The organism is Ruegeria sp. K11, assembly GCF_056531905.1.
The window spans coordinates 112548-168560 of record NZ_JBQFMP010000008.1; the positions used below are offsets into that span (position 1 = coordinate 112548).

The window sequence follows — 56013 nt, forward strand, 5'->3', positions numbered from 1 at the left end:
AATGCCTTGGACAAGGGCGAACCCGTGGCGCTGCCGCTGACGCAAAGCAGCATGTACCACCTGCCGGGCGCGCCGGACGGGCACGCCACTTATGGCCGGGTCGACAACCCCACCTGGGTGCAACTGGAACATGTCCTGTCGCATCTGGAGAACGCGCCCTGTCTCAGCTTTCCATCCGGGATGGGGGCGATTTCAGCCGCGCTGTTCGCAACGGTGCAGGCCGGGTCGCGCGTGTTGATCCCCTCGGATGGCTACTATGTCACCCGCCTTCTGGCGGACAAGTTCCTGTCGCGCTTGGGTGTAGAGATCACAGAACGCCCGACCACCGCGTTCTCGGACGGCGGGTTTGATGGGTTCGATGTGGTGTATGCTGAGAGCCCCTCGAACCCCGGTCTGGACATGATCGACCTAAGGGCTGTCGCGGATCAGGTACGGGCCGCCGGTGGCGTGACGATTGCGGACAACACCACCATGACGCCGCTGGGGCAGCGCCCGCTTGATCTGGGGATCGACGTAGTGGTGTCCTCGGACACCAAGGCGATGGGCGGGCATTCGGATATGCTGATGGGCCATGTCGCCAGCCGCGACCCGCAGATCATGGAACGGGTCGAGGAATGGCGGAAGGTCTCAGGCGCGATCCCTGGCCCGCATGAGGCGTGGTTGCTGCATCGCGGGTTGGAGACGCTGGACGTGCGGTTCGACCGCATGTGCGCCTCGGCGCAAGTGCTGGCGGAACGGTTGGCGGCACATCCCGCTGTGCGTCTGGTGCGCTATCCCGGCTTGCCCGGTGACCCAGCGCACGCATTGGCCAAGGCACAAACCGCGCGGTTCGGGTTCCTGCTGTCCCTGACACTGGACAGCGAAGACAAGGCCGAGGCTTTCATCAACACCTGCCCCCTGTTGCGCCCCGCCACGTCCTTTGGCGGCGTTCACAGCTCCGCCGAACGCCGCGCCCGATGGGGCGACGCCGTGGACCCTGCCTTTGTCCGTCTGTCGGTTGGCTGTGAGCCGGTGGAAGAGCTTTGGCAGGCCATTGAGGCCAGCCTGAACGCCCTATGACTTCTTCTTGGGGTCCCGCAATTCGGTGAACACGTAGATCGGCAGCACAACGCTGGCGACCAGCGCACCCAGCCAGACCAGCAAGGTCGCCGCCAGCAGGTTGGCGACCCCACCCACGGTCAGCCCCGAGGCGACCAGATCGGTTACCAGCAAGCCCACAAAGGTCACGATCAATGCGATCCCGCCTTTGATCGCGGGTGCTTTCTTTTCCCCGATCTTCAGAATCAGCGGTTCGGCCACCACCTGCACGACCGTAAAGATGACCACTACCACGATGAAGGATATCGGCTTGATCGCAAACCCGGATAGCAACAGCACGGCCAACAACAACCCGATGGCATTCCCGGCCAGCAAGGCCAGAGCGGACTTTATTCTGCGTGACATTCCGGCGATCTCCGTCAAATAACAGTTCGAAACATCCTGATATTATCAGGGCTGACGCGTTTTACGAGGTATTTCGGTGTGCTCTTCATTTTGACCTGTTGAAATCACATGATAAAACACCTTCATCAAGATCAGCCCCACCCTTATTCCGCGAGGTGAGATGAGCGACGATCCCTATTCCGTTCTGGGCATTTCCAAAGATGCCAGTGACGCCGACATCAAGAAAGCCTATCGGCGCATCGCCAAGGAATGCCACCCGGACCTCAAGCCGGGCGATGCCGAAGCCGAAGCCAAGTTCAAAGCCGCGGCCGCGGCCTATGACCTGCTGAAAGACCCTGAAAAGCGGGCACAGTATGACAGGGGCGAGATCGACGCCTCGGGTCAGGAACGCCCGCAGCAGCAATATTATCGCGACTTTGCCGAGTCCGCCGGAAACCCCTATCGCGGACGGCAGGCGGACCCTGACGACATGTCCGACATCTTCGCCGAATTCATGCGCGGCCGCGGTGGGTTTGGCGGCCAGCGCACACAGGAATTCCACGCGCCCGGTCACAACCTGAACTACTCGTTGCGGATCAGCTTTCTGGATGCGGTCTTTGGGGCCAGCCAGAAACTAACCTTGCCAGACGGCGACCGGATTGAGGTCAAAATCCCAGCTGGGATCACCGACGGTCAGACCATCCGCCTGCGTGGCAAAGGCGCTCCGGGCTATGGTGAGGGGCCGCCCGGCGATGCGCTGGTCACCGTGTCCGTCGCAGGCCATCCGGTTTTTGATCGGCAGGGCGACGACATCTACATCACGCTGCCGATCACGATTGATGAGGCTGTGCTGGGCGGCAAGGTCCCGGCTCCAACCATCGACGGAGGCGTCAACGTCACCGTTCCGGCGGGCACGAGCAGCGGCAAGACCCTGCGTCTGCGGGGCAAAGGGGTCAAGAAACGCGGCTCATCCGAGCGCGGGGATCAGTTGATCGAACTGACCGTCACTCTGCCCGACACAATGGATGACGACCTGAAACAGTTCATGGAGACGTGGCGCGAGACCCACCGCTATGATCCGCGGAAAGGAATGCCGTCATGACCCTGACCGAGAAACAACTGATCGAATCCGTCACCCGCCTAACCTCGGATAGGCTGACCGAGTACCTTGCCGCCGAGATCGTGATCCCCGAACAGTCCGACGATGGGCTGGTGTATCAAAGGATCGACGTAGCCCGCTTGGAACTGGCCTGCGAACTGCATGACCAATACGACATGGAGGCCGATGCGCTGTCGATGATGATCTCGCTCATCGACCAGATGCACGGGTTGCGCGCCGAGTTGCGCGAGGTGTTGAACGCAGTCGAGGCTCAACCGGAAACCGTGCGCAAACAACTGATCGAGGTCATCGGCACAGCGCGGTTCCGTCGCAGATAACGGGGTTTTGGCGGCGCGAGATTTGGCGTAGAAGGCGCGCTTGATCCAATGCCCGGTAGCCCCATGACCCAGTCCCGATCCGAATTGCTGATGCCTGCGGGCAATCTGCGCAAGCTGAATCTCGCCATCCTCTATGGGGCGGACGCGGTCTATCTGGGCACGCCCGATATGTCGCTGCGCACGAAATCCGAGTTCTCGCTGGAAGAGGTGATTGAAGGGGTCGACTTCTGCCACAGCCATGGACGGCGCGCCTATCTGACCCTGAACCTGTTCTCGCACAACAAGGACATTCCGAAACTGGACGAGTATATTGATACCGTCCGCAAGGTGAAACCCGATGGCCTGATCATCGCCGACCCCGGTGTGTTCCAATATGTCCGAGAACGCGCCCCGGAACTGCCGCTGCATATCTCGACGCAGGCCAATATCTGTTCTTGGCTGTCGGTGAAGTTCTGGCAGGATCAGGGAGCCGAGCTGGTGGTTCTGGCCCGCGAGGTGTCCTATCCCGAACTGGTCGAAATTCGCGAGAAATGCCCCGACATCAAGCTTGAGGCGTTTGTGCACGGGGCCATGTGCATGACCTATTCGGGCCGCTGTCTGCTGTCGAATTTCATGGCCGAACGTGGGGCCAATCAGGGCAATTGCGCCAATTCCTGTCGCTGGAACTATGGGCTAAAGCTGCGCCTCAAGGACGGAACCCATCAGGAGTTGCGCATCACCGATGAAAACGCCGATCTGTTCGAGTTTCTGCTGGAAGAGGGCTGCCGCCCCGGTGATCTGATGCCCATCGAAGAGGATGATCGCGGCTCTTATATCCTCAATTCCCGCGATCTGTGCATCATGCCCAAGCTGGATGAGTATCTGAAGATCGGCGTCGATAGCCTCAAAGTCGAAGGGCGCGGCAAGTCGGAATATTACGCCGCCATCGTCGCGCGGGCCTACCGGATGGCTATTGATGACTATTTCGAAGACCCCGAGAACTGGGACCCCAAGCCCTACATGCGGGAACTCGAAACCGTTGGAAATCGGGGTTATACGCTCGCCTTCCACGAGGGCCGATTGACCAATTATGCGCATGATTACGAACACACCGCCGCGATCGCGCAATGGGAATATGCCGGGATCGTCACCGACGTGACCGACGACGCCTTTCTGGTCGAGGTGAAGAACAAGCTGGAACCAGGCGATGTGCTGGATTTTGTCTCACCCATCTCGCGCGAGACGGTTCTGCTGCGGGTCTACGATTTCGAACGGGCCCAGGACGGTGCGCGGCTGGACGTGGTGCATGGCAGCACCAAGACCGTGATCCGCCTGCCCTTTACCCTGTTCGATCACGAAGACCCGGATGACCTACGCGCCCGCTTCCCGGTCTATTCGGTGCTGCGCAAGGAGCGCGCGCTGACGGACGAACACTGGAGCCGCATCCGCTTTGACAAGCTGGTGCAGGGGCTGGAAACCTCGGGCCGTGACAATCCCGCAGCCTATGCCCGCCGCCGCGATGCGCTGGTGGAAAAGATCGGAGAAGACGGCAACGAACGCCGGTTCAAGACCAATCGCATTGGTACCGAGGGCTGCTGTGGCAAGGGCTGCAACGGGTGTTTGATCTTCTGGCAGGATGAGAAATACGCACTGGCCCGCGAGGTCTTGTCAAAGCGCAAGCAGGGCGAACAACTCAGCCGCAGCGAAGCCACCGCACTGAAACTGCCAACGGGCTGAGGGTCAATTCTCGACCTGAAATTCCTCGGGGACGTAGAAAGTATAGTCTCGATCAGCCACCGCTGCGTGGCAGTCGTGGCAATAGGCCACACGGCTTGATCCGCTGCCCATCGTGTCGCCAAACAGCGAGCCATCAGGCATCACCATGACATAGCGCCAGTCTGCCGTATCCGGGCTTGTGCCTGCGGCCAGCTTCTCCATCACAAATAGCGCGCCGGGATAAACCTTGCCCTCATCGGTCACGGTCATGCTGTCCTTGGCCAGAACCGACCCCGTCGGCAACAGCTCCCCTTCTTGCAGAGTGCCATAATTATGCGCCATCCGGTTGGCGTAACTGTTGACAAAGCGCTGACCATGCGTGGCCGAAATGTACGGAGCGTCGTTGAACAAGGGCCAGCTTTGGTAGTTGCGGATCATGTCCAGCTTAGCGGCCGCGTACCCCCGGGCCATGCGACGGGTCAGCCCCTTGTAATGTTTGCGCGCCTCATCCTTGCTGAGCTCGGCGGGATTCTCGATCGCCAGATGCGCGTTTTGATCGCTTTCCTGCGCCAGAACGCCCGACGCGCAAAATGCCAAAACGGTTGAAATTCCAGTCAGATAGTTTTGCTTTGCAATCATTTCCGTGGCCCATCCGTTGAACGGTTCGCCTGAACGCTGCCTCAGATTATGACTCGAAAGATAACGCCCCGATGATAACTTGCTATGACCCTGTTCACAGTTTCACCCGCTTGTGCACAATGGTGATGCTGAAAACCCATGCCAGAATACCGAAAGACTACCAAAATGAGACTTTGGACAACAGGGGGGTTCACATTAATTCGCCTGTAATCTTTGGCGGCTTATCCCAGACCTGCCTCGGATTCGATCTGCTTGCGCGATTTTCGGGCGCGTTCGGTGGCTGATTTCAACTGTCCACAGGCCGCCATGATGTCCTCGCCCCGCGTCTTGCGGATGGGCGAGGCATAGCCCGCCTGATAGATGATATTGGCAAACGCCCGGATACGGTTGTTCGAGCTGCGCTTATACGGCGCGCCGGGCCATTCATTGAATGGGATCAGGTTGATCTTGGCCGGGATTTTATGGCGTTTGATGTGGTCGATCAGACGATGCGCATCCGCGTCAGAATCATTCACGCCGTCGAGCATCACATATTCAAACGTAATCCGTTCCGAATTTGACGCGTTGGGATAGCTCGCCAAAGCGCCCAGCAGTTCCTCGATATTCCAGCGTTTGTTGATCGGAACCAGAACATCGCGGGTCTCATCCGTGGTGGCATGGAACGAGATTGCCAGCAGGCAACCGATTTCTTCCGCAGTACGCGCAATTTCCGGGACTACGCCCGATGTTGACAGGGTGATCCGGCGACGAGACAGCGAGATTCCCTCGGGGTCCATGGCGATCTTCATCGCGTCGCGGACATTGTCGAAGTTATAAAGCGGCTCACCCATGCCCATCAGAACGATATTCGACAGCAGGCGGGTTTCATCCTTGGGCGCGCCGGGCACAGGCCATTCCTCAAGATCATCGCGGGCCATCATCACCTGACCGACAATCTCGGCCGCTGTCAGGTTGCGCACCAGTTTCTGGGTGCCGGTGTGACAGAAGGAACAGGTCAGCGTGCAGCCCACTTGTGATGAGATACACAGGGTGCCGCGATCTTCTTCGGGGATATAGACCACCTCAACCTCATGCCCGCCCGCGATGCGGCACAGGTACTTGCGGGTGCCATCCTCGGACACCTGACGGGTCACAACCTCGGGGATTTCGATCACGAAATTCTCGGCCAGTTGTGCGCGGTAAGCTTTAGCGAGGTTGGTCATCTCCGCAAAGTCGCGCTTACCCCACTGATAGATCCACTGCCAGATCTGGCCGGTCCGCATTTTGGCCTGCTTTTCCGGCGTGCCATGTTCGATCAGAACCGCGCGCAGCTGGTCGCGGGTCAGACCGACAAGGTTCACCTTCCCCTCGGGCAGCTTGCGGGGAATGGTCATGACGTCTTGAGTGATCGGCGCTTTGGGCGACATTGGCGTATCTCGGTGGATTCTGGCTTGGGATGCGCCTCTATATAGGAACGCGCGCAAAGATCAAAAGGAATCGTGCCGGTCAGTCTGCATGACCCAGCAATTCGTCCACGCGCGCCCGGCCAAGATCGACCCGGCAGGCGGTAATGGCGATTCCAGTCCCCGAGCCACCGCCAAAAGAAGCGCCAACCGCTTCGCATTGCGCATCGCGATAAGCCTCCCACGCGGCATGCGCCGCCGTCAGTGCCGGAAGCATCGAATCGCGGCCGGTGACCTCATCCAGTTCCCGCGCTGAGTCGCGGGCCAGCGCATAAGCAGAGTCTATCGCCGTGTTCACCCGCATTTCCATCACTCGCACGCAATCCCCGATGTCGACCTGAGACCCCGCATCCACGCATTCCAGTGCCGGATCACCCATAGCCGCCACCGGAAAGATCAAAGCCGCCACAATGCATCGCATCGCCAACCTCCCGTGTACATCTGCGCGGACAGGACCAGTTTGTCCGCACCTTCCAGCATAAATCGACCGCAGAGGCAAAACCACTGCGGTCAAGTTGGCTTGGGTCTTCGACGTCAGTTCAGGGCTGCCCCGACGCTCAGACGCCCGCAGGCAGGACAGAGCAATCGGCTGCATCCAGCTCTTTCACCGGGTCTTCGGGCCCGCATTGCTCACCTGTAATGGGATAGGTGTCCGGGTCTTTTTCGCATGCGCTCAAAAACATGGCAGACACCATCATCAGGGCAATAAGTGCTTTGGGGATCATCAAGGCAACTCCTTCTTGTTACTGAACAGACTAGTTCAGATTTCAAGGCAGTCGTCCTTGATACGGATCAAATTTTTTGAATACACAGCAGATTTTGCCAGACAATCCTGACCGGAAAGCCTGTGCGGCATCCCGGTCCAGGCATGTCAATTCGTACAGCGTGTCTCGGCATCTTCAATGGCTGCGGTAAAACCCAGCAGAGAGAACGTATCTTTCGTCTGAGTACCCCGTTCCGAGCGCGCGGTCAGAACCGCCTCGGTGCCGCGCTTCATTGCGGTGACAATCTTGGCATCATCCGAAGCGGTGGCCGGCCAGGCCCATTCGCCTTCGGTGAATAGCTCAAACTCGCTGCCGTCCACGGTCAGGTTCACCGTCGATCCGGATGCAAATGGGTAACCGCCGGTAAACGTGACCTGCCCCTTCACCTCTGCATTGGGGCGATAGAATACGAAAAGCAGAATATCACTGCGACGCACCGAGACCACACGGCCACCGCGTGTATTGACGGTTTCTTTGGGGGCAGACACGCTCCAGCATTCGGTCGGGTCGTCTTCGACGAAAACGCTCCAATCCGTCTTCGCCGCCACGCGATTGGTGCTGGTCGCCTGCTGAGCGATTGCAGTTGTGGCCATCCCTGCCATGCACAGCCCCGCGATCACGCGGACAAGCTTTGATCCCATCTGTCCAGCCTCCTAGCCCGACCTATACCTCATACCCACCGGGACAGCCTGCGGACCCTGACGGTCCGTCTGTTAAGTTGCGTATTCCGGTGTTTGCCGACATACACACACTAACGCAGGTTTCGCCACAGGCGAAAGGGCGATTGGCAGATTTTTGCGCATGTTAAGGAGGGTCCAGATGACGCAGCCCATAGCTATGACCGAACTGTGGCGAGGACCCTTGCTTGAAAGCCTGCATTTGGGCCATGCGGTGATCTGTGATGACAGTGGTCAGATCGTGTGCAGCTGGGGTGATCCGAACGCGGTGATCTATCCGCGATCCTCGGCCAAGATGATACAGGCGCTGCCTCTGATCACCTCGGGTGCTGCGGCCAAATACGGCCTGACATCCGAACATCTGGCGCTGGCCTGCGCCTCGCATAACGGCGCGCATATCCATACCGACCGGGTGTCCGCATGGCTGGACCATCTGGGCCTGGCCGAGCCCGATCTGCGTTGCGGCGCGCAAGAGCCTCAGGACATGGCCGCGCGTGACGGGCTGATTCTGGCCGATGACACACCCTGCCAGATTCACAACAACTGCTCCGGCAAACATTGCGGTTTTCTGACCGTGGCGCAGCATATGGGCGCGGGGCCGGAATATCTTGAAATCGATCATCCGGTGCAGCAGGCCTGTCTGGCCGCTTTTGAGGAAACCACAGGCGAGTCCAGCCCGTGTTACGGCATCGACGGGTGTTCGGCGCCGAACTTTGCCGGGTCGCTGACAGGGCTTGCACGGTCAATGGCGTGGTTTGCATCCGCCGCCGACCGCTCGGACCGGGCCAGCGATGCGGCGCAGCAGCTAACAGCGGCGATGATGCAGCACCCGGAACTGGTCGCAGGCGAAACCCGCGCCTGTACTGAGTTGATGCGCGCCATGGATGGCCGCGCCGCGATCAAAACCGGGGCCGAGGCCGTCTTTGTTGCGATCATCCCGGAAAAACGCATGGGAGTCGCGCTCAAGATCACCGATGGCACCACCCGCGCCAGCGAATGCGCCATCGCCGCCATTCTGGTCAGCCTTGGGGTGCTTGAGGCCGATCACCCGGCCACACGCAAGTTCCTGAATGCCACGCAATACAGCCGCCGAGGGCTGGAATGCGGTGTGATCAAACCTGCGCCGGGTTTCCCCGGTTAAGGCTCACATCTCGATCTCATGCACCTCGGCCACTTCGACCGAGCCGGATCCGTTCACGACCATCGGGCAGCCCTTGGCCATCTCGGTCGCGGCTTCGATGCTGTCGGCCTTGATGACAGTAAAGCCCGAGGCCGGGTTCGCGCCGCCATTATCGACCACACCGGTGCTGCTGACCGTGTAAGACTGGCCCACCGGATTGCCGGGGATGTCCAATGCATCGCTCATGGAACCAAACCAAGCACCCCAGGCGGCCATTGTCGCTTCGATCTCGGCGGGGTCGGTGGGGGTGTGGCCCCCGTGATAGACAAACAAATATTGGGGCATAACGCTCCTCCCTGTTGAAAATCTATTTTGCCAGCGCTTCGAGCTTACGCAGCGAAGACGTCCAACCCTGATTGTGGTTTGTCGCCGCCTCGGCATCCGCCAACTCGCGGTGATCCAGCGTCAGGCGCGATCCGGTATCTGTCGCCACCACCGAGAAGGTCACATGGCTTTCGGCCCCCCGCTTGTCCTGATCGTCATGCCAGCCCCATGTGAACCCCACGGAATGCGGCGGATCGACATGGGTTACATGGCCCGAAACCTTGAATTTTTGGCCTTCACCGTTCTTCATCACCGAATACCACGGGCCGGTGCGCGAGAAATCCAGATCATGTTCTGGCACATGCAGCCCTTCAGGCCCCCACCATTGCAACAGTTTTGCCCCATCGCTGATCCATGCAAAAAGCACCTCGGGGGTGATGGGAAAATCCCGCTCCAGTTTCAGGTCGGCCATGAGTTCTCCCTTTCGATAATATCGCTCAGGCGGTCGAGGCTGTTTTCCCAGAATTGCCGCTTCGAAATGGTCCACTCGGCAATCGCGCGCAGCCCCTCGGGCCGGATCGAATAGATCCGCTGCGTACCCTTTACCCGCTGCTGCACCAAACCGGCTTCGCGCAGCACTTTCAGATGGCGGGAGATCGCGGCACCGGACATGCCCCGCCCTTCGATCAGGTCACCGGCAGGCAGCTCTCCGTGCTCCATCAACTGCTCGACGATCGAGAATCGTGTGGCGTCGGACAAGGCAGAAAAACTGGTCAGAAGCGTGTTCATGACCATTATTTAACACAAATGTTAAATTAAAGAAAGCCCGTTAGCTATCGACGAATTCAGAACGGGCATATCCCTGCAGATACAGCAGTGCGGTCAGGTCTCCGTGGTTGACCCGCACATTGCATTCCGCCGCGACCGAGGGTTTAGCATGCAGCGCAACCCCCGTCCCCGCGCGGCCCAGCATTCCAAGATCGTTGGCCCCGTCACCCACGGCGATCACGTCCGCCTCAGCGATGCCTAAACGGGTGGAGATCTGCTCCAGCGCTTCGATCTTGGCCCGCCGCCCCAGAATGGGGCGCTGCACGTCTCCGGTCAGCTTGCCGTTTTCGACCAGCAAAGTATTGGCCCGGTTCTCGTCAAAGCCTAGTTGTTCGGCCACGCGCGCGGTGAACGCGGTGAACCCGCCCGAAACCAGCGCCGCATAGGCCCCGTTTGCACGCATCGTCGCCAGCAAGGCCTTGCCGCCGGGCATCAGCGTGATCCGGTCGTTCAGAACTTTGCCAATCACGCTTTCATCCAGCCCTTTCAGCAGACCAACCCGTTCGGTCAGCGCGCCTTCGAAATCCAGCTCACCATTCATCGCGCGGGCGGTGATGTCCTTGACCCGGTCGCCCACACCGGCCTCATCGGCCAGTTCGTCGATGCATTCCTGCTGGATCATCGTGCTGTCCATATCGGCCAGCAGCATTTTCTTACGTCGCCCTTCGGCAGGCTGCACGATCAGGTCCACGCCTATCTTTTGCAGATCGGCCCAGACGTCCCACAGATTACCCGGTATCTCGGACAGCGTGAACTCTGCCGCTTCATCGGGGCTGAGCCAAGCACCGTCGCCCCCACCCCACGCGTTGCGCAGCGAGTCGACCAGCGCCTGATCCAATGTCGGCGCGGTCGGGTTGGTTAGCAGGGTAGCAACGTACATCTTCGATCTCCGACAAGCTCACCCGCGGGATATCGCAGGTGCAGCATGTACGCCAGAGACAGTTTGACCTAAGCGTTTTGCGTTTTGTTCTGGATCAAAACTATCGAAATGCGCGTTCGACCGCAGGGAGAGACAGCGTATTTCGATTCAAATCAAACGCAAAGCGATCTAGCCCAGAATACCCGGCAGCCGCAGCCCGTGTTCGCGGGCGCAATCCTTCGCGATCTGGTACCCCGCATCCGCGTGCCGCCAGACACCCGAGGCCGGATCGTTCCACAACACACGTTCCAACCGCCGCGCGGCGTCTTCGGTCCCATCGGCGCAGATCACGACGCCCGCATGCTGGCTGAAGCCCATGCCAACGCCTCCGCCATGGTGCAGCGACACCCATGTCGCGCCGCTGGCGGTGTTGATCAGCGCATTCAGCAGAGGCCAGTCCGACACCGCGTCCGAGCCATCCAGCATCGCCTCGGTCTCGCGGTTGGGGCTGGCGACGGAACCCGAATCCAAGTGATCCCGCCCGATCACAACCGGCGCTTTCAACTCGCCATTTGCGACCATCTCGTTGAACGCCAATCCGGCGCGGTGCCGGTCGCCCAGCCCGATCCAGCAGATGCGCGCGGGCAGGCCCTGAAAGGCAATCCGGTCCTGCGCCATATCCAGCCAGCGATGCAGGTGCTCGTTCTCGGGGAACAGTTCCTTCATCTTGGCGTCGGTCTTGTAGATATCCTCAGGGTCGCCGGACAGGGCGCACCAGCGGAACGGGCCGATCCCTTTGCAGAACAACGGGCGAATATAAGCGGGCACGAAACCGGGGAAGGCAAAAGCGTTCTCAAGCCCTTCATCCTGCGCCACCTGACGGATGTTGTTGCCATAATCCAGCGTCGGAACGCCCGCGTTCCAGAAATCGACCATGGCCGCGACGTGTTGTTTCATCGACGCCCGTGCCGCCTTTTCAACCGCTTTAGGGTCGGTCTCCCGCTTCTCGCGCCATTGCGCCATGGTCCAGCCCAACGGCAGATAGCCGTTGATCGGATCATGGGCGCTAGTCTGGTCGGTGACAATATCGGGGCGCATTCCGCCCCCGGCCATACGACGGTATATCTTGGGGAAGATGTCCGCCGCATTGCCCAGCAGACCGACGGATTTCGCCTCACCCGCCTTGGTCCAGCGGTCGATCATCTCAAGCGCTTCGTCCAGCGTTTCGGCCTTTTCGTCGAGGTACTTAGTGCGCAGACGGAAATCGATCGAGTCCGGATTACATTCCACCGCCAGACAGCAGGCCCCGGCGAACACGGCCGCCAAAGGCTGCGCGCCGCCCATGCCGCCCAGACCGCCGGTCAGAATCCACTTGCCCGTCAGGTCGCCGTCATAGTGCTGACGCCCGGCCTCGGCAAAGGTCTCATAGGTGCCCTGCACGATGCCTTGTGTGCCGATATAGATCCACGAGCCAGCGGTCATCTGGCCGTACATCATCAGGCCCTTCTTATCGAGCTCGTTGAAGTGATCCCAGGTCGCCCAATTCGGCACGAGGTTTGAATTGGCGATCAGCACACGCGGCGCATCCTTATGCGTACGAATGATCGCAATCGGTTTGCCGGACTGGACGATCAGGGTCTCGTCCTCTTCCAGATCCTTCAAACCCGCAACGATGCGGTCAAAGTCATCCCATGTGCGCGCGGCACGTCCGATGCCGCCGTACACAACCAATTCATGCGGGTTTTCGGCCACGTCCGGGTGCAGGTTATTCATCAGCATCCGCAACGGAGCCTCGGTCACCCAGCTTTTGGCGTTCAACTCGGGGCCGGTGGGCGGAAAGATGTCGCGGGTGTTCTTGCGGGGATCGGTCATGAGGTCAACTCCAATGCAGTGTCTTGGATGGCGTCCAGAATGTCGTACAGCCAGCGGCGCAGGCGCGTGGCTTTGGTGTCGTCAAACGCCCAGGGCGCAGATTCCGAGGTCAGGTAGGTGGACTGCGCCAGTTCCATTTGAATGGCATGCAGCCCCTCGTCTGGGCGGCCAAAGTGGCGGGTGGTCCAGCCGCCACGGAAGCGGCCATTCAGGACCGTAGTGTAGGGCGAGGAGCCGGAGAATTCGTCCGTAATAGACTCGATTTCTGGCGCACAGGTCGCACCCCCATCGGTGCCGATGTTCAGATCGGGCAGCGTGCCCTCGAACAGGAAAGGAATGCGGCTGCGGATCGAGTGGCAGTCGAACAGAACCGCAACCCCGTGTTTGGCTCGGACCCGCTGCAACTCCTGCTCCAGCGCGGCGTGATAGGGCGCGTGATAGGTTTGGCGGCGGGTCTCGATTTCGTCGGCTGAGGGGTCCTGTCCTTCGGCCCAGATCGGCTGCCCGTCGAAATCGGTCAGAGGTACCAGCGTCGTGGTGTTCTGTCCGGGGTATAATGAGACGCCCGAAGGGTCTCGATTGGCATCAATCACATAGCGATGGATATGCGACTGCACGACCGTCGCGCCCCTCAATAGCCCGTCATAGAGCCTGTTTATGTGCCAGTCCGTATCCTTCAGGCTTTGTCCGTTCGCGTTCAGGCGGGCCGCAATGTCCACCGGGACATGCGTTCCGCCATGCGGCTGTCCCAAAACGATGGGGCTGTGGCCACGCTGAACCGCAACCACCTGCATCAGACCAGCCCTGGCATCGGCACGTCGACCGCTTTCAGCACGGCACTATCGGCAACGAGCGCGCGCGCCTGCTCCAAATCGGGTGCAAGGTAACGATCTTCGGCCAGAGCCGGGATATCTGCGCGCAGGCGGCTGATCACGCGCTGCAGCGGCGCGCTGGTTTGCAGCGGCGCGCGGAATTCCACGCCCTGCGCAGCGCAGAGAAGTTCGATCCCCAGAATATAGTTCAGGTTCTCGACCATCCGCGTCAGCCGCCGTGCACCGTGGGCAGCCATCGAGACGTGATCCTCCTGATTGGCCGAGGTGGGTGTGCTGTCGGTGACGCAAGGGTTGGCCAGATGCTTGTTCTCGCTCATCAGGGCCGCGGTCGTCACCTCGGCGATCATCAGGCCCGAATTCAACCCCGGCTCGGGCGTCAGGAAGGGCGGCAGATCAAAGCTGAGCGCCGGGTCGACCATCAGGGCGATCCGCCGTTGAGCAATCGCGCCGATCTCGGACAAGGCCAGCGCGATCATGTCAGCGGCAAACCCCACCGGCTCGGCGTGAAAATTCCCGCCCGAAACGATGATATCGGCCTCAGTCAGCACCAGAGGGTTGTCGGTGGCCGCGTTCGCCTCGACTTCTAGCGTCGCAGCAGCCTGACGGATCACGTCCATCGCCGCGCCCGTCACCTGCGGCTGGCAGCGGATGCAATAGGGGTCCTGTACGCGGGTATCGCCGTCGCGGTGGCTCTCGCGGATCTCGGACCCGTCCAGCGTCGCGCGCATCGCCGCGGCGGCCTCGATCTGGCCGCGATGACCGCGCAGGGTGTGAATTTCTGGTTGCAACGGCGCGGTCGAGCCCATGATCGCGTCGGTCGAGGCGGCAGAAATGACCAACGCATTCTGCGCCGCACGCCATCCCTCGAACAGACCTGCCAGCGCATAAGCCGTCGAGAACTGAGTGCCGTTGATAAAGGCCAGGCCTTCCTTGGGGCCCAGTTGAATCGGCTCTAAACCGACGGTTTTCAGCGCTTCGTCACCCCGCAGGACGGTGCCATTCACCTCAGCCTCACCCGCGCCAATCACCACCGCCGTCATATGCGCAAGCGGGGCCAGATCGCCCGACGCCCCGACCGAACCCTGCGCCGGGATCACCGGTGTGACACCCCGTGCCAGCATCTGTTGCAACAATTCGATCAGGTCCCAACGCACCCCGGATGCCCCGCGCCCAAACGAGAGCAGCTTGAGCGACATCATCAATCGCGCCAGCCGCCTTGGCACCGAAGGCCCGACACCGCAGCAATGGCTGAGGATCAGGTTACGTTGCAGGGTCGAGGTATCCTCGGCCGCGATCTTGTGGCTGGCAAGTTTGCCAAAGCCCGTGTTGACCCCATAAACCGCCTCCGCCCCCTGTGCGGCCTGCGCGATGCGGGCGGCGGCGGTCTCGACCTTTGGGCGGCATGCGGGGTCCAGCACAATCAGGGCCTCGGACCAATAGATCTTCTCAAGCTGCGCCAGTGAAACCTGACCCGTGACAAGGGGCAAGGGCGTCATGATAGACCTCCGAAAATACGTGTGTGCAAGGGGTTGAAGCCGATGCGATAGGACAGTTCAGCGGGATGAGAAACATCCCAGACCGCCAGATCAGCGCGCAGCCCGGCGGCGATGGTGCCGGTGTCCTCAAGACCCAAAGCACGGGCGGCATGGCAGGTCACGCCCGCCAGCGCCTCTTGCGGCGTCAGACGGAACAGGGTGCAGCCCATATTCATCGTCAACAGCAGCGACGTCAGCGGCGACGAGCCCGGATTGCAATCGGTGGCCAGCGCCATCGGAACGCCCCGTGTGCGCAGCGCCTCAATCGGCGGCAACTGGGTCTCGTGCAGCGTATAGAAAGCACCGGGCAGCAGAACCGCAGCGGTGCCCGCCTGTGCCATGGCGTCAACGCCCGTTGCATCGAGATATTCGATGTGATCTGCCGACAACGCCCCATACAAGGCCGCCAATTGTGCACCACCCAGATTGGACAGCTGTTCAGCGTGCAGCTTCACCGGCAGGTCCAATTCACGCGCCACGTCGAACACGCGGGCGATCTGGGCTGGGCTGAACGCAATCCCTTCGCAGAAGCCGTCAACCGCATCCACCAAGCCATCGGCGGCAGCCGCGCGCAGCGTCGGGATACATATTTCGTCGATATATGCATCCGGTTGTCCTCTATATTCCGGGGGAATGGCGTGGGCACCGAGAAAGCTGGTTTTCACTCTAACAGGACGTTTCTGCGAGATTTGGCGAGCCACCCGCAGCATCCGAAGCTCAGTTTCGACATCCAACCCATAGCCGGACTTTATCTCGATACAGGACACGCCCTCGGCCAGCAGCGCATCGACACGCGGCAGCGCCCCGGCCAGCAGATCATCCTCGGATGCAGCACGGGTGCCGTTGACGGTCGACAGAATTCCACCCCCGGCGCGCGCAATCTCTTCGTAAGATGCACCGTTCAAACGCATCTCGAACTCAACCGCGCGGTTGCCGCCAAAGACGATATGCGTGTGGGCGTCAATCAGAGCCGGGGTCATCAGCCGGTCACCAAAATCGGTGCGCGGCCAATCGGCAAATCGATCCGGAACCTCAGATTGCGGACCCACCCATGCGATGATCTCGTCCTCAACGACGACGGCCGCGTTTTCGATCAGGCCATAAGCCGGGTCTTCGTTCATTGCTGCGATCTGATTGCAGAAAAATACAGCTTTTTCCGTCATGGCGATTCTTTTGGTTCCCTCAGTGGTGCTTTTTACGTATATGGTTAAAAATATAAAATCTACACAAATCGAGATGACCATGGCCCTGCACGCAAAAACCGCCTTGTTAGGATTGGACTGGAGGCAAAACCTGCGGCTTTCCATTGAGGATGGTCGGATCAGCGAGATCCAGTTGGGTGCTGCTGCGCAGGCAGATGACATCCGTGTGGATGTTTTACTGCCTGCGCCGGGTAACCTGCACAGTCACAGCTTTCAGCGCGCCATGGCCGGCATGACCGAAACGCGGGTCGCGGGGCGTGAGAGCTTCTGGACCTGGCGCGATCTTATGTACCGGTTTCTGGACCGCCTGAGCCCGGACCACATCGAAGCCATCGCCGCGCTGACGTTTATGGAAATGCAGGAGGCAGGGTATGCCTCGGTGGGCGAGTTTCACTATGTCCACCATCAGCAGGGCGGAGCATCTTACGAAGATCGCGCGGAACTCAGCCACCGCATTTTCGCGGCTGCCGGCCAGACAGGCATCGGGCTGACCCATTTGCCTGTACTGTATACCTATGGCGGTGTGCGGCAAGAGCCGCTTGCCGGAGGGCAAAAGCGCTTTGGCAACTCGGTCGAAACATTCATGCAACTGGTGGATGGATGTCGGTCGCATCTGCCGCATATAGACTCTGTTCTTGGCATTGCGCCTCATTCTCTGCGCGCCACATCTGGTGATGATCTGCGGCATGTGCTGGATCTGACACCCACGGGGCCGGTTCACATACACATCGCCGAACAGGTCAAAGAGGTTGACGAGGTCATCGCAGCCCTCGGGCAGCGTCCTGTGTCCTGGTTGCTGGACAATGTCGGGGTCGACCACCGATGGTGTCTGATCCATGCGACCCATATGACCGATGAGGAAACCCGCAGGATGGCGCAGTCGGGGGCGGTGGCGGGCCTGTGCCCGATCACCGAGGCCAATCTGGGCGACGGCATCTTTAACGGTGGAGAATATGTCAAATCCGGCGGGGCATATGGTGTGGGATCGGATTCGAACATTCGGATATCCCTCACCGAAGAACTACGCATGTTCGAGTATTCGCAACGCTTGCGCGACAGGACGCGCGCGGTCCTGATTTCCGACACCGGGTCGGTTGGTCACACCCTTTACACCACCGCTGCCCATGGAAGCGCGCAAGCGCTTGGACGCGATGCCGGGCGGATCGAGGTAGGCAAGCTGGCCGATCTTGTGGCGATTGATCGCTCCAGCCCGTCTCTGTGCGCATTGCGTGATGATCAACTGCTTGACGGTTTGTGCTTTGCATCGTCCGACAGGATCGTCACCGACCTGTGGTCCGCCGGGCGGCATATGGTGCGCGACGGACAACACGTTGCGCGCGCGCAGATCACCAACGCTTACCGGGCCGCCATTGCCGATCTTCTGGCCCTTCTTTAGACACTAAATCAGATCTCCATGACCCAGAACAGCGACACCACCAGCTATAAGGACATCAAGCAGACCGTGCTGCATCGCATCCGGTCCGGGCAGTGGCGACCCGATAGCCTGCTGCCGAATGAAGAAGAACTGGCCATCGAATTCTCGTGCACCCGAACGACGGTCAACCGCGCCTTGCGCGAGTTGGCAGATGAAGGATTTCTGGAACGGCGGCGCAAAGCCGGAACCCGGGTTCTGAGCGCACCGCAAAGGCAGGCACGCTTTACCATTCCGCTGGTCCGGGAAGAGGTCGAAGCCATAGGCGGCACCTATCGTTATGCGCTGGTCTCGGCCGAAATTCAGCCCGCCCCGGAATGGTTGAGTGCCCGGTTGCAGCTGCGGCCCGGTCAGACGGCCATGCATGTGCGATGCATGCACTACAGCGGCAACACTCCGTTTCAATATGAGGATCGCTGGATCGTCGTGGACAGCGTCCCGCAGGTCGAACAGGCCGATTTTTCTGGTATCGGGCCGAATGAGTGGTTGATCCAGACCGTGCCCTTCACGAATGTTGAACTGACCTTTCTGGCCAGTCGCGCCGACGCGGCAGTTGGCGGGTTTCTGGATGTACCAGAAGGCGAACCCGTCTTTACCGCCGAGCGCATCACCTGGCTGCAGGGTCAACCAGTGACCTTTGCCAAGATGTATTTCGCAGCCGGTTACCGCATGACCACACAATTCTGAGCCGCGGCTGCGTATTTCCACATCGCAGAGGCTTTACCCTCCGGCAAATCCGGGACAGGTTCAAAGGCATCTTTCGACCCGAGGATTTTCGCAATGGGCAACCCGCTTTACGATCAGCTGTTTGGCATCCATGCAGGCAAATCGACGCCATTCTTGCATCTTCCGGACGGAACAAGCCTAACTCACACAGATTTTCTGGATATGGCGGCGCGTATTGCAAATGCCCTGACCGGGATGGGTCTGGAACCCGGAGATCGCGTGGCCGTTCAGGTTCAGAAATCACCCGAAGCGCTTGCGCTATATGCCGCCTGTGCGCAGACCGGGCTGATTTTTTTGCCGCTCAACACCGCCTATACCAATACCGAGCTGGCCTACTTCGTTGAAAACAGCTCCGCCTCATTGCTGGTCTGCGATGCCGCAAATGAACATGGACTCTTGCCCGTTGCGCAGGCGCAGAAGGCCCGGCTCGAAACACTGAACGCAGACGGGACCGGCAGTCTGATGCGTCGGGCATTGGGGATGTTGCCTGCGTTCGAGCCTGTGCGCCGCTCGCCGGACGATCTGGCCGCGTTTTTGTATACCTCAGGCACCACCGGGCGATCCAAAGGCGCGATGCTAACGCAGGCCAATCTGTTATCCAACGCGCACACTCTGGTGCGCGAATGGCGCTTTAGCCGCCAGGACGTGCTGCTGCATGCATTGCCGATCTTCCATACGCACGGGTTGTTTGTAGCCACGAATGTGATCCTGGCCTCGGGCGGATCGATGATCTTTCTGCCGAAATTCGATCTGGAAGACATCCTGCGGCTGATGCCCAAAGCCACATCCATGATGGGGGTTCCTACGTTCTATACCCGATTGCTGGGCGACGACCGGTTCACTGGCGATCTGGTGCAGCACATGCGATTGTTCATCTCGGGTTCGGCCCCGCTGCTGGCCGAGACGCATGAGCGGTTTCAGGCGCGCACCGGCCACCGCATTCTGGAACGCTATGGCATGACGGAAACCAACATGAATACCTCCAACCCTTACGAAGGCGAACGTCGCCCCGGGACGGTTGGATTTCCGCTGCCGGATGTCGAATTGAAAGTAACCGATCCCGAAACCGGCGAAGACATGGCCCACGGTGAGATCGGCATGATCGAAGTGCGCGGCCCGAACGTGTTTCAGGGCTACTGGCAAATGCCCGAAAAAACCGCTGCGGAACTGCGCGCGGACGGGTTCTTTATCACCGGCGATCTGGGGCGTGTGGACGCGGATGGCTATGTCCATATCGTCGGGCGCGGCAAGGATCTTATCATTTCGGGCGGGTACAACATCTATCCCAAAGAGATCGAGCTGGTTCTGGATGATCAACCCGGTGTTCTGGAAAGCGCCGTCATCGGCGTTCCGCACCCCGATTTTGGTGAGGCAGTGCTGGCAGTTCTGGTGCCCGAACCCGGCCAAAGCCCGGATTTGGCAGCGATTCAATCAGAGGTGCAGAAACAGCTTGCGCGGTTTAAACACCCGCGCGATTTGATCGTTCTGGATGCGTTGCCGCGCAACACGATGGGCAAGGTTCAAAAAAACGTTTTGCGCGACAGTCACGCGGACATGTTCAAAACCGGGTAAGACGCAACGGGACTCGTCCCTTGTCAGTCAAAACCCAGCATTCACGCCCTTCAAACACCACTGATGACAGCGGGCGCCCATAGCCCGCGCCGGTATCCAGATTGATCCGGTTTCCGCAATGTTCAACGCGATCAACAGGCGTGTGGCCATGTACGACCAGCCAGGGGTAGGGTTTGACCGCGTCCAGAAACTCGTGGCGGATCCAGACCAGATCATCCTCGGTCTGCTGCTCCAGCGGAATACCGGGCCGCAATCCGGCATGGACAAACAGTAGCTCTGCTTCCTGATGATATGTCGGCAGGGCATTCAGAAAATCCAGATGTTCTTGCGGCACAGCGGCCCGCGCCTGTTCATGAACCTGATAGATGCGCGCGGATGGGGTGACCTGCACGCCGTAAGAGGCCAGCGTTTCGATCCCGCCGATCCGGTCGTGCAGCCAATGCAGCTCGATCGGCAGGCGGGTGTCATTCAACGGGTGGTCCTGCATGAACATCGAAAACATCCGGTCATGGTTTCCCTTCACCGTAACCCAGTTTCGGCCCGCGCCTTGACCTTCGATCAACACATCCAAGACGCCACGACTGTCCGGTCCGCGATCTGTATAGTCACCCAGAAACACGATACGCGCATCCGGGCCGCCATCTGCCTCGATCCGGCGCAGCGCAGCATTCAGCATGTCAAGCTGACCGTGAATGTCACCGATGGCGTAGATGGGCGTGGTCATGACAGGGCCTTTCAGGTTGGGGTCGCGGGACTTGTGCCGCGAAATGCCCCTGAACGAAAGAGAATGCCCGCACCTTTTTCCGGCGCGGGCATCAATTTGTATCGAAACCCCGACTGCGACTGCTCAGGCCACGTCAAACTCCAGCGGTTTGATCTGGGTGAACAAACCCGTCTCGGCCAGCTTGGCCCGCGCCTCGGCCGGGACGGGTTCGTCGACATAAAGCAACGCAATTGCTTCTCCCCCGGCTGCCGAGCGGCCAAGGGTAAAGTTGGCGATGTTCACGTTGTTCTCACCCATGGTTTGCCCTAACGCACCGATGATGCCCGGCACGTCTTCATTGGTGGTATAGAGCATATGCGCCCCGATCTCGGCATCGATGTTGATCCCTTTGATCTGGATGAATCTGGGTTTTCCATCACTGAACACAGTGCCGCCGATAGAGCGCTCGCGCTTGTTGGTCACGACCGTGACCTTGACGTAACCTTCGAACGCGCCTGATTTGTCCTGATTGGTGGTCGAGATTTTGATACCCCGTTCCTTGGCCACCACCGGGGCCGAGACCATATTTACCTCGGGGTTAAACTTTTTCATGATGCCGGCAACGACCGAGCAATTCAGCGCGGCCAGATTCATCTCGGCCGCAACACCGTCATAGAGGATGTTGATCGCCTTGATCGGCTCGTCCGTCATCTGGCCGATGAAGCTGCCCAGATGTCCAGCCAGCTTGATCCACGGGCCCATGACCTTGGCTTCTTCCGCCGTTACGCTGGGCATGTTCAACGCGTTTTCGACGGCGCCGGTCAGCAGATAGTTCGATATCTGCTCGGCCACCTGCAGTGCCACGTTTTCCTGTGCTTCGGTTGTCGCGGCGCCCAGATGCGGCGTGCAGACGACGTTGGGCAGGTTGAACAGAGCGTTTTCCTTGGCTGGTTCCTCGCTGAACACATCAAAGGCCGCACCCGCAACCCGTCCCGATTTCAGCATCTCGGCCAGCGCTTCTTCATCGACCAGACCGCCACGTGCACAGTTGACGATGCGGACGCCGGGTTTGGTTTTCTCAAGGTTTTCGCGGCTCAGGATGTTGCGGGTCTGATCGGTCAGCGGCACGTGCAGGGTGATGAAGTCGGCGCGCGACAGCAGCTCGTCCAGTTCGACCTTTTCGACGCCCATCTTGGCGGCTTTCTCTTCGCCCAGATAAGGGTCATACGCGACAACCTTCATCTTCAGACCAAGGGCGCGTTCGCAGACAATACCGCCGATATTACCCGCACCAATCACGCCAAGCGTCTTGTTGGTCAGTTCGATCCCCATGAATTTGGACTTTTCCCACTTACCTGCATGTGTCGAGGTGCTGGCTTCGGGGATCTGCCGCGCTACGGCGAACATCATCGCGATGGCGTGCTCGGCTGTGGTGATCATGTTGCCGAAGGGCGTGTTCATGACGATCACGCCTTTCTTGCTGGCGGCATCCTTGTCGACATTGTCGGTCCCGATCCCGGCGCGACCAATGACTTTCAGATTGTCCGCCTTTTCCAGAAGGGTCGGCGTCACCTTGGTGGCCGAGCGGATGGCAAGGCCGTCATACTGGCCGATCACCTCGGCCAGCTTGTCTTTGTCCTTGCCCAGATCGGGCATGAAATCCACGTCGATGCCGCGATCCCGAAAGATCTGCACGGCGGTTTCGCTGAGCTTGTCAGATACGAGTACTTTGGGGGCCATATCTCTGGTCCTTGAATATTTGGGAGATGTCCGGGCCACAGGCGGGCCCAGATTTTTCGTCGAAAAATCTTGTCAGGCGGCTGCCGTTTGCGCAGCGATCTCGGCCTCGAAGGCCCATGCGAGCCATGGCAACAACGCCTGAATGTCCGAGGTCTCAACCGTGCCGCCGCACCAGATGCGCAAACCCGCAGGGGCGTCGCGATAGGCACCGATATCCAGAGCGATGTTCTCGACCTCAAGCCGCTTTGCAACGGACTTGGCAAAAGCCCCACCGTCCCGAATGCGCGGATCGGTGAATTTCAAACATACCGAGGTGTTCGATTGCGTCGCAACATCGTCGGCCAGATTGGCGATCCAGGCGTTCTGCTCACAGAACGCATGTACCGCCCCGGCATTTGCGTCCGCGCGAGAAATCAGGCCCTGCAGACCGCCAACCGAGCGCGCCCAATCCAGCGCGAACAGATAATCCTCGACCGCCAGCATCGAGGGCGTGTTGATCGTGGCCCCGGTAAAGATACCATCGATCAATTTGCTCCCTTTGGTCAGGCGGAAAATCTTGGGCAGAGGCCATGCGGGCGTGTAGCTTTCCAGCCGTTCTACCGCACGAGGGCTCAGGATCAGCATCCCGTGGGCCGCTTCTCCACCCAGCACTTTCTGCCAACTAAACGTGGTCACATCCAGTTTGTCCCAAGGCAGGTCCATCGCAAAAGCCGCAGAAGTTGCGTCGCAGATTGTCAGACCCTGACGGTCATCCGCAATCCAGTCGCCATTCGGAACCCTCACGCCCGAGGTCGTGCCGTTCCACGTGAACACCACGTCATTGGCGAAATCGACCGAAGTCAGATCGACGATCTGCCCGTAATCAGCCGTTTTCACTTCGGCGTCGATCTTCAACTGCTTGACCACGTCGGTGACCCAGCCCGCACCGAAACTTTCCCACGCCAGCATCTCAACCTTGCGCTCACCCAGCAGCGACCACAGCGCCATCTCAACCGCGCCGGTGTCCGAGGCGGGAACGATGCCGATCTTGTAATCCGCCGGAATGCCCAGCAGCTCGCGCGTGCCTTCGATGGCCGCAGTCAGCTTGTCCTTGCCGACAGCAGCACGGTGCGACCGACCCAATGCAGCGTCAGCCAGCTTGGACAGTTCAAATGTGGGGGGTTTGGCGCAGGGGCCCGAGGAAAAACGCGGATTCGCCGGCCGCGTCGCCGGTTGTTCGATAGTCATCTGTATTACCCTTCCAGATACACGCCCCTCGTTGGGGAGGGGTGTCCCACGGACAGGGGTAAGCGGCCTTCGCAAGCGCAGCAAGAGAAAAAGACGCTTCGCCTAACAAAAACGACATCTGGAACCGGAACAAATCAGAACGCGGGTTTCCGATAAGCGAAAACCCCGCCGATTTCTCAGCGGGGTTTTGTTTGTGATTTATTCAGCGGCCTCTTCGTATTCTGACATGGGCGGGCATGTGCAGACGAGGTTTCGGTCGCCGTATGCGTTGTCGACGCGGTTGACGGGGGACCAGTACTTGTCGACGCCCATCGAGCCCGGAGGGAAGCAGGCCTGTTCGCGGCTGTAGGGCCGGTCCCAGTCGCCGACCAGATCGCGCACCGTGTGGGGGGCGTTTTTCAGCGGGTTGTTTTCCGCGTCGATCTTGCCGTCGATGATATCCTGCGCCTCGGCCCGGATGGACAGCATGGCGTCGCAGAAGCGGTCCAGCTCGTCCTTGGGCTCGGATTCGGTGGGCTCGACCATCAGGGTGCCCGCCACCGGCCAGCTCATGGTGGGTGCGTGGAAACCGGAATCGACGAGCCGCTTGGCGACGTCATCGACGGTCACATGCGCCTCAGCGTCCAAAGGCCGTGTGTCGAGGATGCATTCATGCGCCACTCGACCGGATTCGGAGGTGTAGAGGATCGGATAGGCATCGGCCAGACGCGCCGCGATGTAGTTGGCGTTCAGGATCGCCACTTTCGTGGCCTGTGTCAGACCCGCGCCACCCATCAGCAGCACATAGGCCCAGCTAACAGGTAGGATGGACGGAGACCCAAATGGCGCGGCCGAGACCGGACCCACGGCGGTGCCGTATTCCGGATGGCCGGGCAGGTGTTCCTCAAGATGCGCCTTGACGCCGATGGGGCCCATGCCGGGGCCGCCGCCGCCATGGGGGATGCAGAAGGTCTTGTGCAGGTTCAGGTGGCTGACATCGCCGCCAATGTCACCGGGACGCGACAGGCCGACCATGGCGTTCATGTTGGCCCCATCGATATAGACCTGACCGCCGTGATCATGGGTGATCTGGCAGACCTCCTGCACGGTGGTCTCAAAGACACCGTGGGTCGAAGGATAGGTGATCATGCAACCGGCCAGATGATCCGAGTGCTTCTCGGCCTTGGCGCGGAAGTCGTTCAGGTCGATATTGCCGTTCTCATCCGATTGCACCGGCACCACCTGCCAGCCCACCATCTGCGCCGAGGCCGGGTTGGTCCCATGCGCCGAGGTTGGGATCAGGCAGACATTGCGATGTCCTTCGCCGCGGGCGAAGTGATAGTTACGGATGGTCAGCAGGCCTGCGTACTCGCCCTGCGCGCCCGAGTTGGGCTGCTGCGAGATCGCGTCATAGCCGGTGATCTGGCACAGCTTGTCGTTCAGATCGGCAATCATCTCATGATAGCCCTGCGCCTGATCTTCGGGGCAGAACGGGTGTAGGTTGCCGAACTCAGGCCAGGTGACCGGGATCATTTCGATCGTGGCGTTCAGCTTCATGGTGCAGGATCCCAGCGGGATCATCGCCCGGTCCAGCGCCAGATCGCGGTCGGCCAGACGACGCATATAGCGGGTCATCTCGGCCTCGGCCCGGTTCTTGTGGAAGATCGGGTGGGTCAGATAGGGCGTCTCGCGCAGGGCGTAATCCGGCAGACGGTACTGCTTGTTCGAACTGTCATCCTTGCGGTCGATGCCGAAGGCCCCCCAGACCGCCTCGATGGTCTCGGGCCGGGTCTGTTCGTCGAGGCTGATGCCGACCTTGGTCTCGCCGACCTTGCGCAGGTTGACGCCCCGGGCGACAGCGGCCTCCATGACAGTCGTCTGCAGGTGGCCGACCTCGACCGTGATGGTGTCGAAAAACACCTCTGGCTCAACCGAGAAGCCCGCCTCTTCCAGACCCGCTGCCAGACGCGAGGTCTTGCGGTGCACCGATTGTGCGATGGCCTTGATGCCGTCGGGGCCGTGGTACACCGCATACATCGAGGCGATCACCGCCAGCAGCGCCTGCGCGGTGCAGACATTCGAGTTCGCCTTCTCGCGCCGGATATGCTGTTCACGGGTCTGCAGGGCGAGGCGGTAGGCCTTGTTGCCGCGGCTGTCGATGCTGACACCGATGATCCGGCCCGGCATCGCGCGTTTCAGCTTGTCGGTGGTCGCCATGTAAGCCGCGTGCGGGCCGCCATAGCCCATCGGCACGCCAAAGCGCTGGGTCGAGCCGATGGCGATATCCGCGCCCATCTCGCCGGGGGATTTCAGCAGCGCCAGCGACAGGATGTCGGCAGCGACGATGGCGATGGCTTTGTGCTCATGCAGGGCGGCAATTTCCTTGGTGAAGTCGCGCACGTGCCCGTGCGTGCCGGGGTACTGGAAGATCGCGCCAAAGACGGCGCCTGCGTCCAGTTGGTCGGGGTCAGCCACCTGCACGTCGATGCCCAGAGGCTCAGCCCGGGTTTTGATCACCGCGATGGTCTGCGGGTGGCAATTGCGGTCGACAAAGAAGGCCGCGTTGTTGGCCTTGGACCGGCCGCCGCGCTTGGCCATGGCCATGGCTTCCGCCGCAGCAGTGGCTTCGTCCAGCAGCGAGGCGTTGGCCACGTCGAGCCCGGTCAGGTCGCTGACCATGGTCTGGAAGTTCAGCAGTGCCTCAAGGCGACCCTGGCTGATCTCGGGCTGATAGGGGGTGTAGGCGGTGTACCAGGCCGGGTTTTCCAGGATGTTGCGCAGGATCGGCGCGGGTGTGGTGGTGCCGTAATACCCCTGCCCGATCAGCGAGGTCAGGACCTTGTTCTTGCTGGCCACCTCTTTCATATGGAAAAGCGCATCGCGTTCGGTCATCGCCGGACCCCAGTCCAGCGGTTCCTTCTGGCGGATCGCGGGTGGGACGGTGGCATCGATCAGCTGATCCAGCGTCTTGAAGCCGATCACCTTGAGCATGTCGCGCATCTCGGTCGGGCTGGGCCCGATATGGCGGCGGTTGGCGAAATCATAGGCTTCGTAATCGGTCAGTTTGAAGGCCATCGTTGCGCTCCTCACGGATAGGTCTGGCCCGGCGGAGACTGCGGGAGCCTCCGGCGGGAGTATTTGGAAAAAGATGAAGCTGGGGAGCCCCAATATCAGGGCTCCGGCAGTGTCAGCCGATGAAGGCCTTGTAACCGGCCTCGTCCATCAGATCTTCGAGCTGCGAGGCGTCGCTGATCTTGATCTTGTAGATCCAGGCCTCGCCCTCGGGGTCTTCGTTCAGCGCGCCGGGATTGTCGGCCAGCGCCTCGTTGACCTCGACAATCTCGCCATCCACCGGGGCGTAGAGTTCCGAGGCTGCCTTGACGGATTCAATCACGCCGATCTCGCCGTCTTTCTCGAACTCGTCGCCTGCTTCCTGTTGTTCGACAAAGACCACATCGCCCAGCTGTTCGGCGGCATGTTTGGTGATGCCCAGAGTGGCGGTGTCGCCCTCAACGTTCAGCCATTCGTGTTCTTCGGAATAATAGGTTGCCATGGTCTCTTTCTCCTGACTTCAACGCTTGTAGTTCTGGGTGACGAAGGGCAGCGCCACGATCTCGGCCGGTTGCGGCTTGCCCCGGATGATCAGATTGACCGACTCGCCCGGTGTGCTGTGCGCCATGGCGACATAGCCCATCGCAACAGGCCCGCCGACCGTGGGGCCAAACCCGCCCGAGGTAATCTGGCCGATGGTGTTGCCCTCTGTGTTCTGGATTTCCACGCCTTGCCGCGCGGGCGCGCGGCCTGTCGGTTTGATGCCGACCAGCTTGCGGGATGTCCCGTCAGCCAGTTCGCGCTGAATGCGGTCCGCGCCCGGAAAGCCGCCTTCTTCCTTGCGGCGTTTCTGAATGGCCCAGCCAAGGCTGGCTTCAATCGGCGAGGTGCTTTGGTCAATGTCATTGCCATAGAGGCACAGACCCGCCTCCAGCCGCAGGCTGTCGCGTGCACCCAGACCAGCGGCTTCGCACTCCTCATGGGCCAGAAATGCCTTCGTGATCTCGATCGCTTTGTCTTCGGGGATGGAAATCTCATACCCGTCCTCGCCCGTATAGCCCAGACGCGAGATGCGGCATTCGACGCCGTTGATACCCGCCACGGCGGTTTCCATGAATTTCAGGTCGCGGGCCGCAGGGCACAACTCGCCCACCACATCCTCCGCCTTCGGTCCCTGAACCGCCACCAGTGCCCGATCGAAAATCTCGGTCACCTCAACGCCTTCAAGGTGTTCGCGCATATGCGGAATGTCCTGATGCCGCAGGGCCGCGTTCACCACCACAAAGTAATGATCGCCCGCATTCGACACGATCAGGTCATCCATGATCCCGCCGTCGGCGTTCGTAAAGAACCCGTACCGCGCCTTGCCTTCCTTCAATGTCGCATAGGCTTGCGGACACAAAGCTTCCAGCTTCTCCCCCACATTCTCACCGCGCAGAATCACCTGACCCATATGGCTCACATCAAATACCGCCGCCTTCTCGCGGCACTGTTTGTGCTCCCCCATGATCCCCAAAGGATACTGAACCGGCATCTCCCAACCCGCGAAATCAACCAGCTTCCCTCCCAACTCAACATGCAGGTCGTAGAGCGGAGTGCGCTTCGGTGCGTCTGTCATGGCGGATACCTTCTTTCGTATCTAATGGTCGGAACGCATACCCATCAGTCTGACCCAAGCTGCATATTTTGCAACGATTCAGCCCCGGTGTTTTGACACTTCATCATCAACGAGACAGACCTGTATACGGGCGTATGCATCAATAATGTTCCTATAGGAAACTTTTTTCCGTTAGGCAACACTCGATCTGCCGACGTCGGTCAACTTCAGCATGCGCGGGAAGACACGCCCTTGTTGACGACTGTTTACCCCAAGCCAAACCGCTGGAAAATTTGTATTTTCACCGCGCCTTATCGCGCAGCCGCCCCGAGCGCCTGAACGGCATGATCCAGCACATTGAGACCTGCAATCAGGTCATCCTCGGCAGTGTCCTCGGCGAAATCATGGCTGATTCCGTTGATCGAGGGTACAAACAGCATCGCAACCGGCATCAGACGCGAGACATTGGTGGCGTCATGCAAAGCCCCCGATGGCATCCTGCGCCATTTGCCCGGCGCGACCGCCAGTGCCCCGCTTTCCAGCGCGTTGCGCAGGTTGGAATCCATGCTCACCGGTTCCAAACCCAGCATCGGGCCGTAGTCCAGTGTCATGCCAAGGTCCTCGGCCACCTGCTGCGCGGTGGCGCGGATGATCTCTTCCATGCGCAACAGACGGTCAGAGTCACCATCGCGCCATTGCATCGAAAACCGCACGCGTCCCGGCACAATGGAGGAGGCGTTCGGGTGCAGATCAACATGCCCGATGGTCCAGACCGTTTGCGGCGTCACCACATTGCGGAACCGGTCATTGAGCCGCGTGTTGAACAGCGACAGAGCCTGAAACGCATCGCGGCGCAGGTGCATCGGCGTGGTGCCTGCGTGGTTCTGCTGCCCCTCAAACGTGATGCGCATGTCGCGGATGCCGACGATATCCGTCACCACGCCGATCTGTTCGCCCGCCACGTCCAACGCCGGGCCCTGTTCGATATGCATCTCGATGAACCCGCTGAACCGGGCCGGATCGACAAAATCCTGAGCCATGTCAGCCATAGATGCCCGCGCCGCGCCAAAGCTGATCCCCGCACCATCAGTCAGCCCGTCTGCCTTTTCCAGCGGCAAGCCACCGGACCACACGGCAGAGCCGGTGGTGACGCCGAACCGCCCCTCTTCGTCCTGAAAACTGACGACCGAGACCGGCTGGTCACTGGCGCGCGCGACCTCTAGCGCGGCAATGACGCCCAGCGCGCCGTCCAGCCAGCCGCCTTCTGGCTGGCTATCGGAATGCGAGCCCATCAACAGGGACGGCCCGTCGGCCAGCCCGAAGAGATTGCCGACTGGGTCGAAATGCGGCGTCAGGCCCGCCTCTGCCATACGCGTGGCCAGCCATTGGCGCGCGGCGATGTCAGCGTCAGAATAGGCCGGACGCACGACGCCCTTGCCGACGCCTGATGCTCCGAAGCTGCGCAGTTTATGCAGATCGGCCAGAAATCGGTTTTCGTCTATCGCCATGACACTCCCCCTTGTTCGGGCCAACCATAGCGCCCGACCGGCAAGGTGCAATCACCGTTCGATTTTTACCAAACCCCTCTGGTCCCGGCCCCGAACCTGCCCTAAGACTTGCCCGCAAGAGGGACCGTCATGTCATATATCACACTGGTGCGCCACGGGCAGGCCAATACAACCGCGCGGGATGAGCTGAGCTATGACCGGCTGAGCGATCTGGGTCACCAGCAAGCGCGCTGGCTGGGGGCGCATCTGCGCGATACCCAGCGCCATTATCCGCGTGTCTATTGCGGCACGCTGAACCGGCATGTGGAAACCGCCACCAGCATGGGGCTAACTGACCCGATCCGCGATGCGCGCTTGAATGAAATCGAGTACTTCACCCTCGCGCAGCTTTTCCAGCAGCAACACGGCGTCGAAATCCCCACTGATCGCGAAGGGTTTGTCGAACATCTGCCGCGCACCTTCGCCGCCTGGTCCAAGGGCGAGATCGCCGACGCACCCGAAACGTTCGATCAGTTCGAAACCCGCGTCCGCGACGCCCTGCGCGAGATCGGGACCGAGGGCGGGCCTGCGATCGTTGTGACCTCGGGCGGGTTGATCTCGATGGTGGTGCGGCAGGCGATGGGGCTGGATATCCCGTCGATGGCGCGCGTGGCGCTTGCCATCATGAACACGTCGATGCATCGTCTGCACCCGATTGGCACACAGCTGAGCCCGGTTCTGTTCAACGCGGTGCCCCATCTGGAAGCACCCGACCGGCAGTTCGCGCAAACCCACCTGTAAGGAGGCCCCGAATGCAGCTTTATTACGCCCCCCGCACCATTTCCGTTGCCGTGGCCATCGCGCTGGAAGAGGCAGGGCTTGAGTATGAAGCGGTCAAGCTGAACTTTGCAGACGGCGAGCAGACCAAACCGGCCTATCACCAGATCAACCCCAAGGGCCGGGTGCCCGCGCTGGTGGTTGACGGAGGCATCCTGACCGAAACCGGCGCGCTGCTGGACTATGTGGCAACGGTTGCGCCTGACGCGGGTCTGGTGCCTGCCGATCCGGTGATGGCCGGGCGCATGCGCGAGGTGATGTATTACCTCGCCTCCACCATGCATGTGAACCACGCGCACAAAATGCGTGGCCACCGCTGGGCGGATAACGAAGCCAGTTGGCAGGATATGGCGGGAAAGGTTGCCGAAACGATGACCGCGTCCTGTGATTACATCTGCGCCAACGGGCTGCGCGGGCCGTTCGTGCTGGGTGAGGCGTTCTCGTTGGCCGATGCTTATCTCTATGTAGTGTGCAGTTGGTTGGAGGGCGACGGCGTGGATGTCGCGGCGTTTCCCAAGATCATCGCTTTCCGCGAAGCGATGGAGGCGCGGCCTTCGGTTCAGGCCGTGCGCGCTGCAGGCATGCTCTGACAAAAGGAATTGCAATGACACATCTTTGGGTCCGGGCAGAACAGCGCCCGAACGAGGAACGGGTCGGGTTGACCCCCGAAGGCGCCGCCGCTCTGATCACGGCAGGTATTCGCGTGACGGTCGAGCAAAGCTCGGTCCGGGCCATCCCGCTGGACGGCTACAAGGCTGCTGGCTGCGAGATTGCGGCCGAAAATAGCTGGCCAGAGGCTCCTTTGGACGCGATCATCTTTGGCCTCAAGGAACTGCCCGAAGACGGCACGCCCCTGCCCCACCGCCACATCATGTTTGGTCATGCGTATAAGGGCCAGCATTCCGGGCGCGCGCTGCTTCAGCGGTTCAAGGCCGGCGGCGGTACGCTTTATGATCTGGAATATCTGGTGGATGAAGACGGTTGCCGGGTTGCTGCCTTTGGCTACTGGGCGGGATATGCAGGCGCTGCGGTGACGCTGAAAACATGGGCGGCGCAACAACGGGATGAGGAATGCCCTGCAGTGGGCGTATACCCGGGCAAAGATGCCCTGAACGCTGAATTGCTCGCCGAACTGGATGCCACCGGCACCCGCCCGACCGCCATCGTCATCGGTGCTTTGGGTCGCGTGGGCACAGGCGCTGCCGACATGTGCGAAGCGATGGGCGTCCCCGTCACGAAATGGGACATGGCCGAAACCGCGAGCGGCGGGCCTTTCCCGGAAATCCTGAACCACAACCTGTTCCTGAACTGCATCTTCGCCCGCCCCGGCACACCGGTCTTTGTCCCGCGTGAGGCGCTGACCGCGCAGCGCAAACTGACCGCCATCGGCGACGTGGCCTGCGATCCGGATAGCGACTATAATCCCGTGCCGGTCTATGATCGCGCCACCACATGGGACGCGCCCTCCCTGCGCGTAGCCGCCGACCCGGTGATGGATGTCATGGCCATCGACAACCTGCCCTCAATGCTGCCGGTCGAAAGCTCGGAAGACTACGCCGCGCAGCTGCTGCCCTCCCTGCTGACCCTGACCGATCTGGACAGCGGCGTTTGGGGTCGGGCAGAAGCAACCTACAAAACTCATATCGAAGGGATCTGAGCGATGACCATTCACTGGTGTGGCACCGGCCTGTCGGCCATCCCCGGCCTGCGCCGCCTGATCGAAGGCGGGCACAAGGTGACCGTCTGGAACCGGACCATCGAGAAGGCCAAGGCCGAGGTCGGAGACCTGACCGACGACATCCGCGCCTTCGACATTGACGCGTTGGCTGAGGTGCTGGAACAGGGCGACGTGATCGTCTCGATGCTGCCCGGCGACTGGCACGTCCCGCTGGCAGAACTGGCGATCTCCAAGGGCGCAAATTTCGTCTCATCCTCCTACATCGCCCCCGAAATGCGCGCTCTGGACGACAAAGCGCGCGAGGCCGGTGTGGTGCTCGTCAATGAGGTGGGGCTAGACCCGGGCATCGACCATCTGATGGCGCATGCGCTGGTCGCGGACTACCGCGCCTCGGACGCGTTCGACCCGCAAAACCATCTGAGTTTCATCTCTTATTGCGGCGGCATTCCCAAGAACCCCAACCCGTTTCGATACAAGTTCAGCTGGTCGCCGCTGGGCGTGCTGAAAGCGCTGCGGTCACCGTCAAAATCGATCCGCGACTATGCCCCGCTGGACATCGCCCGCCCTTGGGATGCGATCAGCAGCTATATCGCGCCGTTGCCGTCGCCCGAAAGCTTCGAAGTCTATCCGAACCGGGACTCGCTGCCCTTCATGGCCGAATACCAGTTCGAGGATCACTGGACCGTCAAGGAATTCGTTCGTGGCACTCTGCGCCTGAACGGCTGGGCCGATGCGTGGTCGGACGTCTTTGCCGAGATTGAAACCCTGTCCGGCCCGGAAGGCGACGCCCGCCTGAAAGAGATGTCCGATCAGTTTTGGGCGGAAAACGCCTATGACGAAGGCGAACCCGACCGCGTGGTTCTGTGCGTGGGGCTGAAGGCCGAGCGCGACGGTATCCCCGTCTGGCACAAAACCTACGTCATGGACGCCTGGGGCGACGCGCGCGGCACCGCGATGGCGCGTCTGGTATCGGTTCCGGTCTCTCTGGCCGTAGAAGCTGTGCTGAACCGCGCCATCCCGGCTGGCGTCCACGCCGCCCCTAGCGATCCAAAGCTTGTGCAAGGCTGGATGGCTGAGATCGACACGCTGGCGCAACATCTGCAGATCGTGGATCACCTGATCTAAGACAGCAGAAAAGCCATTCCAGAGGGTCTGGAATGGCTTTCATTGGTCATCTTTCAGCATGTTACCGCTTTCTTATGTCCCCTTTGCAGGGCCTTCAGATATATCGCTCAATCGTGTCCTCGATGTCGCTGCGATTGATGCCAAGCTCTACAGGTGCTGATCTGACAGGCTGTCCAGATACTGCGCGGCCCGCACAATATCGGCAGAGACCGAACGGATGCGCATGGCCCGGTCGAACAGCAGCAAAGCACTTGCCGCGGGGGTTGGCTGATTGGTCGGCTGAATAACATCGCACATGGGGCGTTCCCTTCTTGTCTGTGTCGTTGGGTGCAGGGTGCAATGGCTTTACTGGCGATAGGGGACACCACCATAGACGCTCTGATACGCGCGCTGATTGATGTCTTCGCGGGCGATCCCGATGTCTTTCAGCTGCACGTCCGTCAGGCTTTCCAGCTCACGCGCCGTTTGGGCAACAAGCTGACGGCGAAACGTTTCGACCTTTGTTACGGCATAGTTCGCAAACAAGCCCGAAAAGAACAACCCGCCCTGCGGCTTTGCGGTATGTGCATAGGTCATCAGATTTCCTCCAAATCCAAGTTTTGCGTTGCGTCACAAAACAGATAAAGGAGGCCCGCGTTAACGCGGCCAAACCAGACAATTAAAATTAGTTAATCTTTCTCAAGCCCCGGGTAGTGCCCAACAGGATCCTTCATCTGGCCAAAAATATCCCGGGGTGCGCGAGGGGCTGGCCCCTCGCTCCGACGACGACAACCTACGCCTACATCAGATCGTTTTCGATATCCTCAGCCGATATACCCAAGGCATCCAAACCGTTCTCAAGATGATCAGACAGATGCGGCGTTCCGATCAGATAATCCGCACACGGGGTCGAGGCTTCGGATTTTGCGGTGGCGATGGCCTCGGCCAGATCTTCAGCGAAAAAGCTTTCGCGACCGATCCACATGACAGCGACCAGTTCCGCCTGCTCATCCTCGCCCATCCGGTCGATAAATGCGCGCAATTCGCCCTCGGCGCGATCCAGTTCACGCCCCATCATCGCGACCTGAGCGATCTTTCTTGCCGAGATTTCCAACATAACCCAACTCCTCGTGTTCGCGGTGTTGGACTTATCTGAACCATTCCCGGTGGCCTGAGTCTTTGATCTCACGCAAAAGACGACGACAGCGCATCGGATTTATCGATGTGCGCGCGAGATTGGCTGCTCGGGCACCGGCGCGCGGCGGAACGGGCGGAACCGCGCCTTCTTGGCCCATAATTTCAGCGCCTGCCACAGGATCAGAAACATCGTGCGGCGGGCCCCAAAAGGCCGCCGTATCAACGAGGTCAGAATGACACCGTTGGTCAAGGGCTGCCGGGGTCCGGTCAGGGTAGCGATCAGCCCGCCTTTTTCACGGCCATAGTCGATCCAAACACCCACCCGATCCGGGCGATAGTCGAACCGAAAGGTGTAATCCCCTTCGATCTTCTGAAACGGCGACACATGCATCAGCTTGTCCGCAATGATCCGGTCCGACGGGCCAATCGGCGCAAAATTGGGCTTATGGCACAGATAGCTGTGGCGGGTGCCGAACGTGTTCGTCACCTCGGCGACCACGGTGAACAGCTGATCTTCGGCGTCGAAACAGAACCAGAAGCTGACCGGGTTGAACACATGCCCCAGAACGCGCGGTTGGGTCAGCAGCTCGATCCGATCCGGCTGCGCGACATCCATTGCATCGAACTGCTCGCGCAGCCAGACGGCGCCCCGACCCTGTTTCGGGGCCCCCCCATGGTCGCGGCTGCGCCAGTTAACGACATTGACCCGGTCAATGGAAAACAGCGCCGGGGTGTCCAAACGGGCTTCGGGGTCCAGCAGGATGTAATCGACGGAATAGCGGAACGCGTTATCAATCGCACCCTTGCGGCCGTGATAGGTGTGCCCTGCGATATGATCGATCCCGCTCATCTGTTTCCTGACGCGTCTGTAAACTGTTCAAACCGCTTTTATTTTCGTCTGAACACGCATGAGAATACTACGTAATACGATATTTCGCAGATCAAAAAATTTCACAAAGTGATCCGCCTTGGGCTGGCCCGCGTAATGTGGTTATGTTTACCGAGATCGATACCGTGACCTTGGATGAACCGGTGGGCGACCGCCCCGCACAGAAACCTTGGCGCGCGAAGAAACGCATCAGGGGCAGACCGGTGAACCGAGCGAACGGCAGCTGTGACACCAGAACCGAATGGGTAGACCATGTGTCGCGCATTCGGGATGCGCAGGATCAGGCGGCCTTTGCCGAGCTGTTCCAGCATTTCGCGCCGCGGATCAAAGCGTTCCTGATGAAATCGGGATCGGATTCGACCCTGGCCGAGGAATGCGCGCAAGAGGTGATGGCGACCTTGTGGCACAAGGCGCATCTGTTCGATCCGACCCGCGCGACTGTGGCCACATGGGTGTTCACGATCGCAAGGAACAAGCGCATCGACGTTCTGCGCAAGCAACGCCGCCCCGAGCCCGAAGATCTGGGATGGGGTCCCGAGGCCGAGCCGGACCAGGACGACGTCATTGCGTTGCAACAGGAAACCGCGCAGCTGCGGGACGCGTTGACCGCGTTGCCAGAGGCGCAAAGACAGCTGATCGAGAAAGCCTATTTCGGCGATCTGAGCCATCGAGAGATTGCATCTCAGACCGGATTGCCACTGGGCACGATCAAATCGAGGATACGGCTGGCGCTGGATCGCCTGCGCCATGCGATGAACTGAGATGACGAAGATGAACAAGGAAATCAAACATCACCTGACGGACGACTTGCTGATGGCCTATGCAGCAGGCGCTCTGCCCGAAGCGTTCGATCTGATGGTCGCCACGCATCTGTCGCTGTGCGATCACTGCCGCGCACGGGCCGAAAGCTTTGACGCCGTGGGCGGGCATGTTCTGGAGGATCAGGACATGAGCGTGCAGATGGCCGAGAATTCTCTGGCCGCGACCATGGCCCTGATTGCCCAGGGCGCGCCGACGTCTAAGGCCAAACAACCGGGCTGTGCGGTTCTGCCTGCCCCGCTGCAGGATTATGTGGGCGGTGACGTCAACGATATCAAATGGCGTCCGATTGGCATGGGGGTGAAACAGGCCATTCTGCCGACCACGCGCGAGGCCACGGCGCGTCTGCTGTTCATTCCCGCCGGATGCGCAGTGCCCGACCACAGCCATAATGGTATGGAACTGACCATGGTCCTGCAGGGCGCATTCTCGGATGAGGTGGATCATTTCGCCCGTGGCGATGTCGAGATTGCCGACGAAGATCTGCATCATACCCCAACCGCTGACATCTCCGAGGATTGCATCTGTCTGGCCGTGACCGATGCGCCGCTCAAGTTCAACAAACTGATGCCCCGTCTGTTTCAGCCCTTCTTACGCATCTGAGCGGTCGGGGCGTTCTGTGCCGCACTGACCAGAGCCACAGAGGAGACTGCTATGTCGAAAATTCTGACTTTAGCTGCTGCGTTGATCGGGCTGTCCACGGCGGCTTTTGCGCAGCAAGCTGCGGATGTCAGGTTTCAGCCGGGCAATTTCGGGACGATGGTCAGCGGTACGATCATTGGTGACGAGTATTTTGATTATAGGCTGGGCGCAAAGGCGGGTCAGGAAATTTTTGCCGATCTCAAGGTCAGCGACACCAATGGCAACGGCGTGATCTATTTCAACATTCTGCCACCGGGCAGCGATGGCGTTGCGATCTATAACGGGTCAATCAATGGCAATACCGCCCGGATCGACCTGCCCGAGGACGGAGAGTACACGATCCGCGTTTACCTGATGGGCAATGACCGCGATACCGGCAAGACGGTCGGTTACAATCTGGACCTGTCAATCCAGTAGCGCCTAACCCTCGGTCTTGCCCAGTGGCACCACGTTGGTGTGATCTTCAGGCGCAAGTTCCTCGAAATCGAAATTGTCCAGCCGCTGCGCCCGGCGGCCGGCCTTTTCCGCGCTGATCTTTATTTCTGAGATATCCTTGGCCGCCTGCCCGAAATGGCGATCCAGGTTCGAGACACGCTCACCCAACCGGTCCACATCCTTGTGCAGCATCCCCAACTCTTTACGGATCGCACCCGCCTGTTCCCGCATCCGCGCGTCTTTCAGGATCGCGCGCATGGTGTTCAGCGTCGCCATGCAAGTGGTGGGCGACACGATCCAGACGCGTTTGGAAAAGCTTTCCTGCACCAGTTCGGGGAATTTGGCGTGCAGTTCTGCATAGACCGCTTCGGAGGGCAGAAACATCAGTGCGCCATCGGCGGTTTCACCGTCCAGAATGTATTTCTCGGCAATGTCGTTGATGTGCTTGCGCACCGTGCTGCGGAACATCTGCACCGCCGCTTTCAGCTCGGTATCATTGGTCGACCCGATCAGCGCCTCATAGGCCTCCAGCGGGAATTTACTGTCGATCACGATGGGGCCCGGAGGGTTGGGCAGATTGATCAGGCAATCCGCCCGCCGTCCGTTCGACAGCGTCGCCTGCAGCCGAAAGCTGTCCGACGGCAGCGCCTTGGAAACGATATCGTTCAGCTGAATCTCACCAAACGCACCGCGTGTTTGCTTGTTCGACAGGATATCCTGCAGCGACAGCACATCGCCCGACAGTTTGGTGATGTTGTCCTGCGCCTTGTCGATGGCGGCCAGACGTTCCTGCAATTGCGTCAGCGAAGTTGCGGTTTGTTTCGATGACCCGTGCAGAGATTCCTTCATCCGTTCCTGCATCTCGGCCAGCGCGCGGGCCGATTTCATCGCGTTATCCGCCAGCCGGTCATTCATCTGCTGCTGGACCGAGGACAGCCGCGATTCGACCGTCTGGATCACCTGCACCTGCGCATTGGCCTGCGTGTCCGAGACATGCTGCAACCCGCCGCGCAACTGCTCTTGCCCCTGCCCCAGCTGCTGCACATGCTGGCCCAGATGCGCCATTTGGCGCGCCAATGGCTCGGCCATCCGGGCAGACCGCTGCGCCGCCCGCAGAGACAGAAACAGCAGCAACAGGATCAACGCCAGAACCCCACCCGCAATCAGGATCACCGGGTCATTCACTGCATATTGGGTGCCTGCTATCTCAATCATCGCGACTCAGTTTGTTCTTGTTTTGTTTCAAATCTCTTAACCCGCAGGCGATATCAAATCAACTGCGCCCGAACAGGCGTTCGATATCGGCCAGCTTCAGTTCGACATAAGTGGGCCGCCCGTGATTGCATTGGCCGGAATGGGGCGTCGCCTCCATCTCGCGCAGCAGGGCGTTCATCTCTTCGGCCCGCATCCGGCGGCCTGAGCGGACGGAACCATGGCAGGCGACTCGGGACAAGATCGCCTCGATCCGCGCCTGCACCATCTGGCTTTCGCCCTGATCGGCCAGTTCATCGAGGATGTCGAGGATCATAGCGCGCGCGTCAACTTCGCCCAGAATGGCCGGGGTCTCGCGTACCGCGATGGCCCCACCACCAAACGGCTCTAACGTCAGACCGAGGCGCGACAGGTCATCGGCCACAGCCAACAGGCGAGCGCAGTCGCCCTCGGACAGTTCGACAATCTCGGGGATCAGCAAAGCCTGCGCGGCCACCCCGTTTTCAGCCATCTGAGCTTTGAGCTTTTCATAGACCAGCCGCTCATGCGCCGCGTGCTGATCGACAATCACCATGCCATCGGCGGTCTGCGCGATGATGTAATTCTCATGCACCTGCCCGCGCGCCGCGCCCAAGGGTAGATCATCCGCCGGGGCTTCGGCGACGGGCGTGGGTTCCGGCACGGGCTCAACGACGCGACCGCTGTAGTCCTGCGACAGTTCCGCAAAGCCCGGGGATTGCGCCCGGTAAGCCGCCTGCCGCGCTGCAGCAGAGGGGCGTTCCATCTGATATACCCGCGCGGGCGCGTGCTGCGCCGGTTCAGGCCGCATCGCGCCCAAGGTCGCATTGGCAACGGTCGAGGAAGCGCGATGTCCCGCCTCTGCCAGAGCGTGCCGCAGAGCCGAGACGATCAATCCGCGCGCAACGCCAGGATCGCGGAACCGGACCTCGGATTTCGCGGGATGCACATTCACATCCACCAGCGTCGGATCGCAGTCGATGAATAAGGCCGCCGCCGAATGGCGGTCACGGCTGAGGAAATCGAAATAGGCTGCGCGCAGGGCACCCGTCAGCATCTTGTCGCGCACCGGACGGCCATTGACGAACAGGTATTGCGCCACCGCAGCCCCGCGCGAATAGGTCGGCAACGCGGCATAGCCAAAGAGGCGAATACCCTCGCGCGTGGCGTCGATCTGCAAGGCATTCTCGGCAAACTCGCGCCCGATCACCCGCGCCAGTCGGGCGTGCAGAGCGTCAAACAAATCGCCATTCTCGCGGTCGGCGCGGAAGGTCACGCGCCCCTCGCCCCCGCCCGACACATCGCGCAGGGTGAAGGTGATTGCGGGCTCTGCCATGGCAAGACGTTTTACGGTATCGGTGATGGCCTGCGCCTCGGCCCGGTCGGTGCGCATGAATTTCAACCGTGCAGGGGTGGCAAAGAACAGGTCGCGCAGCTCGACCACAGTGCCCGAACGCAGGGCGGCTGGTTTCACTGCGTCCATCTTGCCGCCCGCGACGTGAATCTGCGCGGCGTCCGCTCCGGGCACGCGGCTGGTGATGGTCAGACGACCGACCGCGCCCAAGGAAGGCAAAGCCTCACCGCGAAACCCGAACGTATGAATGTTCAGCAAATCCGAACCGTCGATTTTCGAGGTCGCATGCCGCGACAAGGCCAGCGGCAGGTCCCCGGAGGCTATACCGCACCCGTCATCGGTGACCCGAATCAAAGTCTTCCCCCCGTCCGCAATGTCGATGCCGATGCGGGTCGCGCCAGCGTCTATTGCGTTCTCGATCAGCTCTTTGACTGCCGAGGCCGGGCGTTCCACCACTTCGCCGGCAGCGATGCGGTTGATCGCCGCGTCGTCAAGCTGCCGAATAATGGGCCGATTTTCGTGTATATTGCGGTCTGCATGCACCATACCGCTATACCTAGCACGGTCACATGCGATTCTGCCACCGGTTTGAGACCTTCTTTCAAGCCTTGGAAAAAAGCAGTCCGGCCAGCGCGACCGCGCTTTTGAGGGGGGAGCGCACGTTGCCGCAGCGGGCCGGACTGGCCTAAGTGAGTGGTGGTCATACGATTAACAATTGAAGATTCATTACCATGAGATTTGGAAAAAATCTTGCCCGTAGTTACTTATTGTTTCCACTTGGCGGGGATTGGCCGAAATCAGGCGGAGCCGGTTGGCGTTAACGTGCCTGTCAAGCGGAACTTGGGGCGCCGGCCCGTTTGCGGCAGGGTCCGAACATCGCAGCGCCCGCCAGAATCACCCCCGAGATCGTTGCGATCATTCCGGCGGCGCTGACAGCATCAGCACCGCCCAGCCACAGCGGGCCGTAGCCTGCAAGGATATAGCCCGGAACCGCGGACCCGATGGCAAAAACAATGCTCCATGCGATCTGAGATTCCAGTCGATTGGTCATCATCCGCGCCGCAGCGGGCGGGCAGATGAACATGGCAATAACAATGATGGACCCGACCGCATCGAACGCGGCGACGGCCGCGATGGCGGCGACAATCACCAATGCAAAGCCCAACAGGCCGGTGCGAATGCCGATGGTACGTGCGAACCCCTCATCGAAAGTTGAAATCTTGAGAGGCCGCCAGAGCACCCATGTAAAGGCAACAACCACCAGCAATGTCAGCCCGATGCGCGGCAGTTCCGGTGGCAACCCCGCAAGAGACTCGATATCCCAAAGCGACGCCCAGCCGGTGGCATCCAGCCAGATCAGGCTTTCCAGGTTGCCATAAAGCGCGTGTTCAACATCCAGATGCACGCTCGAGGTGTCGGTCTGTTCCAGCAACAGGACACCGGCCGCAAACATAGTGGTAAACACTACACCCATCGCGGCACCCGGCTCGATCTGCCCCAGCCGCCTGATCGCCTCAATCATCACCACGGCGACCACGGCCGCGCCGGCTGCGCCCAGCATCATGGGCCAGGTCGAAATCGCTCCGGTCAGGATAAAGGCCACAACGATCCCCGGCAGCACCACATGGCTGATCGCGTCACCGATCAGGGCCTGACGCCGCAGCACCAGAAAGTTACCCGGCAGGGCACACGCAATGGCCGCGAAGGTGCCGATAAGCAAGGGTGTCAGCGACAGGGCGACAAACTCTTCTCCGGTCATGCGGGCACCCCCTGTGGGCCACCAATCCGGCGGTCGATCTCGGCGATCTGATCGCGGGTCAGCACCGTCTCGATGTCGCGCAACCCGTCATAGAGCGCTGCCGTCGCCTCATGCGCCTGATCAGCCCGCACGATGTCCCACCGTTTCTCGTCACGCAGGGCTTTGGCGGCACGGGCCTTTCCAGCCTCGGTCGCCACCCCGTCAGCGCGGGCCAGACCGGCCCGGCGCAGCAGGCGCAAAGTCAGCGGTTCATATATCTTTTGGCCCTGCGCCAGTGCCAGAAGGCCTTGCCGGATATGAACCCGACGCTGGAACTTGAGATGCCGCAAAACTGCGGCCAACACACCACGCACGGGTGCCAGCAGCAAGGAAATGGCAAACAGTGCAAAAGCAACCAGCACAATGATCGGACCTGTTGGCAGGTTGGGGGCCGAAGCGGACACCGCCGCGCCCACAAACCCCGAGACCCCACCCATCAGCCCGGCCAACACCACAACCCGGTCGGACCGCTCGGTCCAGAAACGGGCGGTGACAGGTGGAATGATCAGCAAGGCCACGATCAGGATCAGACCGACGATCTTCAGGCCAACCACAGTGACCGCCATCACAAGCCCCATCATCGCAAGGTCAATGCGGTGGACCTGCACCCCTCGCGCGGCGGCATATTCCGGGTCAAACGCAACAAGGGTCATCGGACGGCGGATGATCATCACAAGGATCAGCGTCGCAGCCCCGCCCAGCGCGATGATCAGCGCATCAGCCCAGAGCATCCCGGCGGTCGAGCCCAGCAGGAACCCTTCGAGCCCGGCCTGCCGCCCCACACCCAGAGTCTGGATCACGGTCAGGAGAACAATGCCAAACCCAAAGAACACCGATAAAACCGCACCGATCGCGGCATCTTCGGCCAGCCGCGTATGGCGGGTCAGCCAGTTCATGCACAAAAGTCCCACCCATGCAGACAGGGCAGAGCCGGCCAGCAAGCCGGTCAGATTGCGCCCATCGCCGCCAAAGGCGACCAGGACCAGAAAGGCCAGGCACACTCCGGGCAGGGTCGCGTGGCTGATCGCATCGCTGACCAGCGCACGTTTGCGCAGAAACAGGAAAGTGCCGGTGACACCGGCTGACACGCCCAGCAGACAGGCCCCGATGGCAACCAGCGATGCGTTATAGCCCAGCTGAAGGGTCAGGGCATCCCACAGCATGTCTTACCCCAGCGCGCGCGAGATCTGGTCGATCTGAGCGGTGGCCAGACGGCCGCCATATGCCGATTGCAGGGACTCTGCCGTGAATGCCTCGGCCACCGGGCCTTCGGCAACTTTACGGGTGTTGATCAGGAAGACATGGTCGAAATAGTCGGTGACCGTGGCGAGGTCGTGGTGCACGACAACAACGGTTTTTCCGGCCTCTTTCAGCGACTTCAGAACGGCGATAATCGCCTTTTCCGTTGCGGCATCCACACCGGCAAAAGGCTCATCCAGCAGGTACAGATCAGCCCCTTGCGCCAAAGCACGGGCAAGGAACACGCGCTGTTGCTGCCCGCCCGAAAGCTGCCCGATCTGGCGATCCGCAAAATCGCGCATACCGACCCGGTTCAGACAATCCATGGCGCATGAGACATGACGGGCCCGAACCCGGCCCAGCAGGCCAAGCTCCCGAGACAACCCCATCAGAACCACATCGATCACGCGGGTCGGAAAATCCCAATCGACGCTGGCGCGCTGAGGCACATAGGCGATGCGGGCGCGTTGTTTCTCGATCGGAGTGCCGAACACCGTGACCTGCCCCGACAGCGCGGGCACAATCCCCAGCGCGGCTTTCAGAAGCGTCGATTTACCCGCGCCGTTTGGTCCGATGATTGCTGTCATCGCACCTGGCTGCACGGTCATGTCGACCGAGAACACGGCCGGTTTCTGACCGTAAGAGACGGTCAGACCGCGTATGGCCAGCGGGCTTTGGTCGAGACCACTGTCATGAACCGCTTCGCCCTGATGTGTGGCTAGCTCCAGCATCACTCAGAACCCCGCCGACAAGCTGTCATTCATACCGCGTTCGGGCACATCCGCGCCCAGCGCCCCGGCAATCACGGTCATGTTGTGATCCAGCATCCCGACATAGGTGCCTTCGTAGGTGCCCGGCTCGCCCATCGCATCTGAATACAATTCGCCACCGACGGTAATCTCGTGCCCTTTGGCCGCCGCGCCTTCGATCAGCGCCCGCATGGAACGATCCGATACCGAGCTTTCGACAAACACGGCGGTGATCTGACGCTCGACCAGCAGGTCAACTAGTGCGCCAATCCGGTTCAGGCCAGCCTCGGACTGGGTCGAGATGCCCTGAATGCCCAGAACTTCAAATCCGTATTCCGCACCGAAATAACCAAAAGCATCATGCGCCGTGACCAGAACACGACTGTTATCGGGAACCTCGGCAAGAACGCGGTTGCCATAGGCGTGCAGAGCATCAATCTGCGTCAGCAAGACTTGGGCATTGGCTTCAAACAGATCAGCCGCCTCGGGGCGCGTTTGTGTCAGCGCTTTTTGCACTTCGATCACAACATCGCGCCACAAAACCGGACTCATCCATAGATGAGGATCGTACTTGTCGGCATAATCGTCATGGGCGCGCAGTGTGGTTTTGTCGACACCCTCTGCGACGGCGACCACATTGCGTTTCCGCCCGAGATCATGAAAGAAATCTTCCATCTGAGCTTCGAGATAAAGCCCGTGCCACAACACGAGATCCGCACGGGTCATTGCCACGATATCACTGCGGGTCTGGCGATATGCGTGCGGGTCAACTCCGGGACCCATCAGCCCTTTGACCTCAACCTGATCCCCTCCCACCTGATGCACAGCATCCGCGATCATGCCGGTGGTCGCCACCACTTTCAAAGGCGCATCGGCCCATGACGCCATCGGCAAGACAACAAGGGCTGTCAGGGCAGCAAAAAAAGTGCGGCGAATCATTTGTGACCTCGGGTGAGCATCTCTGTTAGAATGAATATGCGAACCATTCGCAAATTAGTCAATGCTTCTGCGAGTCATTCGCAGGAAACCGCCTTTTTGTCCATTTGGTCAAAAAATTCACTCGTGAGCTGGCAGTTTGCCTTTCATTTACCCGCAACCCATGCGATTTTGGCGCAAACCTCCCAAAGGATGTGAAGATGGAAACGCAGAGCTCAGACAGCCCCGTGCGCACCGCGCATCTGCCGCAAGTGACCGAACCCCGGAATCCGGGCATGGAACTGGATCTGGACTGGGTGCGCGCCGTGCAGGCCAATACCTCGGCCATTGAACGCCGCGCGGCGACCCTGCCGGGGCGGCGGTCGGTGAAGAAAGATTATCAGGCCGCATGGTTGCTGAAGGCAATCACGATGATCGACCTGACCACGCTGGCGGGCGATGACACCGTGGGCCGTGTGCGCCGCCTGTGCGCCAAGGCCCGCCAACCGGTTGCGCCCGCGCTGTTGCAGGCGATGGACATGCCGCCGATCACAACCGGCGCGGTCTGCGTCTATCACGACATGATCGAACCCGCCGTTGCAGCGCTGAAGGGCACCGGCATCCCGGTGGCTGCCGTCTCCACGGGCTTCCCGGCGGGTCTGTCGCCCTTCCATCTGCGCGTGGCCGAGATCGAGGAAAGCGTGAAGGCCGGAGCCGAGGAGATCGACATCGTGATCTCGCGCCGCCACGTGCTGTCCGGCGATTGGCAGGCTTTGTATGATGAGATGAAAGCCTTCCGTGCCGCCTGCGGTGATGCGCATGTAAAGGCCATTCTGGCCACCGGAGAACTGGGCAGCCTGCGCAACGTCGCCCGCGCCTCGGTCGTGTGCATGATGGCGGGGGCGGATTTCATCAAGACCTCGACGGGCAAGGAAAGCGTCAATGCGACCCTGCCCGTGTCACTGGTGATGATCCGCGCGATCCGCGATTTTTATGACCGCACCGGGTATCGTGTCGGCTACAAACCGGCGGGCGGGATTTCAAAAGCCAAGGACGCGCTGGTCTATCTGTCGCTGATCAAGGACGAGCTGGGCAACCGCTGGCTGCAGCCGGACCTGTTCCGCTTTGGGGCCTCATCCCTGCTGGGCGATATTGAACGGCAATTGGAACATTATGTCACCGGAGCCTATTCCGCCGGTTATCGCCATTCACTCGGCTGAGCCTGTGGCGACGTCAGAACAGTGAGTATTTGGGAAAAGATGAAGTCATGAGCGTTACAGAAATCTTCGAAACCATGGACTATGGCCCCGCCCCCGAAAGCGCGGCGGAAGCGCTGGCCTGGCTGGTCGATCAGGGCGATAAATTCGGCCACTATATCGACGGGGGGTTCACCAAACCGGGCAAAGGGTTCGAAAGTCGCAACCCGGCGACCGGAGAGGTTCTGGCCAAGCTGACGCAAGCCAAGCAGGGGGATGTGGACGCTGCCGTTGCCGCCGCGCGTAAGGCGCAGCCGAAATGGGAGAAGCTGGGCGGCGCGGGGCGGGCGCGGTACCTTTATGCCATTGCGCGGCTGTTGCAGAAGCATGCGCGGCTGTTTGCGGTGCTGGAGAGCATGGATAACGGCAAACCGATCCGCGAGTCGCGCGATATCGACATTCCGCTGGCACAGCGGCATTTCTATTACCACGCGGGTATGGCGCAGTTGATGGAGAGTGAGTTGCCGGACGCGCAGGCTCTGGGCGTGTGCGGGCAGATCATCCCGTGGAACTTCCCATTGCTAATGCTGGCGTGGAAGATCGCGCCTGCGCTGGCGATGGGCAACACGGTGGTTCTGAAACCGGCCGAATACACTTCGCTGAGCGCGCTACTGTTCGCCGACATCTGCACGCAAGCCGGTCTGCCCAAGGGCGTCGTCAATATCGTCACCGGCGATGGTGCGGTGGGCGAGATGATCGTGAACGCAGATGTGGACAAGATCGCCTTTACCGGTTCGACTGTTGTGGGGCGGCGTATTCGGGAGGCAACGGCGGGTTCCGGCAAGGAACTGACGTTGGAACTGGGCGGAAAGTCTGCCTACATTGTGTTCGACGATGCCGATATCGATTCCGCCATCGAAGGTCTGGTCGATGCGATCTGGTTCAATCAGGGTCAGGTCTGCTGTTCCGGATCGCGCCTTTTGGTGCAGGAAGACATCGCCGACCGGTTCCACGACAAACTGCGCGCGCGGATGGACAAGTTGCGGATCGGTGACCCGCTGGATAAATGTATCGACGTGGGTGCGGTTGTGGACCCGGTACAGTTGCAGACGATCAAGAGCATGGTGGACAGCAACACGGTTGGGCATGTGCATCAGGCTGCCTGCGAACTGCCAGCAAATGGCTGCTACTACCCACCGACGCTTATCTCGGGGCTTGAGACCTCAGACCCGCTGATGCAGGAGGAGATCTTTGGCCCAGTGCTGGTGTCCTCGACCTTCCGTACTCCGGCTGAGGCGGTCGAGCTGGCCAACAACACCCGCTATGGGCTCGCCGCAACGGTCTGGACCGAGAATGTGAACCTTGCGCTGGATATCGCGCCTAAGCTGGTCGCAGGCGTGGTCTGGGTGAATGCCACCAACCTGTTCGACGCCGCCGCCGGGTTCGGCGGTGTGCGCGAAAGCGGTTTTGGCCGCGAAGGCGGTTGGGAAGGTCTGGCGGCCTATACCAAGCCCAAGGGCAAATCCAAGCCGCTGGCCAAGGTTGAGGCGGCGACGGGCGAAGGTGCTCCAGTCGATCCCATCGATCGCACCGCCAAGATGTATGTCGGCGGCAAGCAGGCGCGGCCCGATGGCGGCTATTCAAAACCCGTCTGGGGCAAAATCGGCCTATTGGGCCATGTGGGTCTTGCCAACCGCAAGGACGTGCGTAACGCGGTTGAGGCCGCCGCAGGGGCCAGAGGTTGGTCCAAAACCACCGGCCATTTGCGGGCGCAAATCCTGTATTACATCGGCGAGAACCTCTCGGCCCGCGCCAGCGAATTTGCCGCGCGTATCGATGGCATGACCAGTGGCAAGACCGGCGCGAAAGAGGTGGACGCCTCGATCCAGCGCCTGTTCACCGCCGCGGCCTGGGCCGACAAATATGACGGTCAGGTGCATGGCGTCCCGATCCGGGGCGTTGCCATCGCGATGAAGGAACCCGTTGGCGTGATCGGTGCGCTCTGCGCGGATGAGGCACCTTTGCTGGGTCTTGTCTCTGCCATGGCCCCCGCAATTGCGATGGGCAACCGGACAGTTCTGGTGGCATCCGAGCCCTATCCGTTGGCCGCAACCGATTTCTACCAGATCCTGGAAACCTCGGACGTGCCTGCTGGCGTGGTCAACATCCTGACCGGCAGCCATGCTGAATTGGCGAAACCTCTGGCCTCGCATCTGAACGTGGATGCAGTCTGGTCGTTCTCGTCCACCGATCTGTCGAAAGAGATCGAGGCCGTGTCTGCAGGGAACCTTAAGCGCACATGGGTCACTAACGCGACGGCAATTGACTGGAGCATGGACCATTCGCGCCGCTTCCTGCAGGCTGCGACCGAAGTGAAAAACATCTGGGTGCCCTACGGCGAATAGGGTACCCGCATCAGCGGAGGCCCATATGGATTTCTCAGGACAAACCGTCATCGTTATCGGCGGCACCAGCGGTATCAACCGAGGCATTGCCGCGGCTTTTGCGGCCTCGGGTGCCAAGCTGGCCGTGGCCAGCCGGTCGCAGGACAAGGTGGATGATACCGTCGCCGCGCTGAAAACTGCTGGCGCGCAGGATGCCATCGGCGCGGCATTCGACGTGCGCGACCCGGACGCGGTGGCCGCGGGCTTGAAACAGTTCCACGACACGTTTGGGGATTTCGACGTGTTGGTCTCGGGCGCGGCGGGGAACTTTCCTGCGCTGGCGGCCGAAATGTCCGTAAATGCGTTCAAAACCGTGATCGATATCGATTTGATGGGCACTGTCCATGTGATGAAAGAGGCTTATCCTTACCTCAAACGACCCGGTGCCAGTATCATCAACATCTCGGCCCCACAGGCATTTCTACCCTATGAAGGACAAGCTCATGTCTGCGCCGCCAAGGCCGGAGTCGACCAGATCACCCGCACCTTGTCGATGGAATGGGGAGGCGAGGGCATTCGGGTGAATTCCGTCGTGCCCGGATTTATCGAGAATACGGAAGGGGCCCGGCGCCTTGCCCCGACCGAGGATGCCGCCGAAAAACTGCGCGCGGACGTCCCCGTCGGTCGCTGGGGCACCGTGCAGGACGTGGCCAATGCCTGCCTGTTTCTGAGCTCGGATTTGGCGAGCTACATCAGCGGGACCGTCCTGTCCGTGGACGGAGCACTGTATCAGCGCGGATCGGGCAAGTTTGGCCAGATGATGGGGCAGATGTTGCGTGCACAGATGAAAACACGCGCATAAATCTGATTAACCTGTGAATTTGGTCATGTTCAATGCCAGATGACCGACCCAACGCAAGGCGCATTCAACGCACTGAATCTGGAATCACTGAAACCGCAAAAGTCCCGCAGGCTGCTGAGCACGGCGTCGGTCATATCGACGACGCGTTGAAAGCCGCGCATTTCAGGCATGCGCGGCAGAAGCTGCTCAACAGCAACAATCACACGCTTCAGGCGCAAAGGCAGCCCGCCGCAGCCTGAGGTTCAGCCGTCCAAGCCTTCGGGCTTGCCAACGATGGTGAAATGCAGCCCCTCGGGGTCCAGCAGTTCCGAGGCAACACGGTTTACATCCTCGAGCGTCACGGCGTTAACCTTGTCGTTGCGGGTGGCGATATAGTCGATAGGCAGGTCTTCCATCTGCATGCCCACCATGATCCCCGCGATCTGGCCGTTGCCATCGAACCGCAGAGGATAGGCCCCGGTGAGATAGGTCTTGGCGTCATCCAGCTCTTTCTGGGTCACACCTTCAGATGCGGCCCGCGCCCACTCGTTGCGAATGACCTCGACCGCATCGGCGATGCGATCATTGGCCGAAGACACCGAACCCAGATAGACCGACGCCAGATCCTTGGGCACAAGAAAGGTCGAGACACCATAGGTCAGGCCACGCTTTTCACGCACTTCCTGCATCAGACGGCTTTCGAACCCGCCCCCGCCCAGAATATGGTTCAGGATGAAGGCTGCAAAGAAATCGGGATCGTGGCGATCAATTCCGGCATGACCAAACAGCGCCACCGATTGCGGCGTGTCGAACTCGACCACACTGACACCACCGGCGATTGTCACGTCCGCGCGGTCGGGGATAGGTTTTCCGGTCGCGGGCAGGTCCGCCAGAAGTTTGTCCAGCAACACTCCCAACTCGTCAGCGGTGATGTCACCCACCGCGCCCACATATAGCCGGTCCTTGGCAAAGACATTCTCATAGGCCGTCACGATATCGTCACGGGTCAGCGCGGTGACACTTTCGATTGTCCCCTTGCCGTCCGAGCCATACGGGTGATCGCCATAGGCCATCTGCGCAAAGCTGCGCCCGGCAATGTCATTCGGGTCGGTCTGGTCTGATCTCAGGCCGGAAATAACCTGCGCCCGTACCCGGTCCACCGCATCCTGATCAAAGCGCGGCTCGTGTATGGTGGTGCGTAGCAGGTCGGCCACGTCATCGCGATTCTCGGTCAGAAACCGGGCCGAAATCGACACGGTATCATCCGTCGCCCGATAGCTGAACGATGCAGCCAGAGATTCAAGTTCGCGCGCATAGCTGCGCGCGTCCATATCGCCTGCGCCCTCTTCGATCAGGCCGCTCATCAGATAGACCGCGCCTCGCTTGTCGGGATCATCCAAAGAGGTACCCCCGCGAAACCGCAGTTCCAGCGCAGTGAAGGGGATCGAGTGATCTTCGACCAGCCAGGCCGTGATCCCCCCGGGCGAGGTGACTTCCTGTATCTCGATCTCGGCCCAGGCGGGCACGGCCAAGACAACGGCGATCAGGGTTCCGAACAGCTTTTTCATTGCGTCACCTCATCGTCGCGCATCAGCCAGCCTGTCACGGATGCTTCGCGTTGCAGCACCTCGCGCGCAGCGGCGATAATCTCGTCCCCGGTCACGGCCTGCAGAATGTCGGGCCAGGCCTGCACATCCTCGACCGTGAGACCGCTGGTCAGCGCGCGGCCATAGCGGTTACCGATCCCGTCCACATTGTCACGGGCATAGGTCTGGGACGCACGCAGCTGCATCTTGATCCGGTCCAGATCGTCTTCGTTCACGCCTTCGGCGATGAAGTCGGCCACAACCTGATCCATTGCATCCTCGGCCTCTTGCAAGGAAACACCCTGCGCTGGAACAATCAGCAGATCAAAGGTCGTGTCATCCAGCGACAACCCGCGGTAAAATGCGCCGGTAAAGACCGCCTTTTGCTGTTCGAACTGCAGTTTTTCATTCAGGTACGAGGTCGTACCGCCGCCCAATAATTCGGCCAGCAGAAACAGCGCGGCGGCCTTTTCCTGTGCACCCGCATCGCGTTCCGGTGCCAGATAGCTGCGCTGAACATAGGGCTGCGAAACCCGAGGATCCTTGAAGGTCAGGCGGCGTTCAGCGGTTTGCGGCGGCTCTTGCGAGCGAATGCGTTCGGGCAGATCGGGATTGGCCGGGATGACGCCGTAATAGGTTTCCGCCAGTGTCTTGACCTCATCGGGGTCAACATCACCGGTCACCACCAGAATGGCGTTATTGGGCGCGTAATGGGTCTGGTAGAAGGACAGCGCATCCTCCATATCCAGCGTCTCCATCTCATGCCGCCAGCCGATGATCGGCACGCCATAGCGATGGTTAAGGTACTGCGCTGCGCTCAGCTGTTCACCAAACAAGGCGCGCGGGTTGTTTTCGGTGCGCTGGTTGCGCTCTTCAAGGATCACGTCGCGCTCGGTGACGATATCCTCTTCGGTCAGACGGATGTTGCGCATGCGGTCCGCCTCCATCCGCATCATCAATTCCAGCCGGTCGGCGGCGACACGTTGGAAATATGCGGTGTAGTCATAAGAGGTGAACGCATTGTCATTGCCGCCATTGGCAGCCACGGTCGCGGAAAATTCACCCGGGGCCAGCGTATCGGTGCCTTTGAACAGCAGGTGCTCCAAAAAATGCGCCACACCAGACGATCCGATCGGTTCATCCGCTGAACCCGCACGATACCAGACCATATGCTGCACAACAGGGGCGCGGTGGTCCTCGACCACGACAACGTCCATGCCGTTATCCAGCGTGAAGGTGGTAACCGCCTCATGCCCTTCCTTGGCCACAAGGGGGGTTGCGGCGATCAGGGCAGCCGACAATACCAGGGCCCGAACCATGGGACATCCTCCGTTTCGTTTCACGCTTCAAACTACGGTGGTCCCGCGCGGGTTCAAGTGCGATGACGAAAAGTTAAGGATTATTCATCCGCCGGGGGTGCCGAGGGTGTTTCGATCCCGGCGCGGCGCGCCGCCTGGTTCTGAGCTTCCGCATTCAGCGCATCACGCCGATAAACCTGTTCGTACCGGTCCACGTTGAACAGGCGCAGGCGGGTCAGGCGGCCCTGACGCTTGCGGAAATCGGCATCTTCCTGCGCCAGAACCTGACGCGTGTCCGGCGCCACGCCATAGCGGCTTGAGGCGGTGACCAGCGCCGCGTCCCCTGACGGAATCGAGGTATTGGGATTCAGCGCCGCAGCATTGCCGCCCAAAGCAACCACCGCATCGGCATTGGGGGTCGGGTCGGTCAGGTTCCCGCCGCCCGGTGTCGGTGCGGGCAAGAAGGCATAATCTTCGGGCTGGGTCAGCGGCTTAACAGGCAGCACAGAAAACTCATCCGGTCCCGGCCCCGGCGCCTGCAGATGGCGCAAACCAATATCGGAACACCCCGCAATCGCGAGGACAGCCGTCAGGGCAATAATGGAACGCGGCAACCGCATCAGAGTCTCCAGCCTTTTTGGGCGCTTTTACCTTATTTCCACAGGCGCGTCACGAGGGCTTTTTGCCCTCGAACAATACAAGCCCGATCGCGCCTGCAAATATGAACACATCCGCCAGATTGAACACGAACGGGTTGTTGATACCGCAGCAGGACATGTTCAGAAAGTCCAGAACATAGCCGTAAAGCACACGGTCGACGACATTTCCCAGCGCGCCGCCGATCAGCAACCCGCCGCACAGCAACATCAATTTCGACGGGGCTGTGCGCAAAAGCCAGATCAGAACACCGACGCAAATCCCCAGCGAGATACCGACCAGCACCCAGCGCGCGGCATCGCTGTCACCCTGAAACAAGCCAAAGTTTATGCCGCGATTCTCGCCGTATTTGAACACCACAAGTGGCGGCAGCACGTCGATATTGCCCTCGGCCACGCGCATGACATGAACGACCAGATATTTACTGGCCTGGTCAATCAGAAAGGCCGCGAGGCTGGCCCAAAGAAGGAGGGGATTGCGCATCAGTGCCGGAAATGCCGCATGCCGGTGAAGACCATGGCCAGACCGGCCTCGTCCGCCGCTGCGATCACTTCGTCGTCGCGCATGGAGCCACCGGGCTGGATGACGCAGGTTGCACCCGCCTGTGCCGCCTCCATCAACCCGTCAGGGAAGGGGAAGAACGCGTCCGACGCCACGGCCGAGCCGATGGTCAGCGGTTGCGACAGGTTCAGTGAGTCAGCCATGCGCTCGGCCTTCTTGGCCGCGATCAGGGCCGAGTCCACACGGCTCATCTGCCCCGCGCCCACACCCACGGTTGCGCCGTCTTTGACATAGACGATGGCGTTGGATTTGACGTGTTTCGCAACTTTCCACGCAAACAGCAGGTCGCGCATCTGCTCCTCGGACGGGGCCTTCTTCGTGACAACCTTCAGGTCATCCATGCCGACAAAGCCATTGTCTTTGTCCTGCACCAGCAGACCTCCGGCGACCTGGCGCACGGTTTTGCCGCCCGCAGTCACGTCCGGCAGCGCTTCGGTCGTCAGCAGGCGCAGGTTCTTCTTGGCGGCAAAAATCGCCTTGGCCTCATCCGATGCGCCCGGAGCAATCACGACCTCGGTGAAAATCCCGGTGATCTCCTGCGCGGTTTCGGCATCCAGCGGCTGGTTCAGCGCCACGATCCCGCCAAAGGCCGAGGTGCGGTCACAGTCGAACGCCGCCTTGTAGGCCTCAAGCAGCGTTGCGCCTTTGGCCACGCCGCAGGGGTTGGCGTGTTTGATGATGGCACAGGCGGCACCTTGCGCCGGGTCGAACTCGGCCACCAGCTCAAACGCCGCATCGGTGTCATTGATGTTGTTGTAGCTCAGTTCCTTGCCCTGATGCTGCACCGCGGTCGCCACGCCGGGGCGGCCCGAGCCATCGGTGTAGAACGCCGCCGTCTGATGACTGTTCTCGCCATAGCGCAGGGTCTGTTTCAGCTCACCGGCGAATGCGCGGCGTTTGGGCGCCTCAAGTTCCAGCGCATCGGCCAGCCAGTTGGACACGGCGGTGTCATAGGCGGCGGTGCGGGCATAGGCCTTTTGCGCCAGCTTGCGGCGGAATTTCGGGCAGGTTGCGCCACTGTGCTGATCCATATCGCCCAACAGCTTGTCGTAATCCTCGACATCCACGACCACGTTCACAAAGGCATGGTTCTTGGCCGCCGCACGGATCATTGCCGGGCCGCCGATGTCGATATTTTCAACACATTCGTCATAGTCGGCACCTTTGGCCACGGTTGCCTCAAACGGGTAGAGGTTCACCACCAACAGGTCGATTGCGCCGATCCCATGTTCGGTCATCGCCGCAACATGCGTGTCATTGTCCCGCAGCGCTAGCAGACCGCCATGCACCATCGGGTGCAGCGTCTTGACCCGGCCATCCATCATCTCGGGAAAGCCGGTGACCTCGCTGACATCCTTCACATCCAGCCCCGCATCGCGCAGCGCGCGCGCCGTGCCACCGGTTGACAACAACTCGACCCCACGCTCGGCCAAGGCCTTGCCCAGCTCGATCAGCCCGGTCTTGTCGGAAACGGAAAGCAACGCGCGGCGCACGGGGTGAAGATCGGTCATGGGTCCAAAGGTCCTTTTGGCGTCAGTCGAAATCGGGCTCGTCCCGGTGCAGGTCGCGCACGGCATAGGCTGTATCCTGTGCCTTGCTCAGCGTCCACCGGGTGCGCGTCGCATACTCCATTGCGCGGCCAGATAGAACGATCTGTTTTGTCGCGCGTGGCTTAAGGCGGCCTTTTTCCAGATAAACGCTTGGTTCAACGGACAATCTGGCCGCGCCGTCATGACGGAAAACCCAGATTTCGCCGCTTTTTAGGGCCATCGACACCGCAGCTCCGCCGAGATCCAGCGCCGCGTCCACGTCGGGATGCAGGTGAAACCGGATGTCATAGCGCACGCCAGACAGGCCCGAAGCATCCATCGCCTTGTCAAACTGCTTCTTCGACTTGTCGGTGGACGTCAGCAAAATATCCTCGCCGATCAGTTCCCGCCCGTCAAAGCGCAGCTCGAAGGTGCGGGCATGAGTCAGGCCGAACACTTTGGCATAACCGTCATGCCCCGCCATGAACCGCGTGCCCTCAAAAGCGTCTTCGAAATCGGTCGGCACGTCTTTTGGGCCATCCACCAGAGCTTCAGAGGCCGAGCCTTTCATCGGCGGCGCAAGACGGGCGCTGGAGAACCCATCGACGCATAGAGTGGAATGCGACGGCGTGGCCCGACCGGCCCGGCGCCATTCCTGACCAAAACTTGCGCCTGATCCGCAATTCACGATCAAAGGCCGCCGCCCCGAGGTCAGCTCGAATGCAAGCGCCGAAGCGTGAGCGTTATATGAGGCAGCCCCTTTGGGCGGCAAACTGGCATCAACGATCACCGTTGTACGTGAGGCGGATAAACGGGCAAAGCCCATGGACAAGTCCGAATGCTGCCGCGGCTTCACACCGCTTTGCGCCAGCGCCTGATCCAGCCGCCCTTCCAGGCCGCGCCCGCCACCGTGGAAGCGGGCCAGCGCCCCATCGGCATGGCGCAGGTTGCGCAATGTCGGAGCGATCCGGC

The 56013-nt window shown here is 60.5% G+C and carries 55 protein-coding genes (2 of these 55 running past the window's edge); 18 read left to right on the forward strand and 37 right to left on the reverse strand.

What is annotated here, in order from left to right; translation table 11 throughout:
- A protein-coding gene (locus ACR0K4_RS14125; protein ID WP_480854485.1) for a cystathionine gamma-lyase crosses the window boundary here: on the forward strand, positions 1 to 1059 show its 3' portion. It extends 39 nt beyond the left edge of the window; the window shows 1059 of its 1098 coding nt (coding positions 40-1098); the start codon falls outside the window, past its left edge; the stop codon is at positions 1057 to 1059.
- On the opposite strand, the gene ACR0K4_RS14130 is transcribed toward ACR0K4_RS14125, so the two are convergent.
- Positions 1054 to 1443: a hypothetical protein gene (locus ACR0K4_RS14130; protein ID WP_480519430.1), complete on the reverse strand. Its 390-nt coding sequence runs from the start codon at positions 1441 to 1443 to the stop codon at positions 1054 to 1056. The two genes, ACR0K4_RS14125 and ACR0K4_RS14130, sit on opposite strands and share 6 nt — an antisense overlap.
- Before the next feature lie 160 nt (positions 1444 to 1603).
- Here ACR0K4_RS14130 and ACR0K4_RS14135 point away from each other — a divergent pair, with 160 nt between their 5' ends.
- From ACR0K4_RS14135 to ACR0K4_RS14145, 3 genes are all read left to right on the forward strand, one after another.
- A complete protein-coding gene (locus tag ACR0K4_RS14135; RefSeq protein WP_480854486.1) occupies positions 1604 to 2524 on the forward strand; it encodes a DnaJ C-terminal domain-containing protein in 921 nt (306 codons plus the stop codon).
- Complete coding sequence (locus tag ACR0K4_RS14140; RefSeq protein WP_480854487.1) at positions 2521 to 2859, forward strand: hypothetical protein; 339 nt, start codon at positions 2521 to 2523, stop codon at positions 2857 to 2859. The genes ACR0K4_RS14135 and ACR0K4_RS14140 overlap by 4 nt, the downstream gene beginning before the upstream one ends.
- Before the next feature lie 63 nt (positions 2860 to 2922).
- Positions 2923 to 4575, forward strand: a complete 1653-nt coding sequence (locus ACR0K4_RS14145; protein ID WP_480854488.1) for a U32 family peptidase — start codon at positions 2923 to 2925, stop codon at positions 4573 to 4575.
- A gap of 3 nt (positions 4576 to 4578) precedes the next feature.
- On the opposite strand, the gene ACR0K4_RS14150 is transcribed toward ACR0K4_RS14145, so the two are convergent.
- The 5 genes from ACR0K4_RS14150 to ACR0K4_RS14170 all read right to left on the reverse strand — a co-directional run bounded on the left by ACR0K4_RS14150 (position 4579) and on the right by ACR0K4_RS14170 (position 8040).
- Positions 4579 to 5193, reverse strand: a complete 615-nt coding sequence (locus ACR0K4_RS14150; protein ID WP_480519422.1) for a cytochrome P460 family protein — start codon at positions 5191 to 5193, stop codon at positions 4579 to 4581.
- A 221-nt stretch (positions 5194 to 5414) separates the two neighbouring features.
- Positions 5415 to 6599: a dual-specificity RNA methyltransferase RlmN gene (rlmN, locus tag ACR0K4_RS14155; RefSeq protein ID WP_480854489.1), complete on the reverse strand. Its 1185-nt coding sequence runs from the start codon at positions 6597 to 6599 to the stop codon at positions 5415 to 5417.
- 79 nt (positions 6600 to 6678) lie between these two features.
- Complete coding sequence (locus ACR0K4_RS14160; RefSeq protein WP_480854490.1) at positions 6679 to 7056, reverse strand: lysozyme inhibitor LprI family protein; 378 nt, start codon at positions 7054 to 7056, stop codon at positions 6679 to 6681.
- Positions 7057 to 7192: 136 nt separating this feature from the next.
- Entirely contained in the window at positions 7193 to 7360 is a 168-nt protein-coding gene (locus tag ACR0K4_RS14165; protein WP_480519416.1) for a hypothetical protein, read from the reverse strand.
- A gap of 146 nt (positions 7361 to 7506) precedes the next feature.
- Positions 7507 to 8040 carry an invasion associated locus B family protein gene (locus ACR0K4_RS14170; RefSeq protein WP_480854491.1) on the reverse strand — a complete coding sequence of 178 codons (534 nt, stop codon included), beginning with the start codon at positions 8038 to 8040 and terminating at the stop codon, positions 7507 to 7509.
- Positions 8041 to 8218: 178 nt separating this feature from the next.
- On the opposite strand from ACR0K4_RS14170, the gene ACR0K4_RS14175 reads away from it, so the two are divergent.
- Entirely contained in the window at positions 8219 to 9217 is a 999-nt protein-coding gene (locus ACR0K4_RS14175; RefSeq protein ID WP_480854492.1) for an asparaginase, read from the forward strand.
- A 3-nt stretch (positions 9218 to 9220) separates the two neighbouring features.
- Here ACR0K4_RS14175 and ACR0K4_RS14180 read toward each other — a convergent pair whose 3' ends face one another.
- From ACR0K4_RS14180 to hutI, 8 genes are all read right to left on the reverse strand, one after another.
- Positions 9221 to 9541 (reverse strand): YciI family protein, encoded by a 321-nt coding sequence (locus ACR0K4_RS14180; RefSeq protein ID WP_480519410.1) that lies wholly within the window; start codon positions 9539 to 9541, stop codon positions 9221 to 9223.
- Positions 9542 to 9563: 22 nt separating this feature from the next.
- Positions 9564 to 9992: an SRPBCC family protein gene (locus tag ACR0K4_RS14185; RefSeq protein WP_480519408.1), complete on the reverse strand. Its 429-nt coding sequence runs from the start codon at positions 9990 to 9992 to the stop codon at positions 9564 to 9566.
- A complete protein-coding gene (locus ACR0K4_RS14190; RefSeq protein ID WP_480519406.1) occupies positions 9980 to 10309 on the reverse strand; it encodes an ArsR/SmtB family transcription factor in 330 nt (109 codons plus the stop codon). The genes ACR0K4_RS14185 and ACR0K4_RS14190 overlap by 13 nt, the downstream gene beginning before the upstream one ends.
- A 40-nt stretch (positions 10310 to 10349) precedes the next feature.
- Positions 10350 to 11228, reverse strand: coding sequence for a phosphoserine phosphatase SerB (gene serB, locus ACR0K4_RS14195; RefSeq protein WP_480854493.1), 879 nt, complete (start codon positions 11226 to 11228; stop codon positions 10350 to 10352).
- 168 nt (positions 11229 to 11396) lie between these two features.
- A complete protein-coding gene (gene hutU / locus ACR0K4_RS14200) occupies positions 11397 to 13079 on the reverse strand; it encodes a urocanate hydratase (RefSeq protein WP_480854495.1) in 1683 nt (560 codons plus the stop codon).
- The gene (gene hutG, locus ACR0K4_RS14205) at positions 13076 to 13873 is read right to left on the reverse strand and encodes an N-formylglutamate deformylase (RefSeq protein WP_480854496.1); all 798 of its coding nucleotides are present in this window, start codon (positions 13871 to 13873) and stop codon (positions 13076 to 13078) included. Before hutG ends, hutU begins: the two co-directional genes overlap by 4 nt.
- Complete coding sequence (gene hutH / locus ACR0K4_RS14210; protein ID WP_480854497.1) at positions 13873 to 15408, reverse strand: histidine ammonia-lyase; 1536 nt, start codon at positions 15406 to 15408, stop codon at positions 13873 to 13875. Before hutH ends, hutG begins: the two co-directional genes overlap by 1 nt.
- Positions 15405 to 16610 carry an imidazolonepropionase gene (gene hutI, locus ACR0K4_RS14215; protein ID WP_480854498.1) on the reverse strand — a complete coding sequence of 402 codons (1206 nt, stop codon included), beginning with the start codon at positions 16608 to 16610 and terminating at the stop codon, positions 15405 to 15407. Before hutI ends, hutH begins: the two co-directional genes overlap by 4 nt.
- A gap of 79 nt (positions 16611 to 16689) precedes the next feature.
- Between hutI and ACR0K4_RS14220 the strand changes: the two genes are divergently transcribed.
- The 3 genes from ACR0K4_RS14220 to ACR0K4_RS14230 all read left to right on the forward strand — a co-directional run bounded on the left by ACR0K4_RS14220 (position 16690) and on the right by ACR0K4_RS14230 (position 20379).
- A complete protein-coding gene (locus ACR0K4_RS14220; protein ID WP_480854499.1) occupies positions 16690 to 18045 on the forward strand; it encodes a formimidoylglutamate deiminase in 1356 nt (451 codons plus the stop codon).
- Positions 18046 to 18063: 18 nt separating this feature from the next.
- Positions 18064 to 18768 (forward strand): GntR family transcriptional regulator, encoded by a 705-nt coding sequence (locus ACR0K4_RS14225; protein WP_480854500.1) that lies wholly within the window; start codon positions 18064 to 18066, stop codon positions 18766 to 18768.
- Between the two features lie 93 nt (positions 18769 to 18861).
- Positions 18862 to 20379 carry a malonate--CoA ligase gene (locus tag ACR0K4_RS14230; protein ID WP_480854501.1) on the forward strand — a complete coding sequence of 506 codons (1518 nt, stop codon included), beginning with the start codon at positions 18862 to 18864 and terminating at the stop codon, positions 20377 to 20379.
- Here ACR0K4_RS14230 and ACR0K4_RS14235 read toward each other — a convergent pair.
- From ACR0K4_RS14235 to ACR0K4_RS14265, 7 genes are all read right to left on the reverse strand, one after another.
- Complete coding sequence (locus ACR0K4_RS14235; RefSeq protein ID WP_480854502.1) at positions 20366 to 21103, reverse strand: metallophosphoesterase family protein; 738 nt, start codon at positions 21101 to 21103, stop codon at positions 20366 to 20368. The two genes, ACR0K4_RS14230 and ACR0K4_RS14235, sit on opposite strands and share 14 nt — an antisense overlap.
- A gap of 123 nt (positions 21104 to 21226) precedes the next feature.
- Positions 21227 to 22822, reverse strand: coding sequence for a phosphoglycerate dehydrogenase (gene serA / locus ACR0K4_RS14240; protein ID WP_480854504.1), 1596 nt, complete (start codon positions 22820 to 22822; stop codon positions 21227 to 21229).
- Between the two features lie 72 nt (positions 22823 to 22894).
- Entirely contained in the window at positions 22895 to 24049 is a 1155-nt protein-coding gene (locus ACR0K4_RS14245; protein WP_480854505.1) for a phosphoserine transaminase, read from the reverse strand.
- A 198-nt stretch (positions 24050 to 24247) separates the two neighbouring features.
- On the reverse strand, positions 24248 to 27103 hold the full coding sequence (gene gcvP / locus ACR0K4_RS14250; protein WP_480854506.1) for an aminomethyl-transferring glycine dehydrogenase: 2856 nt from the start codon (positions 27101 to 27103) through the stop codon (positions 24248 to 24250).
- A gap of 112 nt (positions 27104 to 27215) precedes the next feature.
- On the reverse strand, positions 27216 to 27581 hold the full coding sequence (gcvH, locus tag ACR0K4_RS14255) for a glycine cleavage system protein GcvH (RefSeq protein ID WP_480854507.1): 366 nt from the start codon (positions 27579 to 27581) through the stop codon (positions 27216 to 27218).
- An 18-nt stretch (positions 27582 to 27599) separates the two neighbouring features.
- The gene (gene gcvT, locus ACR0K4_RS14260) at positions 27600 to 28697 is read right to left on the reverse strand and encodes a glycine cleavage system aminomethyltransferase GcvT (protein ID WP_480854508.1); all 1098 of its coding nucleotides are present in this window, start codon (positions 28695 to 28697) and stop codon (positions 27600 to 27602) included.
- A 290-nt stretch (positions 28698 to 28987) separates the two neighbouring features.
- Positions 28988 to 30184 (reverse strand): Zn-dependent hydrolase, encoded by a 1197-nt coding sequence (locus ACR0K4_RS14265; RefSeq protein WP_480854509.1) that lies wholly within the window; start codon positions 30182 to 30184, stop codon positions 28988 to 28990.
- 129 nt (positions 30185 to 30313) lie between these two features.
- Between ACR0K4_RS14265 and ACR0K4_RS14270 the strand changes: the two genes are divergently transcribed.
- Genes ACR0K4_RS14270 through ACR0K4_RS14285 form a run of 4 tightly spaced genes read left to right on the forward strand, consistent with a single transcriptional unit; the run spans position 30314 to position 33803 of the window.
- Positions 30314 to 30964, forward strand: a complete 651-nt coding sequence (locus ACR0K4_RS14270; RefSeq protein WP_480854510.1) for a histidine phosphatase family protein — start codon at positions 30314 to 30316, stop codon at positions 30962 to 30964.
- A gap of 11 nt (positions 30965 to 30975) precedes the next feature.
- Positions 30976 to 31590: a glutathione S-transferase family protein gene (locus ACR0K4_RS14275; protein ID WP_480854511.1), complete on the forward strand. Its 615-nt coding sequence runs from the start codon at positions 30976 to 30978 to the stop codon at positions 31588 to 31590.
- Between the two features lie 14 nt (positions 31591 to 31604).
- Positions 31605 to 32657, forward strand: a complete 1053-nt coding sequence (locus tag ACR0K4_RS14280; RefSeq protein ID WP_480854512.1) for a saccharopine dehydrogenase — start codon at positions 31605 to 31607, stop codon at positions 32655 to 32657.
- A gap of 3 nt (positions 32658 to 32660) precedes the next feature.
- Positions 32661 to 33803: a saccharopine dehydrogenase family protein gene (locus ACR0K4_RS14285; RefSeq protein ID WP_480854513.1), complete on the forward strand. Its 1143-nt coding sequence runs from the start codon at positions 32661 to 32663 to the stop codon at positions 33801 to 33803.
- 147 nt (positions 33804 to 33950) lie between these two features.
- Here ACR0K4_RS14285 and ACR0K4_RS14290 read toward each other — a convergent pair whose 3' ends face one another.
- The 4 genes from ACR0K4_RS14290 to ACR0K4_RS14305 form a co-directional block, all read right to left on the reverse strand.
- Positions 33951 to 34100: a hypothetical protein gene (locus ACR0K4_RS14290; protein ID WP_480854514.1), complete on the reverse strand. Its 150-nt coding sequence runs from the start codon at positions 34098 to 34100 to the stop codon at positions 33951 to 33953.
- A gap of 48 nt (positions 34101 to 34148) precedes the next feature.
- Positions 34149 to 34379 carry a DUF1127 domain-containing protein gene (locus tag ACR0K4_RS14295; protein ID WP_480854516.1) on the reverse strand — a complete coding sequence of 77 codons (231 nt, stop codon included), beginning with the start codon at positions 34377 to 34379 and terminating at the stop codon, positions 34149 to 34151.
- 202 nt (positions 34380 to 34581) lie between these two features.
- Positions 34582 to 34899, reverse strand: a complete 318-nt coding sequence (locus ACR0K4_RS14300) for a DUF3775 domain-containing protein (RefSeq protein ID WP_480519361.1) — start codon at positions 34897 to 34899, stop codon at positions 34582 to 34584.
- 99 nt (positions 34900 to 34998) lie between these two features.
- Positions 34999 to 35769 carry a DUF1365 domain-containing protein gene (locus ACR0K4_RS14305; protein WP_480854517.1) on the reverse strand — a complete coding sequence of 257 codons (771 nt, stop codon included), beginning with the start codon at positions 35767 to 35769 and terminating at the stop codon, positions 34999 to 35001.
- A gap of 143 nt (positions 35770 to 35912) precedes the next feature.
- Between ACR0K4_RS14305 and ACR0K4_RS14310 the strand changes: the two genes are divergently transcribed.
- From ACR0K4_RS14310 to ACR0K4_RS14320, 3 genes are read left to right on the forward strand one after another with little or no spacing between them, the layout of a single operon-like run.
- Positions 35913 to 36569, forward strand: coding sequence for a sigma-70 family RNA polymerase sigma factor (locus ACR0K4_RS14310; RefSeq protein WP_480854518.1), 657 nt, complete (start codon positions 35913 to 35915; stop codon positions 36567 to 36569).
- A 10-nt stretch (positions 36570 to 36579) separates the two neighbouring features.
- Positions 36580 to 37230 (forward strand): ChrR family anti-sigma-E factor, encoded by a 651-nt coding sequence (locus ACR0K4_RS14315; protein ID WP_480854519.1) that lies wholly within the window; start codon positions 36580 to 36582, stop codon positions 37228 to 37230.
- A 51-nt stretch (positions 37231 to 37281) separates the two neighbouring features.
- Positions 37282 to 37686, forward strand: a complete 405-nt coding sequence (locus tag ACR0K4_RS14320; RefSeq protein ID WP_480854520.1) for a hypothetical protein — start codon at positions 37282 to 37284, stop codon at positions 37684 to 37686.
- Between the two features lie 3 nt (positions 37687 to 37689).
- Here ACR0K4_RS14320 and ACR0K4_RS14325 read toward each other — a convergent pair whose 3' ends face one another.
- The 6 genes from ACR0K4_RS14325 to ACR0K4_RS14350 all read right to left on the reverse strand — a co-directional run bounded on the left by ACR0K4_RS14325 (position 37690) and on the right by ACR0K4_RS14350 (position 45013).
- On the reverse strand, positions 37690 to 38919 hold the full coding sequence (locus tag ACR0K4_RS14325) for a DNA recombination protein RmuC (RefSeq protein WP_480854521.1): 1230 nt from the start codon (positions 38917 to 38919) through the stop codon (positions 37690 to 37692).
- A 58-nt stretch (positions 38920 to 38977) separates the two neighbouring features.
- On the reverse strand, positions 38978 to 40834 hold the full coding sequence (mutL, locus tag ACR0K4_RS14330; protein ID WP_480854522.1) for a DNA mismatch repair endonuclease MutL: 1857 nt from the start codon (positions 40832 to 40834) through the stop codon (positions 38978 to 38980).
- Positions 40835 to 41117: 283 nt separating this feature from the next.
- A complete protein-coding gene (locus ACR0K4_RS14335; RefSeq protein WP_480519350.1) occupies positions 41118 to 42047 on the reverse strand; it encodes a metal ABC transporter permease in 930 nt (309 codons plus the stop codon).
- A complete protein-coding gene (locus ACR0K4_RS14340; RefSeq protein WP_480854523.1) occupies positions 42044 to 43249 on the reverse strand; it encodes a metal ABC transporter permease in 1206 nt (401 codons plus the stop codon). Before ACR0K4_RS14340 ends, ACR0K4_RS14335 begins: the two co-directional genes overlap by 4 nt.
- A gap of 3 nt (positions 43250 to 43252) precedes the next feature.
- Positions 43253 to 44056 carry a metal ABC transporter ATP-binding protein gene (locus tag ACR0K4_RS14345; RefSeq protein ID WP_480854525.1) on the reverse strand — a complete coding sequence of 268 codons (804 nt, stop codon included), beginning with the start codon at positions 44054 to 44056 and terminating at the stop codon, positions 43253 to 43255.
- Positions 44057 to 44059: 3 nt separating this feature from the next.
- Complete coding sequence (locus tag ACR0K4_RS14350; protein WP_480854526.1) at positions 44060 to 45013, reverse strand: metal ABC transporter solute-binding protein, Zn/Mn family; 954 nt, start codon at positions 45011 to 45013, stop codon at positions 44060 to 44062.
- A 197-nt stretch (positions 45014 to 45210) separates the two neighbouring features.
- Between ACR0K4_RS14350 and deoC the strand changes: the two genes are divergently transcribed.
- From deoC to ACR0K4_RS14365, 3 genes are read left to right on the forward strand one after another with little or no spacing between them, the layout of a single operon-like run.
- A complete protein-coding gene (gene deoC, locus ACR0K4_RS14355; protein ID WP_480854527.1) occupies positions 45211 to 46209 on the forward strand; it encodes a deoxyribose-phosphate aldolase in 999 nt (332 codons plus the stop codon).
- A 47-nt stretch (positions 46210 to 46256) separates the two neighbouring features.
- A complete protein-coding gene (locus tag ACR0K4_RS14360) occupies positions 46257 to 48590 on the forward strand; it encodes an aldehyde dehydrogenase family protein (RefSeq protein WP_480854529.1) in 2334 nt (777 codons plus the stop codon).
- A gap of 25 nt (positions 48591 to 48615) precedes the next feature.
- Positions 48616 to 49431 (forward strand): SDR family oxidoreductase, encoded by an 816-nt coding sequence (locus ACR0K4_RS14365; RefSeq protein ID WP_480854530.1) that lies wholly within the window; start codon positions 48616 to 48618, stop codon positions 49429 to 49431.
- A gap of 242 nt (positions 49432 to 49673) precedes the next feature.
- Here ACR0K4_RS14365 and ACR0K4_RS14370 read toward each other — a convergent pair whose 3' ends face one another.
- From ACR0K4_RS14370 to ACR0K4_RS14395, 6 genes are all read right to left on the reverse strand, one after another.
- Positions 49674 to 50978 carry a M16 family metallopeptidase gene (locus tag ACR0K4_RS14370; RefSeq protein ID WP_480854531.1) on the reverse strand — a complete coding sequence of 435 codons (1305 nt, stop codon included), beginning with the start codon at positions 50976 to 50978 and terminating at the stop codon, positions 49674 to 49676.
- Positions 50975 to 52315, reverse strand: a complete 1341-nt coding sequence (locus ACR0K4_RS14375) for a M16 family metallopeptidase (RefSeq protein WP_480854532.1) — start codon at positions 52313 to 52315, stop codon at positions 50975 to 50977. Before ACR0K4_RS14375 ends, ACR0K4_RS14370 begins: the two co-directional genes overlap by 4 nt.
- Positions 52316 to 52395: 80 nt before the next feature.
- On the reverse strand, positions 52396 to 52914 hold the full coding sequence (locus ACR0K4_RS14380; protein WP_480854533.1) for a DUF3035 domain-containing protein: 519 nt from the start codon (positions 52912 to 52914) through the stop codon (positions 52396 to 52398).
- Positions 52915 to 52963: 49 nt separating this feature from the next.
- The gene (lspA, locus tag ACR0K4_RS14385) at positions 52964 to 53434 is read right to left on the reverse strand and encodes a signal peptidase II (RefSeq protein WP_480854534.1); all 471 of its coding nucleotides are present in this window, start codon (positions 53432 to 53434) and stop codon (positions 52964 to 52966) included.
- Complete coding sequence (gene purH / locus ACR0K4_RS14390) at positions 53434 to 55023, reverse strand: bifunctional phosphoribosylaminoimidazolecarboxamide formyltransferase/IMP cyclohydrolase (protein ID WP_480854535.1); 1590 nt, start codon at positions 55021 to 55023, stop codon at positions 53434 to 53436. The genes lspA and purH overlap by 1 nt, the downstream gene beginning before the upstream one ends.
- Before the next feature lie 22 nt (positions 55024 to 55045).
- Positions 55046 to 56013, reverse strand: partial view of a heparinase II/III family protein gene (locus ACR0K4_RS14395; RefSeq protein ID WP_480854537.1) — the 3' portion only. It continues 772 nt past the right edge of the window; 968 of the gene's 1740 nt are visible here — the last part of the coding sequence; its start codon lies beyond the right edge, outside the window; its stop codon occupies positions 55046 to 55048.

Excerpts from the sequence above, each read along its gene's own strand:
- ACR0K4_RS14130 (WP_480519430.1), bottom strand. The coding sequence starts at position 1,443 with ATGTCACGCAGAATAAAGTCCGCTCTGGCCTTGCTGGCCGGGAATGCC.
- ACR0K4_RS14135 (WP_480854486.1), top strand. The coding sequence starts at position 1,604 with ATGAGCGACGATCCCTATTCCGTTCTGGGCATTTCCAAAGATGCCAGT.
- ACR0K4_RS14140 (WP_480854487.1), top strand. The coding sequence starts at position 2,521 with ATGACCCTGACCGAGAAACAACTGATCGAATCCGTCACCCGCCTAACC.
- ACR0K4_RS14145 (WP_480854488.1), top strand. The coding sequence starts at position 2,923 with ATGACCCAGTCCCGATCCGAATTGCTGATGCCTGCGGGCAATCTGCGC.
- ACR0K4_RS14150 (WP_480519422.1), bottom strand. The coding sequence starts at position 5,193 with ATGATTGCAAAGCAAAACTATCTGACTGGAATTTCAACCGTTTTGGCA.
- rlmN (WP_480854489.1), bottom strand. The coding sequence starts at position 6,599 with ATGTCGCCCAAAGCGCCGATCACTCAAGACGTCATGACCATTCCCCGC.
- ACR0K4_RS14160 (WP_480854490.1), bottom strand. The coding sequence starts at position 7,056 with ATGCGATGCATTGTGGCGGCTTTGATCTTTCCGGTGGCGGCTATGGGT.
- ACR0K4_RS14165 (WP_480519416.1), bottom strand. The coding sequence starts at position 7,360 with ATGATCCCCAAAGCACTTATTGCCCTGATGATGGTGTCTGCCATGTTT.
- ACR0K4_RS14170 (WP_480854491.1), bottom strand. The coding sequence starts at position 8,040 with ATGGGATCAAAGCTTGTCCGCGTGATCGCGGGGCTGTGCATGGCAGGG.
- ACR0K4_RS14175 (WP_480854492.1), top strand. The coding sequence starts at position 8,219 with ATGACGCAGCCCATAGCTATGACCGAACTGTGGCGAGGACCCTTGCTT.
- ACR0K4_RS14180 (WP_480519410.1), bottom strand. The coding sequence starts at position 9,541 with ATGCCCCAATATTTGTTTGTCTATCACGGGGGCCACACCCCCACCGAC.
- ACR0K4_RS14185 (WP_480519408.1), bottom strand. The coding sequence starts at position 9,992 with ATGGCCGACCTGAAACTGGAGCGGGATTTTCCCATCACCCCCGAGGTG.
- ACR0K4_RS14190 (WP_480519406.1), bottom strand. The coding sequence starts at position 10,309 with ATGAACACGCTTCTGACCAGTTTTTCTGCCTTGTCCGACGCCACACGA.
- serB (WP_480854493.1), bottom strand. The coding sequence starts at position 11,228 with ATGTACGTTGCTACCCTGCTAACCAACCCGACCGCGCCGACATTGGAT.
- hutU (WP_480854495.1), bottom strand. The coding sequence starts at position 13,079 with ATGACCGATCCCCGCAAGAACACCCGCGACATCTTTCCGCCCACCGGC.
- hutG (WP_480854496.1), bottom strand. The coding sequence starts at position 13,873 with ATGCAGGTGGTTGCGGTTCAGCGTGGCCACAGCCCCATCGTTTTGGGA.
- hutH (WP_480854497.1), bottom strand. The coding sequence starts at position 15,408 with ATGACGCCCTTGCCCCTTGTCACGGGTCAGGTTTCACTGGCGCAGCTT.
- hutI (WP_480854498.1), bottom strand. The coding sequence starts at position 16,610 with ATGACGGAAAAAGCTGTATTTTTCTGCAATCAGATCGCAGCAATGAAC.
- ACR0K4_RS14220 (WP_480854499.1), top strand. The coding sequence starts at position 16,690 with ATGGCCCTGCACGCAAAAACCGCCTTGTTAGGATTGGACTGGAGGCAA.
- ACR0K4_RS14225 (WP_480854500.1), top strand. The coding sequence starts at position 18,064 with ATGACCCAGAACAGCGACACCACCAGCTATAAGGACATCAAGCAGACC.
- ACR0K4_RS14230 (WP_480854501.1), top strand. The coding sequence starts at position 18,862 with ATGGGCAACCCGCTTTACGATCAGCTGTTTGGCATCCATGCAGGCAAA.
- ACR0K4_RS14235 (WP_480854502.1), bottom strand. The coding sequence starts at position 21,103 with ATGACCACGCCCATCTACGCCATCGGTGACATTCACGGTCAGCTTGAC.
- serA (WP_480854504.1), bottom strand. The coding sequence starts at position 22,822 with ATGGCCCCCAAAGTACTCGTATCTGACAAGCTCAGCGAAACCGCCGTG.
- ACR0K4_RS14245 (WP_480854505.1), bottom strand. The coding sequence starts at position 24,049 with ATGACTATCGAACAACCGGCGACGCGGCCGGCGAATCCGCGTTTTTCC.
- gcvP (WP_480854506.1), bottom strand. The coding sequence starts at position 27,103 with ATGGCCTTCAAACTGACCGATTACGAAGCCTATGATTTCGCCAACCGC.
- gcvH (WP_480854507.1), bottom strand. The coding sequence starts at position 27,581 with ATGGCAACCTATTATTCCGAAGAACACGAATGGCTGAACGTTGAGGGC.
- gcvT (WP_480854508.1), bottom strand. The coding sequence starts at position 28,697 with ATGACAGACGCACCGAAGCGCACTCCGCTCTACGACCTGCATGTTGAG.
- ACR0K4_RS14265 (WP_480854509.1), bottom strand. The coding sequence starts at position 30,184 with ATGGCGATAGACGAAAACCGATTTCTGGCCGATCTGCATAAACTGCGC.
- ACR0K4_RS14270 (WP_480854510.1), top strand. The coding sequence starts at position 30,314 with ATGTCATATATCACACTGGTGCGCCACGGGCAGGCCAATACAACCGCG.
- ACR0K4_RS14275 (WP_480854511.1), top strand. The coding sequence starts at position 30,976 with ATGCAGCTTTATTACGCCCCCCGCACCATTTCCGTTGCCGTGGCCATC.
- ACR0K4_RS14280 (WP_480854512.1), top strand. The coding sequence starts at position 31,605 with ATGACACATCTTTGGGTCCGGGCAGAACAGCGCCCGAACGAGGAACGG.
- ACR0K4_RS14285 (WP_480854513.1), top strand. The coding sequence starts at position 32,661 with ATGACCATTCACTGGTGTGGCACCGGCCTGTCGGCCATCCCCGGCCTG.
- ACR0K4_RS14290 (WP_480854514.1), bottom strand. The coding sequence starts at position 34,100 with ATGTGCGATGTTATTCAGCCGACCAATCAGCCAACCCCCGCGGCAAGT.
- ACR0K4_RS14295 (WP_480854516.1), bottom strand. The coding sequence starts at position 34,379 with ATGACCTATGCACATACCGCAAAGCCGCAGGGCGGGTTGTTCTTTTCG.
- ACR0K4_RS14300 (WP_480519361.1), bottom strand. The coding sequence starts at position 34,899 with ATGTTGGAAATCTCGGCAAGAAAGATCGCTCAGGTCGCGATGATGGGG.
- ACR0K4_RS14305 (WP_480854517.1), bottom strand. The coding sequence starts at position 35,769 with ATGAGCGGGATCGATCATATCGCAGGGCACACCTATCACGGCCGCAAG.
- ACR0K4_RS14310 (WP_480854518.1), top strand. The coding sequence starts at position 35,913 with ATGTTTACCGAGATCGATACCGTGACCTTGGATGAACCGGTGGGCGAC.
- ACR0K4_RS14315 (WP_480854519.1), top strand. The coding sequence starts at position 36,580 with ATGAACAAGGAAATCAAACATCACCTGACGGACGACTTGCTGATGGCC.
- ACR0K4_RS14320 (WP_480854520.1), top strand. The coding sequence starts at position 37,282 with ATGTCGAAAATTCTGACTTTAGCTGCTGCGTTGATCGGGCTGTCCACG.
- ACR0K4_RS14325 (WP_480854521.1), bottom strand. The coding sequence starts at position 38,919 with ATGATTGAGATAGCAGGCACCCAATATGCAGTGAATGACCCGGTGATC.
- mutL (WP_480854522.1), bottom strand. The coding sequence starts at position 40,834 with ATGGTGCATGCAGACCGCAATATACACGAAAATCGGCCCATTATTCGG.
- ACR0K4_RS14335 (WP_480519350.1), bottom strand. The coding sequence starts at position 42,047 with ATGACCGGAGAAGAGTTTGTCGCCCTGTCGCTGACACCCTTGCTTATC.
- ACR0K4_RS14340 (WP_480854523.1), bottom strand. The coding sequence starts at position 43,249 with ATGCTGTGGGATGCCCTGACCCTTCAGCTGGGCTATAACGCATCGCTG.
- ACR0K4_RS14345 (WP_480854525.1), bottom strand. The coding sequence starts at position 44,056 with ATGCTGGAGCTAGCCACACATCAGGGCGAAGCGGTTCATGACAGTGGT.
- ACR0K4_RS14350 (WP_480854526.1), bottom strand. The coding sequence starts at position 45,013 with ATGATTCGCCGCACTTTTTTTGCTGCCCTGACAGCCCTTGTTGTCTTG.
- deoC (WP_480854527.1), top strand. The coding sequence starts at position 45,211 with ATGGAAACGCAGAGCTCAGACAGCCCCGTGCGCACCGCGCATCTGCCG.
- ACR0K4_RS14360 (WP_480854529.1), top strand. The coding sequence starts at position 46,257 with ATGAGCGTTACAGAAATCTTCGAAACCATGGACTATGGCCCCGCCCCC.
- ACR0K4_RS14365 (WP_480854530.1), top strand. The coding sequence starts at position 48,616 with ATGGATTTCTCAGGACAAACCGTCATCGTTATCGGCGGCACCAGCGGT.
- ACR0K4_RS14370 (WP_480854531.1), bottom strand. The coding sequence starts at position 50,978 with ATGAAAAAGCTGTTCGGAACCCTGATCGCCGTTGTCTTGGCCGTGCCC.
- ACR0K4_RS14375 (WP_480854532.1), bottom strand. The coding sequence starts at position 52,315 with ATGGTTCGGGCCCTGGTATTGTCGGCTGCCCTGATCGCCGCAACCCCC.
- ACR0K4_RS14380 (WP_480854533.1), bottom strand. The coding sequence starts at position 52,914 with ATGCGGTTGCCGCGTTCCATTATTGCCCTGACGGCTGTCCTCGCGATT.
- lspA (WP_480854534.1), bottom strand. The coding sequence starts at position 53,434 with ATGCGCAATCCCCTCCTTCTTTGGGCCAGCCTCGCGGCCTTTCTGATT.
- purH (WP_480854535.1), bottom strand. The coding sequence starts at position 55,023 with ATGACCGATCTTCACCCCGTGCGCCGCGCGTTGCTTTCCGTTTCCGAC.